Consider the following 47,934-nt stretch of genomic DNA (forward strand, 5'->3'; position numbering starts at 1 on the left):
CCTCTTCGTAGTAGAAGCCGCCGTCGATGATGTACGCCTGGACGTTGCCGATGTGCCAGTGCGGAGGTGCCACGCTGCCGGCGTCGACCTGCAGGATGAGGGTGAACGATCCGGTGACGAGGTTGCAGTAGAGGAGCTTGAAACGGGTGCCGGGCATGAGCCAATCGGTCCACGGGATCTGCTCGGGATCGATGAATTCCTTCCGTGCTCCCTTTGCGGTGATGCCGGGATTGGTCATCCAGTAGTCGGGGCCTGCAATGCGCATGATCGCATCCAATCTTCGTTGGGGGAGAATGCCCGGAATTGTGATGTGGCTGCCGTGGTCCGGGTGGCCTCGGGAGTGGTTTAGAATCTCCTCGGTGATGAATGTGATGTCCATTACATTTGATTTCAGTTCGTTAACTTGCTGGTTATCGCGGCAGGTCAGAGGTGCGGGAAAAGGCGCGGTGGCCAGGTGGACGATCTAAATCTGAGGCTCGTCGCATACTTCGTCTCGGTAATCGAAGAAGGGCATTTCGGCCGCGCGTCGGAGAAACTCTTCATCAGCACGCCTGCATTGAGTCAGCAGATCAAGAGGCTTGAAAAGCAGTTGGGCGTCGAATTGATCGACAGATCGGCGCATCCGCTGCAGCCGACGGCGGCCGGGCGCCGGTTCCTGCCCGAGGCCCGGGCGGTCCTGGCCGCCGCACGACGCGCGGTGGAGGTGGCGACGTCGGAGATCCCACCAGTTCGACTGGGGTTCATGGCGGCTTCCCTTGTCGGGCCGACCCGTCGTTTTCTGGAACTAGTGCGAGAGCGCCTGCCCAGGCTCGAGGTGGCCTTGGTCGAGCTTCAATGGGCAGATTTGGCAAGCGCGGTCCGATCGGGGGAGGTCGACGCATCGATCCTCCGTCCACCGGTGTCGGACCGGTCTGGACTCCGACTCGACGTGCTGTGTGACGAGGCGCGTGTTGCGGTGCTCCCGGTTGGGCATGCGCTCGCGGGCCGCGACCACGTCCATCTGGGCGATCTCGACGACGAACCGCATGTCCGGTCGGACGACGCCGACCCCGAATGGGTCAGATGGTGGGCATGCGACCCGCGGCCGAGTGGTCGGCCGGTAGCTTACGGCCCGTCGGTGCGCACCATGGACGAGATGCTCGAGGTTGTGGCGAGTGGAGCGGCGATTGTGATCACCAGCAAATTCGTGGATGACACGCGACGGCATGAGGGCGTCGTCTTCGTGCCGGTCAGGGATGCGCCGCGGTCAGCGGTGTGCCTCTGTACGCGGCGGGACGACCTGAGTGCGGGCACACGCGCCCTGATCGACGGTGCCACGGAGTTCAGAGACGACAGGCTATAGGGGCGAGTGACGCGATCGCGGTGTGGATGCGCAAGCAAGTCAGACGGTCCCATGGTCGCATCCGCGATGACGAGACACCTGATCCGGGACCGTCTGACAACGTGAGGAGCTGTTGGTCAGCTCAGGCCGGAAAACTGCTAGCGTCGGAGCCGCTGAGGTCTGGTAGCTGCCGATTTCGGAGCCGCCGTCGACGACCAAGCTAGTGCCGGTCACGTAATTGGTGTCGTCGGATGCCAGGAACACTGCCGGAATGTGGTCGAGTCGGAGAATCGCGACGGTGACATATTTGATTCCCGCGCCGGCGCAAGCCAATTCGCCGTCACCGCCGCAACCTACTGCGCCAGCGACGCAGGGAGCAGATCCATCAAACGCGGGTGAACCCGCCGAAACGATGATCCGGGAAGCCGCCTTCAGCATCGTCTGCACCACCACCCCGGAAATCAAGTCCCGCATCCTCACCGCAGGCCATCCCTAGCGGAGCCGCCATCCCGGGAGGCAGGATCACGCGCCCATCACCCGGGCCGGATCAGACATACACTGCCGTCGCGGCAAACTACTCACCACACCGTCGATCCCCCGCAGATGTCCCGGCACGACCCCCGAACAGCGGCAAGATCCACTCGCACAGATCCGCCAGGCCTGTGCCAAGCCCGGCCAGAGCGACACGATCTTCGATTTATGCACTAGGACGTGCACCCACAGGCGGGAGTCCACGACGCGGGCGCCCGAGCCCTCACAACGATCGTCTGCAACACGCCCAGCGTGATGCACCGTGCATCACCGGCACCCCGGATCGTGGGTGCGAGTAATCCGGATGGTGACCCCTCTGCAGGGTCTCGCACGGTCAATGCCCACCACGAGCGAATCAGCGATACAGCTCAGGTGTCTTGCAGGAACGCTCGAAGTCGCTCGAGCACCAACTCGGGTCGCTGATCGACAATCCAGTGACCGACACCGTCGACCGTCTCGAGCTGAAAACCACGCGCTCGCTCGCCATACCCGCGCAGCAGCGTCGGAGTGATCACCGGGTCCCCCACCCCGTGCAGGAACCGGATCGGAACATCAACGGAGGTATTCGCGAATTCACCGGCACGGATCAATTCTCGCGTCAGGAATGTGCGATACCAGCGCGAGCCGGCGACCGCATGACCGGGCTCACGCATGCGACGCACATAGAGCCCGAAGTCGTCGTCGTCGAGGTAGAACCCGGCGCCGACCCAACGGCCGGTCATCCTGATGAAGCGGCCCTTCGGGTCGCTGAGAAGACGCGGCCCGATCACCGGAAGAGAAATCGGGATCTGATACCAGAACCGCCACAAATGTCGGACTGCCGTCAGATCGAACGTCAGCCACGGTCCGACGGTGTTCAGTCCGAAGAAGCCGGACACCTTCTTCGGATGGCGCAGCATCAGATTCCCCGCGATCGGACCACCCCAATCGTGCGCCACGACCCGCACCGAGGCGACGCCGAGCCGGTCGAGCACGACCGCCAGATCATCGGCCATATCGGTCTTGGAGTAGCGGTCATCGGGCGCTGAGCTCCACCCAGCCCCGCGCAGATCCGGGCACAGCACGCGGTAGCCATCGGCCGCGAGCGGTCCGATCAACTCGTGCCATGCCCACCAGTTCTGCGGGAAACCGTGAACAAGCATGACCGGCGACCCGTCGGCCAGCCCGGCATCGGCGACGTGAATCGTCACACCGCAGCCCACGTCGACGAACCGGTGCTCCACCCGGCGAGCACCGGTAATGAAGGTGAGTTCATAGCTACTCGCTCTCTCCTCACACGACGAGGCCTCCCCGCGAAAACCCAACACGCTGCGCGGTCTGGTCCCGAGCCGCCGATGATCCCTGGTATGGAGATTGTGACCGCTCAATCGGGCTCCACCAGCAAGCGCTCGCGGTTGTACACCTTGCACCGCGGCACCGACGTGGCCAGCGCGGCCGTTGGTCGTTTGCCCAGTCGTGCTCGCCGCGTCGTGTAGGTGGAGCATTGAGCCAGATTCCTGTGTCCCCACCATGAGAGCCCTCAGCAGCCGTCGTATTTCCACGTGTCGTCTCTATCGTCGTATGTCCATGAACCCGAGCCCGGGCCAGGTGCATCGTTCGACGACGAGGTGAACCGGACTGTGGCTTTCGGCCCGTCCACACTTTCGATCACGTATGGCGACTCAAGGGGTTCCAGGTTGGCGATGTTGATCGCCACGTCGTTAAGCCACTTCACCCGATCCACTTGACATCTATCCGAGAGAGCGACAGTTGCATCGGGGGCGGTGGGATCAATGTGATCGAGGAGGTCTCGCAGATCCTTGTCTAACGTCTTTCGAACAGGACAGTCGCGGTCTCGCGATTCCGGTGGGGCGAAGCCGAACGGCCACACAGTGGTTTCGTCATAACAGATATCGACGAGCGTCGTGCCGGTGAGATTCGCGTCGCCCAGGACAACGTTCCTCAGCCTGTTACGGTCATACGCTGTGTTACCTAGAATTGCGCCGTTCAATCGGGCGCCGGTGAGGTCCGCGCCGGATAAGTTCGCACCCCGCAAGTCGGCATCCCACAGGGTTGCTCCCCTCAAATCCACGCACTGATCCTTCTTCGGGGCTGCCGGGTCGGGGTTTGGCTCAGGGTTTTCTATGCAGTTGAGTCGAGCCTTTTGGGCATGCAGGTTGGTTAGCTTCGTTTCGTGCATGTTGGCACCGCGGAGATCCGCTCCCGCAACTGTGGCCGACCACAGGTCGGCACCTTCGAGATTCGCGAAGCGCAGATTGGAGCCCGTGAGATCCGCGAGCAGCAATCTTGTGTCGATCTCCCGATCGACGACCTTCTCATCGACGTCCTTCTGATCGTTCTCGGTCTTACAGCTACGGGTACCCGGCAGCCAGCTGTCGTCGCCACTCAGTGGGCAATCTAGTGCTGCTTCTTCCAGGTTCGCACCAATAATCGAGGCGCCATTTAACTTTGAGTTGCTGAGAGTGATCTTTTGCAGTTGGGCACCATCGAGATTGGCCCGTGTGAGGTCCGCGTTGGTGAGGTCGGCCGAGCTCAGAACGATGTGGCTAAGGTCCGAGTCACGCAGGATCACCCCCGGAAGTTCGATGCCCGATAGGTTCATCCCCCGCATCTCGCGGTAGGACCGGTCGATGACGCCCTCCTGCGTGCTGACCTGGTCACGAAAAGCGCGTACTAGCTCGTCGCGACTACTCGTCAGCTCACGCTGGGCCTCGAAAGACGATTGGAACAGAAAGACCAACAATCCCACTATGACCGCAAATACGCCATCTTTGAACCACCAGGCCGGCTGGGGGCCCGATTGCTTCGGTACCCATGTCGACGGCTTCCGCCAGGAGATCTTCGGCGGAATTGCGGGAGGCATCACTGATTCCCCATCAGCGTTCGACGGTGGTTCCGTCACAGAATCCATGATTCCCCACGACGTCACCGCCGATGTGCTGAAGATGAAGAAGACCGGTCTGTTTAATCGTCCCTCTTCGAACCCCTAAAGTCACTGATCATTAGGTGCTCGAAACACCTGTCGGGCGTCTGCGCTTCGGCAGACAATTGCCGGGGACGAAAACCGTCGCGTCCGGGGAACTGTGTTCATGTCCCGGCGGACACGGGCGAATCGCGTCGGACCGCGATGGTTCGATTCCGGTCAGCCCGGAGCATGAGTAGCTTCGTTTGACGCCCCCCACGGATCGGGAATCTCATCCGCACCGACGACCTCGCCTCGCGGCAGCGCCGTGGACGTGGATGCAGCAGACCGGGACGCGAGGGCGAGGTCAGTTCGCGGGTGTGTTCGCTCATCCGACAGCCGCGAACTGACGTGCCGCTGCGAGGACCTGCGGCCGGACGTCGTTGAGGTCGCCTTCGCATAGCAGCAGCAACGCCGTGGCTGGTTGCCGAGGATCGGGCTTCAACGCCTTGAACCATCCAACTGGCAGGTCCACCACCTCGAAGGGCATCTACAGGTCATCCACGCCGGCGAGACACGCCGGTCCTACTTTTTGGGTGTCTCAGGAGCACTTCGTCGGTACTTTACCGACGCCCATTCGGCAGCCGGGATCCGGCTGGGCTTCAACGAAGCCGTCGCCGCGCTCGACGGCGACGGTTCCCGGGTACGCGCCGCGCTCGGCCGAAGCGGCGAACGCTACCCGGCCGACCGGGTTGTGATCGGGATAGGCGTCGAACCGAACTCCGAACTGGCCACGGCAGCGGACCTGGCCACCACCAACGGTATCGATGTCGACTCCTATCTACGCACCTCGGATCCGCACGTCTGGGCCATCGGCGATTGCGCGTCCTTCCCGTGCCGGTACGCCGGAACGGCCAGTCGGCGCGAATCCGTTCAAAACGCGGTCGATCAGGCCCGGACGCTTGCCCGCACGCTCACCGGAACTCCCACCGAGTATCGCGAGGCCCCCTGGTTCTGGAGCCACCAAGGCTCACTCAAACTGCAGATCGCCGGCATCGCGGATCAACCCGACTACTCGATCACGCACAGCGACCCGACGGCCAAAAAGTTCTCAATCTTCCGCTTCCGAGATGACAGATTGACCTGCGTCGAGTCGCTCAACAGTCCAGCTGTACACCTGGCCGCCCGACGAGTCCTGGCATCAAACTCCCGGCCATAACCCTCGGACGTCACCGCCACCGGATTCGACTTGAAGGACTTCACGAGCAGCAAGCGGAATCAGGTGTGATTGGAAGCTTCTCTTACGCTGATTCCCGACGCGTCAGTTCGTGGAGCTACCAAGGCCCGCATCATTGCTCGCCTGATCCAGCTCCCCCGTTGGCGAACAGCCACCGCTCGAACAGATCCGGCCGTACCTCTCCGCTCTTCCGCCCCCATCGCGCCAACAATGTGCAGTACCGCTCGTAGGTTTTATCGGTGACCGGCTTCCGATCCTCAAACGGACCCGGCCAGTGGCCCCGATTCCACTGCCGCTCTAGCCCATCTCCAGCTGGGTCGCATCCCCGCGATACCGGCGGGGTCAGCCGATACCATTAGCGTCGAGGAATGTCCTCCCTCGTCCCTACCGACTACGCCGCCAACGCTCGAGAGCATCAAGCGGCTCGTGCATGAGGCGCGCTACATCGCCCAGCGCAGGGTGAACTCCGAACTGCTCAGGCTCTGATCCAAAAATGGGGTGAGGTGCGTGCGGTCGGGACACGCGTTGTGATGCCCGCGTGAGGTGGTCTAATGAGGTTCGGATCGGGGGTTCGGATCAGGCTGCCGGGGTGAGGGTGACGGTGCAGCCGAGCGCTTCGAGTTGCCGAATGTGATTGTGTTTCTAGGTATCCGGTCGGATGTGGCGGGTGTAATGATCGGAACCGAGGTCGTGGAAGGTGGCCTGTTCGTCGGAGAGCAGGTGCCAGGCGACGACCAGGATGGAGCGATCGACGGCGAGTTTCTTTCCCCGTTTCGCCAGCCGGCGGTAGCGGGCACCGAGGAAGGTGTCGGTCCTGCGGGTCATCACGGCGGCCTCACCAAAGGCTGCGGCCAGGTAGCGGTTGCCGTGCCCGGAGGAACCGTTGCCCTTGGTCTTTCCGGGGTCGGCCCGGTGGTCGCCGGGACCATGCCCTCCCGGTCTGCTACGGAAAGCTACGGGCAGCTAACCCGACCACGGACCGATGACACGATGATAAGTTGGGAATTACGTGACCGCTGACAGCACACGGCCTGGTGCTGCCTTACATCCTGAGGTACGGCACCGAGGAGCAGAAGCAGGTGGCTGCCCCTCGAATTCATCGGCGGCGACATGATGACCGCCATCGCGATGACCGAGCCAGGCATCGGCTCGGACCTCGCCGGCATCAAGACCACCGCCCAGTCCTCGTCCGGCCGCAGCAGCAATCGTGCAGCGGCATAGTTCACCCGCCCACGCCATCCGCACACCCGGCCAACCCCGTGGTGATGAGGATCCTCGACTCGAGGAGCGCCGAACAGAGACCGCGTATGCCGCCGAGAGCGCGCCGTACGGTCGCCGACCTCAGCGAAGTGCCGCCGGTGGTCTCCGTGGCCACCATGTCCGAACCTGCGCGCTGTCCTCGACGCCGTGACCATCCCGTGGCCGAGTCAGTGTTCGGATGAGGCTCGGTTGAGTACGCGTCTTGCCGCAGGTGTGCGACTACACAGCCACTGGCAGTCGTCGTTTCAAACGTCGTCCCACCACGGCCCACTGGCGGCATCCGGTAAACGATCCGAATCGAACCGCCCACCAATGCACCGCTACAGCAACCGGACGGCAGGCCCCAAAGACAGCTCTGAGCCCCTGACATAGGCAGAACCGTATGGTCCGACAGCTTATTGCCGGTTGATGCATTGCCTGTATTTCGTTGGGATGAAGCCAACGCTTTTATGGTGTGGATCACATTCGCGCCATCAGCGACCTGTACCGCAGCACAGACATCCGGAGGATCTTCATGGTGATGGCCGAAACCCATTCGAGCGAGGCAGGCCAACGGCCGTCGCACCGCCCGGTCAACCGGGGTGCGTGGGGTGTTGTCGTTCTTCTGTTCCTGTTCTTCACCCTAAATTTTGCCGACAAGGCTGCGATCGGGCTGGGTAGTCATCAGATTCGCGAGGATTTGGGTCTGACAGCAAGCCAGTACGGACTTCTGAGCAGCGCATTCTTCTGGCTGTTCGCGATCGGAGCGGTCGTACTCACCGCCGCACTCCGCAAGATCTCGTACACCTGGGGTGCCGGCCTGCTGATGATCAGCTGGGTAGTCACCATGCTTCCGCTGACCGTTCAGACGTCGTTCAGCGTCCTCCTCGCGTGCCGTATCGCGTTGGGCTTCTTCGAAGGTCCGGCACACGCTCTGTGCCAGTCGATCGTCGCGGATCGTTTTTCGCCGGAGAAGCGTGCAACGGCCGGTGCAGTCGTCAATGCTGGGTCTTCGGTGGGCCCTTTGATTGCGGCACCTGTTCTGACCTGGGTGATCCTGTCGTGGTCGTGGCACGCTGCCTTCGCGGTCCTTGCAGCTCTGGGCACGCTGTGGGTGATCGCCTGGTTCTGGTACACGGAAAAGCTGCCGTTCAAGCGTTCGCACGAACCCACGGTCGACGGTGACTCGAAGGTAGAAGACCCCAACGGCAACATCGTGGTTCCGTTCCGTCGTCTGCTGACGCTGCAGGCTTTCTGGGGCTTGGTCCTTCTGTCCTTTGCCGGCTACCTGGTTTCCTCGCTAAAGGTTGCCTGGCTGCCCGCTTACATGAACGAGGGGCTCGGATATTCGGCCGGCTCGGTGGGCACCCTGGTGACGCTCCCGTACTTTGCGGCGGTTGTGGTGCTGCTCTCGGCAGCTCTGCTGTCGGGTCGTCTGTTGCGTAAGGGCCACTCGTCGAACGTCGCTCGTGGGTATGTCACCGGCGGATACCTACTGGCAGGCGGTGTCTCGATGATCATGTTCACTCAGCTTCAGCCCGGACCGCTGCAGTTGGTCCTCGTGATTGCCGCGTTCGCGGTCAACAGCGTCGCGACCTCCGTAGCCTTTGCCGGAGCCTCCGACTTCTTGCCAGCTCGTCAGCGGGTCGCGTTCTTCGGTTGCATCATCGCCGCATACAGTGTGGCCGGAATCGTAGCGCCCTACGGGCTCGGACGGATCGTCGATCATGCACCTACTGCAGCCCAAGGCTACTCGACCGGCTTCATGTTCGTCGGAATCATCGTCTGCATATTCGGAGTTGTCGGCGGTCTGATGCTCAACCCTGAGAAGGCCAAGGCCAGGCTCGTGCAGTTGACCGCAGAATACGCGGCAGAAGAGGCTCGGCCGGCGTAAGAACCAGATGAAATCTGCAGGCTCTTACGGCAGGTTGTCTGCGAGCATCGACGCTTCCAATAGTGACAATCCGGACCGCTGATTTTCTGCGATGGCCTTTCGCCACCGGACCAGAGCAGCGTGCGACTGGATCACAAAACTCTGAGCCGCCGGATTCAATGCACCCGGCCGGTGCACGATTCCGAACGGAGTACGTATTTCCGGATCGGTTTCGACGACAACCGCCCCAAGCCTGTGCGCTACCGTCGCCATCCGCAGCGGCAAAAGCGCACTGGCAGCGCCGTTGAGGACCAGTGTCAGCTGCGCATGGCGATTCGGAACTTGAGCACGGATGAGCGGAACCACCGACTCGCGCCTCAATACCGAGGCAACGATGTCGTTCTCGCTCAGAGCAACACTGCTGACCGCCAAAGGCACACCGCCCAGTGCTGCCAGTTCGAACGGAGCCGACCTGTCGACAGAAGTGTTGGGAGGCATCACCAGTAGCAGCCGCTGCAACCCCAACTCGGTGCACTCGAGATTCTCGGTCGGGATCGGGAATGCCGTGAATCCGAGCTCGCAGTGTCCCGCCAAGACTTCGTCGCACACTTCCCTGGCATCGCCGAACTCCGACAAGTCGATGCGGATATCCGGGTACAACGCAGTGAACGACACACTCCACGCAGCGACGGCCTCGCTGGACACTTCTGGCATGGTCCCGATCGTTATGGAACCGACCTGCAGTTCGCGGGCACCGCGCATGATGTCCTGCACGGAAACCAGGTCCGCGAGCACTTTCCGCGCCGGCTCCACCAAAAGCTGACCGGCAGGATTGAGCACAAGATTTCGGCCGGTCCTGTGGAACAAGCTCAGCTTGAACTCCCGTTCCAGCGCCCGGACGCCCTGCGACAACGACGCCTGCGCGACATGTAACTGCGCAGCCGCCCGATTGACTCCACCATGATCGATAACAGCGAGAAAGTACTCAAGTTGTCGGATGTCCATGCGGCCTATCATCCCATCACGCTGCCCTCACGCCACATACGGCTATGTCAGACCTGGCACGGGTACGGCCGGAGTTCGAGCCGCACCTCGACAGCCCGATAGCCGACGCGGCGCAATCGATCACGGTCGCCCAGCGGCGCGGCCCGACCGGGGCCTCCGAGAGAGTCAAGCGCCTCACCAGGGCATATAGGCGAAAGCGTATGGTCCGACAGCGAATTGCCGGTTGATGCCTCGACGATAGTTCGCTGTGATGTAGCTAACGCGCTCACGGCATCGATCGAGCGTGACCTGACCAAAATGAAAGCCCGAGTGGAGGTTTCCCGGTGAACAAGCCCATTGAGAACAAGCCGTTGGACGGTGTTCGGGTGATCGACTTCGGTCAGTTCGTCGCTGGTCCCGCCGCAACGCAGGTGCTCGCCGATATGGGCGCAGAGGTCATCAAGGTCGAACCGGTGAGCGGGGAGTCCTGCCGCATCATCGGGCAGTACGGCGAGGCCATCATCCGTACATACAACCGTGGGAAGAAGGACATCGCGCTCGACCTCAAGGATCCGCGTGGTTTGAAGATCGCCCGCGAATTGATCGCGAGTGCGGACATAGTCGTGCAGAACCTGCGGCCGGGTGTGATGGACGGCCTCGGCCTCGGTTCGGAAGCGGTGCGGGCTGCTCATCCCGAAATCGTCTACGCGACGGTCAGTGGTTTCGGACTGCACGGCCCGTCGAAGGAACGGCCCGGCTTCGATATCGCGGCGCAGGCCGAGAGCGGGATCATGTGGGTCACCGGTGAGGCTGACGGCGAACCGCAGCGCGTCGGGTTCCCGGTAGTGGATTCGGCTGCCGCACACGTGTTTGCCCAGGCAATCCTCGGTGCCTACATCCGCCGGTTGCGGTTCGGTGTGGGTGACGAGGTGGAGGTGTCGTTGCTGGAGGTAGCGGTGCATCTGCAGGGACCCAACTGGGGTAAGTACCTGATGACCGGGATCGAACCGATGCGCAAGGGAAATGGTCAGCCGAGTGTTGCCCCGGCCGCCGAGGTCATGTCAACCCGTGACGGTGAGATAGTTCTATCTGCCTATTCGCCTGCACATTTCGCTGCACTGTGCCGATTCGTCGAGCGTCGTGACCTGCTCGAGGACCCGCGATTTGTGGACAATCCGTCACGGGTTGCGAACCGCGCGGCGTTGCTCGCGGAGCTTCGTCCGGCGTTTGCCCAGATCACCAGTGACGACGCCATGGATCAGCTCGGCGTGCACGGTGTGGTGGCGGGGCGGATCAGCAGTTACGGCGAGGTGCGCAAGAATCCGGATGTGGAGGCATCGGGGCTCTTCATCGATGTCGAAGCTGCGGACGGGGTTCACTACACCTCGCTCAAGTCGCCATGGAGCCTGCGCAGCGTGTCCGACCAGGGTGGCCTCGGTGCACCGGACCTGGGGCAGCATACGGCCGAATTGTTGGGGCAGCTCGGTTACAGCGAGCGCGAGATCGCAGACTTGGAAGTCGACTCCGTGGTGCGCACCCAGCGCTGAGATCGGCATTCGATCGTCGAATTACCTTCACTCAGAACACTCCTACAGAAGGATAGACATGATCGATCCGCACATTCGTACCCTCGATTTCGAGGCGTACCGCCAGGTGATCCGAAACTTCACCGACAACGAACTCATTCCGCGTGAGAACGAAATGGTCGCCGCCGGTGAAGTTCCCGCAGATCTGGTCAAGCGAATGGCCGAGGTCGGCTTGTTCGCGATCACTCTGCCCACCAGTGTCGGCGGTTTGGGCTGGACGATCGAGCAGCAGGTGCTGCTGACCTTCGAATTCACCCGATCGTCCGCTGTATACCGCTCACGCTTCTCCACCAGTATCGGTCTGGCATCGCAGATCCTGCTCGAGTACGGCACCGACGCCCAACGTGAGAAGTATCTACCCGCGATGGCTGCCGGGGACTGCGTCATGGCATTCGCGCTCACCGAGGTGCAGGCAGGCAGCGACGCATCTGCCGTGCTCACCACCGCAATGCGCGTCGGCGACGAGTACGTCATCGACGGTGAGAAGCGCTACATCACCAACGCGGCGTGGGCCGATGTGCTACTGGTGTTCGCTCGCACCGAAGACGGCGAGATCTCGTCGTTCCTGGTCGACCGGGACACTCCCGGTGTCGAGACCCGCTTGCCGGAACTGATGAACGGTCACGCCGAAGGACCGGTGGCAGAGATCAGTCTGCGCGGTGTTCGCGTGAGCAGCGACCGGCTGATCGGCGGAGTGACGGGCAAGGGCATGAAGCACGCGATGCGCGGAATCAACCAGGCCCGCACGCACGTAGCCGCCACCGCAGTCGGGCAGGCGACCCGCATGCTCACCGAGGCAATGCAGTACGCCGAGAAGCGGGAACAGTTCGGGCAGCCGCTGGCCGAGTTCGGTGCTGTGCAGTCCATGCTCGGACGCAGCTACGCGGAACTCGAGGCCGGCCGCGCGATGATCCTCGACTGCGCCCGCGAATTCGATCTCGGCGCCCCGCCCCGACACCGCATCTCCGCGGCAAAGCTGTACTGCACCGAGATGGCATCGGAAGTCGGAGATCGTGCGGTTCAGGTGCTCGGCGGCGTCGGCATCGTCGGCGATCACGCCGTGCCGCGCATGTGGCGCGACGTCCGTGCCCTGCGCATCTACGAGGGCGCCTCGCAGATTCACGAGCGCAACCTCGCGCGGGCACTCCCGTCCATACTCGCCTGAAAAGCTACCAACGCAACACTTTTCCGTATCGACCTATCGGTCTGCTGACCGCGCACCCCGCCGGTCGGCAGACCGACAGGTTAACCTCGATTTCGCGTGCCGCTGAGTCTTGTTTCGGGTGCGGGTTTGATAGTGGCTGCGGTGGTCGACGATGGGCAACGTGCCCCCGCCCACGAGACCGATGTGGTGACACAGCACCTGCACATCACCACCTAGTTGCAACGACAGTCCCGCCCAAGCCGAGGCGAACCCGGTGAGAGTGATCCGGTCGCAAACGAGACCGCACGTGTGGACCCTCAGATAGATCACCTGGAGATCACAACGCCGCAGCGCGCATCGGGTCCACTGTTTCGGCGGAGACCGGGTAGTTGGCTAGCATGTGGCTACGGAACCTGGCCCAGTCGCTGTCGTCAGCGACGGACCATCCCAAGGCGAACAGGGAGTCGACTTCCTCGTAGCAGGACCGGCACACGATCGAACCCATCGAGCCTTTGCCCGACGCGTCTAAGCACGGGGTCAGGTAATACGCGATCCCGCAGGACGCCACGACGTGCGCTGATTGGTCCTGGTAGAGCTCCGTGATGCGCTGTCGTGGTGAGTTGCCGAATCGGTCATGCGAGCCTCCTGATGAATCTGCCATGGCTGGAATAGTTCTCAGCGTCCGTGACACCCGGGTCCCTGTTGCACATCAGTCGTCTCCCCGGATTGTCGAACTCGGGCCGGTGGTGAAGGCCGGCGTTAGCATCCGGCATGCACCGACAGAGCTGACTTCAAGGAGACCCGAGGATGCCCACGCGAACAGTGGCCGTGCCGATAGCCGGACAGGATCTCGATCAGTGGGCCCGGCGATTCGATCTACTGGCGGATCCGAATCGGCTGCGGATCCTGCACCATCTGCACCACGAACCGGATCTGTGCGTATCCGACCTCGCAGATGCCGTGGGGATGCGGCCGACCGCGCTGTCGCAGGCGTTACGTCTGCTGCGTGAGCAGGGATGGGTGGCCGCGACACGTCATGGCCGGCTCGTGCGATACCGATTGATCGACGCCACGGTCCACGCGCTGCTGCACACCGTCGGCGCCGACCATCAGCACTGATCTGCTACCCAGCGCTGCGGCCCACTCAGCCGAATGGGCCACTCCACTGCAGGTTTGAACCCGGACGGCGTCGTCGCATCGCGACCGATGAGCCGGGAAGTGCCAGTCGGGTGGTGTGTCGATCGTCGTCCTCGGTACGTAGCACCACTACCGGGGTTCGGGTGACGTGTCCGGTCGATCCGGGGGGTCGAACGCGTTCGACCCCCGTGTGAAGTACCCGGTGGCGACGAAGTGCCGCACCACGAGTGCCAGTCGCACAAACAGATCGCCGGCAGGGTCGCACACCGGGACATCGAAGCTGAATTGCCCCTCGGTCTCGTGCCGGTCCGACGTCACCGGTGCAGCCCACGCCTGCGGGTGAAGACGCTCGGTGTCGTCGAGGTAGATGAGGACCATCCGGAACCCGTCACCAGGCCGCGGATCCCACCGCTCGACCCGCCCGCGCATGCCGTCCGGCGACAACCACGCCTCGAGGGCCTCCCTGCCGAGGAGGGCACGGTAGACAGTCGCCGGTGGCGCCGCGATCACCCGGCTGGCCCGGTCGGTCCGGTCGGTCCTGCCCATCGCCCGATTCTAACTAGTGCCGTGCCGGCCCAATCAGTGCCGACTCGGGACTGTCCGATAATCGGTTGATCTGAACCTGGCCGACACGCCGAGCTCCGATTGGCGGGAACGCGATATTGGGCCCCAGACAGACACCTACTGATGGTCGTCTGGGGCATGCAACGAGGCTCCGACACCACCAGTCGGAGATCGACTACGCGGGGCATGCGCAGGCGCTGTCCGGCATGCTCGCCGCCCAACAGGACGGTCCGCGCGGGCGCGCCGCCGCCCACGACATCGACAGTGCGGTGACCGCCCTCGACGGCTGGCGGGCCGCACACCGGGACATCGAGACCGACATGACGACGCTGGCCATCGGTAGCATGGTTATCGGCGTGTCCCGCGGATTCGCCGTCGGCGGGGGGATCTGGCCGCGACTGAACGAGTACCACTGATGACGCACGTGAGGCTTCCGAGACCGGGGGCGAGACCGCGTGCCCGGCACCTCGTCGGCCTTCTCGCCGTCGCCGTCGTCGCCGGCTGCGCCGCACCAGACCCCCTCACCCCGGCCGTTGCGGGCACCTACACCACACGACCGATGACAAACGGCGCCCAAATCATCCCGCCCACGAACAATCCGCCGCCTGAACCACCACCGCCCGAGTCGTGCGGGGCACTCGCGAGCCTGCGGCCCGGCCCGCAGCCCCCGCCCGGGCAGATGCCGCCCGGTGGGTCACTCGCCGAGATCGCCGCCCGCGGCCGGTTGATCGTCGGGACCGACCAGAACACGAACCTGTTCAGCTTCCGCGACCCGACCACCGACACCCTGCAGGGCCTCGACATCGACATGGCGAGGGAAATCGCCCGGGACATCTTCGGGGATCCGACCAGGATCGAGTTCCGGCTGCTCACCTCCGCCGGCCGGTTCACCGCACTCGAGCACAACGACGTCGACGTCGTCGCCCATGGCTTCTCGATCAACTGCGAACGCGCTCAACGTGTCGGCTTCTCCACCGAGTACGTCCGCGCCTTCCAACGTATTCTGGTCCCGCTGGGTTCCGACATCACCGGACCGGCGGACCTGGCCGGAAAACGGGTCTGCACCTTCATCGACACCACCTCGCTCGGCACCGTCCAGCGGGTCGCGCCGGAGGCCACGATCATCGCCGTCCCCGAATGGGACGACTGCCTCGTCACCATGCAGAAACGGCAGGCCGACGCGACCAGCACCTCCGACTCACTCCTGGCCGGGCTCGCCACCCAGGACCCGAATTTTCAGATCGTGGGGCCACGACTCGAGGGAGAAGAGCACTGGGCAATCGGTGTCAACAAGTACAAGGACGACCTGGTGCGGTTCGTCAACGGCACCCTCGACCGCATCCGCGCGGACGGCACCTGGATGCGCATCTACGACCGGTGGCTGGCCGGACCGCTCGGACCCGTCGCGGGCCCACCCCCCGCAACCTATCGCGATTGAGCGGCAACGAATCTTCGCCCACCGAGACGGGTCACCGCATCCCGTGCCCATCCTTCGGTGTCGAGTGGTGCCGAGCGCACCACCGTCAGAGCCGGTGCCGTTCGGCCGTCGATCAGCATGAGCGCGAGTTCGTTTCGTCCGTGTCGGCACTCGTATCGAAGCCCCTGCGCCGGGGCAGTTGCGAGCAGCGTGTCGCGGGATGAATTCCTCGATCTTCTTCCATCCCGATCGAGAACGCGGGCAAGCGAGGGAACGCCGCATCCGGGTGGCGAAGTTCATCTGCCACCAATGCCCGGTCATCGACGCGTGCCGTGAGCACGCACTGACAGTGGTCGAACCCTACGGGATCTGGCGCGGAATGTCCGAAGCGGACCGCAGCAACTCACCAAACAGCGGAAACCCAAACTAGTTGAGTGATACCAACTCCAGTCAACGGTGCTGGCGGCCACCGCAACGCTGACCTCGGTGGAAAACGTTACACGGAGCAGGTGCCGAGGGCGCCGACTCAACAACCTGATATGTACGCGGGTTAGCACGAAACACATAGTTCCCCAACTACTCGTCGAACCGCCCTCGCCGGGTGTCCTCCCAGAAGGCGACGAGGACGAGGTCCGGAACGCCGGCATCGCCGTGGGTCCTCGTCTCCTGCCTGTAGACATCCCCGGGCTCCAACCTCAGCCGCTGCGCGTGTTCGGCTGATATCTCGTGCCGGGGACGATCGCGAGATGCCGCCTGCTGCGTCATAGGCGGACGCCCCTGTCCCGGCCACGAAATCGGCCGGATATTTCAGATCAGGAACGACGCAACCATGGACAGCCAGCGCACGAAATGCCTCCGATGAGGGTGCGAGTCTCGCCGTTGGACCCTTCTATCGCGCACCCAGGTTCTCCTGCCGGCGACAGCGAACCTGGACTCGATGACTCGGACGCGGCGGATCTATGTCCGGTCGCTCTCGCGATGGATCGCGTCCAGATCCGCGTCCGCGGCCCGGATTCGGGCGTCCGCGGTGCGATCGGCCCGGTCCTTGCGCCGCGCCAGCTGCGCGCCGACGCGGTCACCGACACGCATCGTCTCCTCGACCGCCGTGTTCTCGGCCTCCGTCACCGCCGCGTCGGTCGCGTCCCGGACCGCCGCCGTGTGTCGGGCGGCCTCGTCGAGCCGGTCGGGGAGCTGCTCTGCGGCATCGACCCGGATGCGTTTCGCCCTGTCGCCGAGCACCGCCGCACGGGTCAGCATGTCGGCGTGCCGGCGATTCCGATGACTACGATCGATCAGGTCATGGTCACCGAGGAGCGCGCCGACGACGCCATCGAGTCCGCCGAGCGCCCATTCGTAGGCGAGCCGCACCGGAGCCTGCGCGCCCCACCGCTGCACCACTCGCCGGTCGATCACCGCGAGCGGCAGCCGGACCACGGCGTACTGCACCCGCAGCACCGTTCGGGGCAGCGAGGACAGGTTCACCGCGCCACGTCCACGGTCGTTCTCGGCCTCCGACCGCACCGCCTCGGCGGCATCGTCCAGCATTCGGGCCCTCTGCTGGGCGCGCGCGTCGTCGTCTCGAGCGTCGACGACGTCCCCGGCCGTACGCAGGTCCTCGATACGGCGTTTCTTTTCGGCGTGGTGCACGCGCACACGCGCACGTTCCTCAGCTTCCAGACGGCCCTTCTCTGCTCCTCGCGTCGCCTCCTGCTCGGCCGCATCGTGTTCGCGCTGCCGATCACCCTGCGCCGCTGTTATTTTGGCGTCGGCTTCGTCCGCGGCTGCCCTCTCATCGCCCCGGACGGGGTCGAGAATGCGCTGTCGCGGCTCCCGCCGTGGTCCCTCTCCCGCAGTCAACGGATTTCTCCTGCGCCGGATTCGCGGGCGACACGGTCGCGCGGCGGGGAGGCGCGGTGCAGCCGCCGCGGCCCGCGACGCGAGGCGTCCCGAGCCGTACCGATGCCGATGCCGATGCCGATGCCGATGCCGATGCCGAGATGGTTCGTGATGGTGCGAAGTTTGCTGTGCGTCATGTGTGACGCTCCCGCCTCGGCCGGGAACCGGCCAGGTACTTTCCAGTCGACGACGACGCGACCCGACTGCCCGCGTACGAAGTATCTCCGACACTTCGACACTATACGGCGCGGTGGCCCCCGGATCCTCTCACCACCACGGTGCTCGACGTTCCCGCTGCGCCGAACTGTCTCGACGCCCGCGGCGAGCCGGCTCCGCAACTACCGACCGGTCGTGCCGCCCTCACGGGCCGATGCCCAGCGTGGTGGGCCTTGCCGCCGCCGGGATTCTCGAACGGATCGGCGCGGGCGCCGGTGTTCGAATTACGCCCCTCGCGATGTCAGAGTCCCCCGCGAGCGCGAAGTGCTGTCAACAGCCCGCGGCGCGTGCCCGTGACCGGGTCGATCTGCGGCCTCGGATCGGTGAACCTACGTTCCGACGCCGTCTCGGGTGCGTCGTCGGCGGTCGCCCTGAGGAACTTGTTCGGCAGCGCCAGCTTGGCGATGGTGCGCCACGACTTCAGGTACTGAGCGGGCAGCGAACCGGTCGTGTAGGGCAGGTCGTACCTTTCGCACAGCGCACGAACGCGCACGGAAATCTCGCGCAGCCGGTTGCTCGGCAAATCGGGGAACAGGTGATGCTCGATCTGGTAGCAGAGGTTCCCGCTCATGAATTCCATGACCGGCCCCGCCTCGAAATTCGCACTGCCGAGCATCTGGCGCAGGTACCACTGCCCCCGCGTTTCGTCCTCCACGTCGGCTTCGCTGAACTTCTCCGCGCCGTCGGGGAAATGCCCGCAGAAGATGACCATGTTGGTCCAGACATTGCGGATCATGTTCGCCGTCAGGCTCGCGGTGGGCGATTGGGCAGCACACGCATCACCGCAATGCCTGCCCACGGAGCCATCGTGGCCGACGACCTGATCAACCTCGACGATGACTGGTCAGTCGGTCGGGAAACGCTTCGTTTGCGAACCGACGTGCGACGCGCAGGTCGTCGCCGTCACCGGCCGGGTTTCACCACTGCGCCGAACACCACATTTCCGCTCTCACCGCGACGCGGTACACGACCTCATGCGGTGCCCCCGGGCTGACGGTGTTCATCGTCGCGGCGGCGAGGGCCACATCGGGGTTACCAGATTGTGGGGTATTGCTGCGGCAAGCACGTCCTCGGTTTCACCATGGGGACGCGCGATCACGTGTGATACCGCCAACTCACCGGAATTGCGTGCTGCCGCTACCCCCGCGTCGACCGCGGCCTGGACCGCCCCGACGTCGCCGCGAACCATTACCGTTACTTGCCCGTTGCGCAGGGTCCTGTATCCGACGAGGTCGACGTTGGCCGCTTTGACCATGGTGTCGGCGGCCTCGATGGCGCCGACCAAGCCGACCGTTTCGACTAATCCAACTGCACCGGGGCTCATTGTCTAACCTCCATATTCATCAGGTATGCCCTATGGAACGTTCCTGCCGACGGGACGCAGAAGCGACGGCTGCAACGCGATCCCGCAGGGATAGCGGCCGAGGCGGCGTCTGCACCCGAGTGTTCGGTGGCCGCGTCGACCCGCGACACCAGCAGCGCTGTTCGTGCTCGTGTCACGGGCTGACCTGACTGATCCACTCGATGGCCGAGTCCCCGTTCAGTTGCAGCAGCGACAGCGTGGGATGCCCTACGCGCACCCTTTCGATGTCGGACCCTTCGATGATGTCGATCGTGGCTTCGAGCAATTCCGCCACCGGAAGCGCATCGGCGTGCCGATCGAAGTCGGCGATGAACGGCAGCAGGGTCGGCGCGGTGCCAGCGAGCGTCCACGACGCGGCGACCAGAGGTCGTACCTCCTCGACAGGCAGATTTGGCACGTTGAGGTTGAACACAGATCCCGCATCCGCGGTCATGATGTTCGGCAAGATTTCGCCGATCACAGCCGCGGCGGTGTCCCAGTGGCGTGTAGCCCCGTCCGTCCGTGGTTCCTCGATTTCGAAGTCCAGGTGCAGCGATGCCGCCAGCGCGGTCACGCCGTGGGCGCCGGCGACCATCGCCGCGCCGGCGGTGCCCGAATGCAATACCGCGGCACCAAGGTTCGAACCCTCGTTGATGCCGGAGAGTATGAGGTCGGGCACCGGCCCGAAGCGACCGAGTACCGCGGCGAGTGTGATCATGCCCGGATGCGCGGCCACAGAGTACGCCTCGACTCCCGGCAGACCCGGAAGCCGCCGGTGGCTTACTTCGATGCGCTCGTCGACCAGGAACATCGTCAAACCACCGGCGCAGCCGCTGGCCTGCCGGTGAGGAGCGGCGACCGTGACGTCGTATCCCTGCTCACACGCAGTATGAGCGAGGGCAAGCAGCCCTGGCGCGTCGATCCCGTCGTCGTTGGTGACCAGCACGTGTGGCCGTTGCGTCATGGCATCGCCAATCGCACAGCGAGTAGCAACTCGCTGTCGGCCACGGATTCCGCGCCGTTCGCTACTGGCGCTCCTCCAGGTACCGGGACTGGCGCTCCTCCAGGTATCGGGGCCGCGGTGATGGCCTGGGGATTCTGCGGCGTTAGCGGCCGGTGGGGCGTGATCCGTGCCTGCAACGCCTTCGCTCCGGAAACTCTGCGCTGCACCCGTGCCGATACCTCCAGCGACGGCGGCAATGCTACGGCCGGCGACGCCGGACATGCACATTCTGTCGTCTCGGTCGCACCGGCGAACAAATGGGCCAAGATCTCCTGCGGCCAGATCGCTACGAACTCCGCGCCTGCGGCGAGCAACTGTTCCTCGGTATGCATACCCCAGGCGACCCCGACCGCGCGGATCCCGGACCTCATTGCAGCTTCGACATCCCCGACCGTGTCGGTGATGATGGCGGTCGACCCGGCCGGGACCGCACCGCCGGCCGCCGACTCGTCATAGAATGCCTGGCAGCGCCGACCGGAACCTTGCGCCGCATCGTCGAGGAACCGCTGGATTCCCTTGGCCTTGTCGGGCTCGACGTCGCCGCCGAACACGTGCCCGAAGCAGTATTCGAGCGTGTTCTTACGCAGAATCCGTCGGATGACTTCAGTGGCGTTCGACGAAAGAACGGCCAGTGTTGCATGCGGCACCAGCGATTTCACGACGTCCACCATGCCGGGAATCATCAGCGGGGCGTAGTCGGCGCCGAGGCTGCGCATGAAGTCCTCCTCGACGACCCGCGCGTGCTCGGCGTCGCGGCAGAGCCCGCGCAGGGAGACGAAGAAGTTGTTGGCGAACATCTCGTAGAACTGTTCAGCCGTTGTGATATCAAGATCATGTGCTGCACTGACCTTTTCGAAGACACGCCAGGATGCCTCTCGGGTCTGCACGAGGGTACCGTCGAGATCGAATATCACCGCCTGCGGCGGCTCGGGTCGGCACATGGTCAGCTGCTTGTCGCGTCGGACGCGCTGTAGATCTTGCACAACTGCTGGGGGCCGATGAAGTCCTGGATCTCGCCCCATCCGCGTTCTGTGCCCGAACGCCATTCGGCGAGCACGTTGTACCCGACCGTGCCCGGACCGGCCTGCCAGGGGAAACTTGTCCGTCCGAGGCCGTGGAGCTCGTATTCCCGCCCCTCGCTGTCGGTGAGCTCGAGTTCGACCGATTTCGCGAAGAACCCTTCCCGGATGGTGCGCCCGCGGCCAGCAGCCAACCCGTACAGCTCACCCTTGTCGACGACGTAGCCGTGTTCGAGGGTGAGTTCGGTGGCGGCGTCGGGTCCGCCGGTAGGATCGAAGTCGAAGATTCCGTGGATGGCGAAGTCCTTGGAAAAGTGGGCGTGCAGCCAGCTCATGGTGTGGCCCTGGTGCTCCGAGCGTAAGCCCCAGCTATGGTCCATCGTCGAAATACAGTCGACGGCGTACTTCTTGCCGCGCAGGTTCACCTCACCCTCGAAATGGCCGGACTGGTCGAAGTGGCCGGCGTAGGCCTCGCCCCACGCAAACACGCCCTCGTCGGCCTGCTTGGCGACGATCGGGTCCTGCTTGGGATCGTGGATGTCGAAGGCGTCGGCGATGGCGGTGTAGCGGAAGGCCAACGAGACGTCGTCGCCGTTGTCGAACTCGACGTCCCACACCCGGTTGGGTTCGCGGCAGACCACGTGTAGTCCGTTGTTCAACCGGTAGTCGCGCAGGTTGCGCGTCTCCGGGATGGGCAGGTGGTGCTGGGCGTCCCAGTACTCGGCCTGCCAGGGTGCCTGCACGAACTTCGAGTTCATGGCGATGGTGGAGATCGCGACGCCCACATTCGGGCGGAACAGCGCATAGACTCCGACGTTCAACGTGGCTTCCGGGATGTAGAAGCCGAAGAAATTCGTCTCCGTCCAGGTCGGATCGTCGCTGGTGGGGGTATGGAAATCGGCGTCGATGTCTTCGATCATCTGACTCTCCTAGGCTCTGGCGGTTGCCGCACGGTCTGACTATCCGGTGCGGTCCTCGTCACCGCACACATTGCCGAACCCGAGATGCGCCCGCCACATCCCTGCGCGATAACTACCCGGGCCAGAGCTGTCCCCGAGGGATAACGACCTGGTGGGGTGCTCCGCCGTAGCGTCCTCCTCGATGCACTCCCGGGTCACTTGGGGTGAGCGGGAGTGCATCGATCCCGTTCGCTCGACACCCGAAGAAGAGGCGGTCACCCGGTGAGACTCGCACGTGTTGTCGGCCAGGTCGTGGCCACCGCCAAAGTTCCCGAACTCGGAGGAACCACGATTCTGGTGGTCGAGGATATCGACACCGATCCCGGCGGCGAGAACGGGCTGTCGTACGCAGCCGTCGATCTCGTCGGCGCCGGCCAGGAAGAAGTCGTTCTCGTCGCGTCCGGGAGCGCAGCCAGGGTGGACCCGGCCACCGCCGGGGTCCCGGTCGACCAGGCGATCATCGCGATCGCCGACACGATCGTCACACACGGTGAGGTTACGTACTCGAAATGACGACACAAACTGGCGCAGTGCGCAATTCATCCGCCGACCTACCCAGCAAGACCACAAATGGAGGAAAGACCATGGCAACCACCCAGAACACCCTGCCCGCCCGGGGCGCCGGAGCACTCGGCCTGATCGAGACCAAGGGCCTCGTCGGCGCGATCGAGGCCGCCGATGCCATGGTCAAGGCGGCCAACGTGCAGCTCCTCGGCCACCGGGAGATCGGTGGCGGTCTGGTCACCGTGATGGTCCGCGGCGATGTCGGCGCGGTCAAGGCCGCCACCGACGCCGGCGCGGTCGCCGCCGGCAAGGCCGGCGAGGTTGTTTCCGTGCACGTCATCCCGCGCCCGCACGACGAGACCGAAGGTGTGCTGTCGAACCTGGCTCGCCCCAAGGGCGCGTGAGAGTCGACCGCGATCGGGGCGCAGCACGGACCTGTCTGCGCCCCAGACCGAGCCATGGAAGGTGAAAGACCGTGACAGCAACGCTCGATGCGGACCTGGCGGCGCTGGTTGACGTCCGCGCGCAGGTTTCCGCCACGAAGAAGGCCTTCGACGCGATCGAAGGTGCCGACCAGCAGTGGCTCGACACCATCGTTCGGGCCATGGCGAAGGCGGGTTACGCCGCCTCCGAGGAACTCGCCCGGATGGCGGTCGACGAGACCGGATACGGCGTATACGAAAACAAGATCATCAAGAACCGCTTCAACACCGGCTTCGTAGCCGATTGGATGCTCGAGCGGCGCGCGGTCGGTGTGCTGTGGGCCGACGAGGAGAACAAGGTCACGGCCGTGGGCTCCCCGATGGGCGTGATCGCTGCGATCATCCCGGTTACCAATCCAACGGCAACCGTACTGTTCAAGAGCTTGGCCGCGGTCAAGGCCGGAAACGCCGTGGTCCACGCCCCGCACCCCCGCGCTGCGCGCTGCTCGGCCCGGGCGGCGGAAATCATGGCGGAGGCGGCGGTGCGGGCCGGCGCCCCCGAGAACCTGGTCTCCTGCCTGCAGCAGCCCACCCTGGAGGCGACCCGGGAGCTGATGCGCCACAACAGCATCCGTCTGGTTCTCGCCACCGGCGGTCCCGCGATGGTCGCGGCCGCGTACTCGAGCGGCAAACCGACGATTGCGGTCGGTGCGGGCAATGTCCCCGCCTACGTCGACTCGACGGTTACCGATCTCGCCGAGACGGCGACGATGATCGTGACCTCGAAGTCCTTCGACAACGGCACCGCCTGCGTCGCCGAGCAATCGGTGGTGGTCGCCGAACCTGTCGCCGACCGATTCGTCGCCGAACTGTCCCGCGCCGGCGCCACCTGGCTGACCTCGGATCAGCAGGCCGCGTTGACGAGGACCCTGTTCGACGAGCGCGGTGGACTGCGCGCGAACGCGGTGGGCCAGTCCGCGATTCGACTGGCCGAGCTGTCCGGGTTCACCGTTCCGGCGTCGACGAAGGTCCTGGCCGCCGAGATGACCGAGGTCGGCGACCACGCACTGCTCTCGCGTGAGATCCTCGGACCGGTGCTGACCGTCTACCGGGAGGCGGACTACCTAGCGGGCTGGCGGCGGTGCCGGGAGATCCTGGCGCTGGGCGGCGAAGGCCACACCGTGGCCGTGCACAGTGCCGACCCGACGGTGGTGGCCAAGTTCGGAGAGCTGCCTGCCGGCCGCATCGTCGTCAACACTCCTGCCCTCTTCGGTGGGATGGGGTACTCGACGAACGTCGATCCCTCCTTTCAGATCGGTACGGGGACGTGGAGCGGGTCGATCTGCTCGGACAACGTCACCCCGCTACACCTGGTGAACATCAAGCGCATCGCTCACGAGGCCCGGCCGTGGCGTGGAGTGTTCGACTGATGTCCTTCGAGATGGTCGCGCAGACACTCGAGCAGGCACATCAGCGCATCCGTTCCGCCCGAACGAATCACGACGGTGATCTGCGCACCGGCATCGATCTCGGCACCGCCACCTGCGTGATCACTGTGGTCGATGCCGCCGGGGATCCGGTGTGGATCGATTTCGACCGCACCGGCGCCATCCGCGATGGGGTCGTCGTGGACTTCGCGGCCGCGGCCGCGGCCGTGCGGAAGCTGAAGGCGACCGCCGAGGACGAACTCGGCGTCGAGTTGGCGAACGCGGCCACCGCCTATCCCCCGTGCATCGGGGAGGCCGACAGTCGGGCCTGCCGGTTCGTCCTCGAAGGCGCGGGCTTCGACGAGGTCATCCTGGTCGACGAGGTCAGCGCCGCCAACAAGACCCTCGAGGTGACCGACGGGGTGGTCATCGACGTCGGTGGCGGGTCAACCGGGGTTGGGGTCTTCGAAGCCGGGAACCTGGCCGCCCTCGACGATCGCCCAGGCGGTGGGCACCACCTGGATCTGATCCTTGCCGGCGCCCTCGGGGTCACCGTAGCCGAGGCGGAGGAAAGCAAACGTGCTGGTAGCGGCGACTACCTCGCGATCCTGCGACCGGGAATCGAGCGGATCGGTGCCTCGATCCGGGATCTGACCCGAGGTGCCGAGCACCTCGAACTCCATCTCGCCGGCGGTGCCCTGATGCTTCCGGGCGCCGATACGACCATCAGCAAATACCTGGGCCGGCGTGTGCGGGCTTATCCGCACGCACTGCTCATCACTCCATTGGGAATCGCGAGGTACGCGTCATGACAGGCACAGCAACACTCCGGACGTACGCATTTATCGATCGAATGCAGCCGCAGTGTGCGGCGCACATCGCCGCCACCAGCCCCGGCGATCCGCCGTTGGCCGGCATGGCGGAACTGTTCGTCGAGATGGCCCCGGGTAACGAGGTGTTCCGTGCGGCGGACATTGCGCTGAAATCTTCAGGGGTACGTCCCGCCCTGCAGATCATCGAACGAGAATTCGGGCTACTCGAAATCCACTCCGAGCACCAGGCGGAAGTTCTCGCGGCCGGGGAGGCCCTGCTCGACGCGCTCGGGATGAAGGAAACCGACCGCATCAAGCCGGTCGTCGCATCGACCCAGTTCATCACCAACGTGCACGGATATCAGGCGCAGCTGCTCAACAAGTGGCGCAAGGGCACCCTGCTGATGCCCGGATCGAGCCTGTTCGTCATGGAAGTCGCCCCGGCGGCGTATGTGTCGCTAGCCGCGAACGAAGCGGAAAAGGCCGCCGACATCGACGTCATCGAGATCCGCGCCGTGGGACGGTTCGGTCGCCTGTTCCTAGCGGGCAGCGAAAGCGAGGTCGCCACCGCCCGCGATGCCGCGGTGGCCGCGCTCGAATCCCTCGAAGGGACCGAGGAGGCCCGGCGATGACCGTCTTCGGTGTCGACGCGGTCCAGTCCGCCGGGACCGGCGAGCTGGTTGTCGGCGCGAAGGACATCGTCACCCCGCTCGCACGGGAATTGGCTCGTGAACGCGGAGTGACGATCGTCGTTGCCAGCGCACATCCGCCCAGCAGCCCCGTCACCGCGAACCAGTCGCTGCCCCCGGCACCCGTTGCGGTGGCCCCGGTGTTTGCCCGCCCGTCCTCGAACGGGTCACAATCGCCTCCGGCTCCGCTCAAGCCGCCGGCCCCGGCACTGTATCGGCGCGGGGCGCCTCTGCATCCAGCGGTCGCACCTGCCGCCCTGCACGAGCCCCGCACAAGGCGACCCGAGTTGCCGAGTGCTGCGAAATCGGTCGGCCGGGTGGTCGTCGTCGGGGCCGGGCACGTCGGGATGATCACCGCGATGAAGCTCGCCGAGGCGAACATCATCGAGGAAGTCGTCCTCGTCGATATCGCCGAGGGGCTCGCGGCGGGGATCGCGTTGGATCTGACACATTCGACGGCGCTGCTCGGATTCGACACCAAGGTCCGCGGTGTGACCAGCCTCGCCGAGGCCGGGGCCGCCGAGTTCGTGGTCATCACTGCGGGCCGTGCCCGCCAGCCCGGGATGAGCCGGACCGATCTCGTGGAGGTGAACGCTGGCATCGTCGGTGCCCTCGCCCGCGACGCGGCCGGGATCTCACCTCACACGGTGCTGCTGGTGGTCACCAATCCGCTCGATGAGATGACCCACCATGCCTGGCGCGCCTCCGGGCTGCCGGCCAACCGGGTCATCGGGATGGCCGGTGTACTCGATAGCTCCCGGTTCCAGGCGTTGACCGGGTTGGCCATCGATTCCTCCCCGTCGAGTGTGCGTGCCTTGGCGCTGGGTAGTCACGGCGACGAGATGGTCATCCCGCTCTCCCAAGCGCGGGTGGGGGGCACGACGATCACCGACGCGATACCGCAGGCGGAGGTCACTGCACTGGTCGACCGGGCCCGCAACTCCGGCGCCGAGGTCGTCGGACTCCTCAAGTCTGGAAGCGCGTTCTTCGCTCCCGGTGCCTCCGCCGCGCGGATGGTCTTGGCCATGGCAACCAACTCCGACGAGATCATCGCCGCCACCGTGTGTGCCAACGGGCAGTACGGCATCGCCGACGGGTATGTCGGTCTGCCGGCCAGATTGGGCCGCACCGGGTTGCGTGAGATCGTCGAGCTGCCGTTGTCCGCGGACGAGCTGGCCTCAGTACGCACGGCCGCCGCCCGGATCGCCGAACGGGTGGCCGACCTCGAGCAAATGGCGGCCCCGGCATGAGAGCGGTGGTGTTCGCCGGGCTGGGCGCCGTCGAGGTCTCGAGTGTGTCCGATCCCGGCCTCGTCGAGCCGACGGACGCTCTCCTCAAGGTGCATCGGGCGGCGATCTGCGGGACCGACCTGCACACGATCAGCCATCCCGACGGCCTGCACCGTGGTGCCGTTCTGGGGCACGAGTTCACCGGCACTGTCGTCTCGGTCGGGTCCGCGGTGCGCACCTTCGCATCCGGAGACCGCGTCAGCGGCGCCGACTTCACCGCGTGCGGACACTGCTGGTGGTGCCGCCACGGCAATCACTGGGAGTGCGGCCAGCGCCAGTTCTTCGGCACCGGTGACGCTTTCGGTCCCGCACTGGCCGGCGCCCAAGCCGAGATCGTCCGGGTACCGCACGCCGACGTCGTCCTGCATCCCATCGCCGACGGAGTCTCGGACGATGCCGCACTGTTCTTCGGGGATGTGCTGGCAACCGGGTACGCGGCGGTACAGCGGTGCGACATCTCTCCGGGCGATACCGTCGCGGTCATCGGCGGTGGTCCGGTCGGTCAGCTGACCAGCCTCGCCGCGCAGGCCTGCGCGGCCGGGCCGGTCGTGTTGGTCGAGCCGGTCCCGGAGCGGCGAGCCACCGCCCACGCGCATGGCGCCCTGGTTGCGTCGCCGGAGGACGCTCGCCCCCTCATCGATGCCCTGACCGACGGGCGCGGTGCGGACGCCGTCATCGAGGCCGTGGGCGGCCCCCGCGGACTCGACGCCGCCTTCGGGCTGGTCCGCCGCCGCGGCACCGTCGTCTCGGTCGGGGTGCACCAGCAATCAACCTGGCCGCTGCCGGTGGCACGGGCGTTCGCCGACGAGCTGACTCTGCGCTTCGCAATCGGAAACGCGATCCGCGATCGCGACCAGCTGACGGGTTTGGTGGCCTCCGGGGCGATCGACCCGACCGTCATCATCGACCTACGAGTCGGCCTCGAAGACGCGCCCGCTGCGTACGACGCGATGACCGAGCGCCGTACGCTGAAGGCAGTCATCGAAGTGTCCTAGGCACACGTACCGACGAGGCGGAAATGGACGACCCGAAGAGCTCGCACCGGTCACGAGAGGCCACCCCGTTCAGCCCGATTCTGAACGGGGAGTTTCCCGTCGAGCAGCTTCGGGACCTGCTGGCCACCCTCCCCGATACCGCCACCGATGCCGCTGAAGCCGTCGTGACCGCGTTCGGCAGCAGCATCCCGGTCACCGTCTTCCACCGACACGACCTCGACTGGTCCGCCCTCGCCGGTACCGAATCCCACGCCGACCAGACACAGTTGACCGCACTCGAATGCGCCGCCGGACCGCTCGTGCCACGCGCGGCCACGGTGGGCAACGTCGCCGTCGTCGTCGACCCGGCGGTACCGGACGACATGGTCGCGACTCACCGCACCCTTCTGGCCCAACTGTGCGTCTGGATCGACCTGACCGCCCAGGCGCACGCCTCCACCGAAGAGTTTGCAGCCCTCGACGACGAGGCCGAGGTCATGCGCACTGTGGCCCATCAGATCCTTAGCGCCCAGGACCTCGACCAGGTGCTTCTCAACCTCACCAACCAGACCTTGCGAATGTCCGAATCAGACATCTGTGGCGTGTTTCTCCGGGAGGGCGAGGAGCTGCGTATGCGCAGCTGCGCCGGGCATCGGGTGATCGACACCGCGCGGCTGCGGATGAAGAAAGGCCAAGGCGTGGCCGGCCTCGTCTTCGAAACCGGGAAGGTTGCCAGAATCGACAGCTACCTTCAGGACGCCACAATCAGCAAGGACTTCATGTCCCTCGCCGAACAGGAAGCCACTCGTTCGGCGCTGGCCGCGCCACTGGTTGTGCACGGCGACCTGATCGGTGTCCTCGAGGTATGGCGGCGCCGCTACTCGTCGTTCACCGACCGAGACGTCCGACGCCTGGTGGCCCTGGCCGACCTCGCCACCATCGCCATCGAGAACGGTCGGCTCTACGACGCCCAGCGCGCCACCGTCGAAGAACTCGACAACACCCGTATTTCCCTCGAACGACAACTGCGACTGCTCAACCGTTCCTCCACCCTGCAGCATTCGCTGATCGAGATCGTGCTCGCCAACTCCGCCGTCACCAGCTCCGTCGCCCGCACCGTCGGAACCGAACTGGGCTGCGAAGTCGCCATCATCTCCGCCACCGGCGAAGTCGAGGCCACATTTCCTCGCACCTTCGACACCGCCGATCTGCTCGACGACGTCGCCGGCCGCAACGGTGTCCTCCCGCAACGTGCGACCAAGCTCGTTGCACGCGACGGCCGCACAATCTGGGCTCACCCGGTCATCGCCGCCGAAAATCAGTACGGTGCAGTCTGTTTAGTTGGCGGCAACGAGGACACCGAAATCATGGAGGTCGCGTGCGGGCAGGCCGCGATGGTCTGTTCACTCACCCAACTCCAGCAGCGCGCGGCCAGCGCCGCCCGCGCCGAGGCGCTCGACCAGTTGCTCTGGGATCTGATGGAAGGAACAGCGGAACAACGGTCGGCCGCACGCAGCCGCACCCATCAGATGGGGATCCGGCTCCGGGGTTTTCACCGAGTCGTCTACGGGGTACTCGAGAACACCGACAACATTGCGGCCCAAGAGGGATGGACTACCTCCGCCGCGGACACCTTGCGGCGCAACGTTCTCAACGGTGCCCGCGGCTGCACCACCCCCGCACAGCTGACGTTGACCAGTGTGCGAGGAAACTGGATCGTGGCTCTCGCCCCGATCAAGGACCGCGAACGTGCCCGGACCCTGCTGGACGAATTGAACAAGATCGCAGCCCAGTGCCACCCGGACCTGCGCATCACCTGGGGGGTCAGTTCAGCACGCAGCGATCCGGCCGAGTATCCGGCGGCATTCGGCGAGGCGAAGACCGCGCACGCCGCCTCCCGTCGCCTGGGAACAGTGTCGTTGTACGACGAACTCGGGATCGTGCGGCTCCTGTTGGGGAGCAGCGACAATCCCGACCTACAGGGATTCATCAAAGAGGTGACCGAGCCGCTGCTCCAATACGACCAGCAGTCCGACGGGTCCCTCCTCAAGACCCTCCGCACCTTCTTCGACGCCAACTGCTCACAGAAGGATGCCGCCGAACGGCTCTTCGTCCACCCCAAGACCCTCGCCTACCGGCTCGAACTGATCCGCAAACTCACCAATCTGGACCTGTCACAACACTCAGATCGGATGCGCGCCGACCTGGCACTACGACTGTTGCAGGTGACCGAGGCGGTCAGCGATATCGATGGCCAATCGCACCCGCCATCCGGTTGAGAGTGGTGTGTGGTCCCCCGATCCGGGTTATCCCACACACCCCACCCGCCGCCAGTTCGATCTGTGGCCCGCCGCTTGTTCTCGACCCCGCGCAACTCCCCCACCGTCCCTGGGTGGTCCCAGGCGTGCAATCGTCCGAGGTGGCACACAATGACCTGCAATCGGTCACCGTGTACCACCCTCGGACGCCGGTCAGGCTAGTTTCGGCGGTCTCGCTTTCCCAGAGCCAGGATCGACGGCCGGACCTCGTCGCCGTCGACGCCGAAGCGGGTGAACCCGCGCTCCTGCAGTGATTGCACCAGTTCCGCCGAGACCGGTCCGCTCAACCGGATCCCCACCCGGCGTCCGGGATCCTGGGCAAGGACCGCAGCTACGGTGTCCACCAGCGCGCCGACCTGATCATCGATCTCGACGCGTGGATCAACCGTGATCAGACCCCGCCGCAGGTACGAGTCGAGCGGCTCATTGGTCAGCAGATGCCGCGCCGAGATACCGGCCACGGCCGCTTGCAGCACCCGCAGTTCGATCCACACGACATCACTGTGTTCGGTGATGTCGTCGATGGAGGCAATACCGCGTGGGCTGGTGAGGTAACCACCGATCTCGACCCGCTCGGCGTCGGGCAGACTATCCCGCAGCGCGACCAGCGCAGCGATCTCACCGCCGTCGGCGATCTTGCGAACAGTAAAGTGCACACGCAACTCTGTGCCCGCGCTCCGCACGGCCGTGGCGATGCCACGCAACTGTGCGGACAGGATCTCCTCGGACCCGATCGGCAACGCCAACTCCGGATGCGCGATGAACAACTCGGCCGTGCGCAGCAGTTCGCTGGATTCGTCGGCGTGGAAGTCGATCGCCCGCACCCCGAACTCTGACACCCTCGCATGGGCGAACAACGCCGAGAACTCGGTGGCCACAGCCGCCTCGAGGGCCGCGCTGGCATCGCTGATCTCGCCCTCGCGCAACGCGGAGATGATCCCGTCGAGGTGCCCGGTGGTGGCCAGGACATCGTCGATTCCCGCCACCAGCCCAGTCGCCCCACGTGCTAGCGCCCGATCCGCCTGATCGGGAGTCGTCGCCCGGGCGAACACCTGCGCGCCTGCGCGTTCGCGTGCGAGATCGAGCAACCCTGAGAGACGGTCGTCCTCGGCCGCCGGCTCACTAAGCTCGATGGCACCGGCAATCACCTCGCCCGACGAACCGTCGAGGGAGACGATTTCGCCGACGGCCAAGGTCTTGCCGGCCACCCGCATGGTGCCCGCGGCAGGATCGATATCCAACGCCCCACATCCCACGACGCACGTTGTCCCCAGTGCGCGCGCCACCACGGCGGCGTGGCTCGTCGAACCACCGGTCGCAGTGAGGATGCCGTCGGCGGCGATCATGCCGTGGAGGTCCGTCGGGCTGGTCACCGGTCGTGCGAGGATCACCGTCTTGCCTTCCTTGACCGCCTGCTGCGCGGAATCGGAATCGAAGTACAGCTCACCAACCACATGCCCCGGGGCGGCACCGACACCGGTGGCCAGCAGCCGCCCGTCCTCGCGGGCACGGGCGTGGGCATCCGGGTCGAATCCGGGACGCTGGACCTGGCGGATCTGCTCGAGCGTCAGCGTCGCGAGCGCACCGGACGTGGTCACGACCTGCTCGGCGAGCAGGTCCGCAGCAATGCGGATCGCCGCCTGCGCGGTGCGTTTGGCGCTGCGGACCTGGAGCATGTACAAGATGCCGCGCTCGACAGTGAACTCGATGTCGAGAACGTCACCGCGGCGGCGTTCGAGTTCGGCGCAGGTATTTTCCAGTTCGGTGTACACGTGTGGAAGCCTGTCGCGCAGCGCGGTCACCGGGTCCGGGGTGCGGATACCGGCGACGACGTCCTCGCCCTGGCTCGCGGCCAGGAACTCGCCGAACAGGCCCGGTTCACCGGTGACGGGGTTGCGGGTGAACACCACACCGGAGCCGGAGTCCTGGTCGAGGTTGCCGAAGACCATCGACTGCACGACGACCGCGGTTCCGAGGTCGTTCGGGATCTTGTGCACCTCACGATATTTCACGGCCCGCCGAGTGTTCCAGGATCGGAAGACGGCCTCCACGGCGCCGATGAGTTGGGCGCGGGGGTCGCTGGGGACTTCCTCGTCGAGTTCGTCGCGCAGCAATGCCTGGCAGTGCTCCCATACCCGGTCATAAACGGGTCCGGGCTGGCTGTCGGCCTGGACGCCGTCGATCAGCGCGGCGAGGTCGTCGCGGTCGGGGGTTTCGAGGGCTCCCATCACGGTTTCTGCGTACATCCCGTGGAACCGGAAGAGTACGTCCGCCATGAATCGGGTGTCGCCGGTGACGTCGGCCAGCGCGATTGCCGCGTCACGGCCGAGCCCGAGGTTGAGCACGGTGTCCATCATCCCCGGCATGGACACCGGGGCTCCCGAACGCACCGACAGCAGCAACGGGAAGGGACCGCCACCGAAGGTCTTGCCTGACGCCTGTTCGAGCTCGCTCAGGCGGCCGTGGATTTCCTCGATCAGGTCCGTCGTCATGGAACCGTGCTCGAGGTAGTCGTGACAGGCCGACGTGGAAATGACGTACCCGCCGGGCACGTTCAGGCCTTCCTGGGTCATTTCGACCAGACCGTAGCCCTTGCCGCCGAGCACATTCCGATCAATTTCGCCTGGTTCACAGAACGCGCGCGTCAGTCCAGTCGTAACAGTCACAGAGCTCACCTTGTTCACTCCTTACGCGCGCGACCGAGGGTGCGCAGCAAGTCTTCGTGGAATTCGAACCACACGTTGTGCACCGAGTCCTTGGTCGGGTCGGAGACGAACGCGATGTCGCCGGCGTCGACCTTCCCGAGGGAGCGTTCGAAGCGACCGATGTAGCTGCGGAAGCGCTCGTCCTTTTCGCCGAGGGCTTCGAGCAGCCCCTCGAGCCGGGACACCAGGCGCTCGATGGTGGAGATCACCTTTGCGTCGTAGGCGGAATCGCTGTGATCGTTGGCGAGTTTGCGACCGCCCACCTCAATCTGCTGCCAGGAGGACATGGTGCGCAGGAAGCGCGAATTGACGTCCTCGAATTTGTCGGCCACTTGCAGTACCGAGGGATCGTCGCGAAGGGGTCCGTAGATCGCGGCCGCGGAATCGACCAGCACCGGACCCGACGCGTCGGTGGGCAGAGCCGTCTCACCCATGAGTGCGACCAGGTCGCCCTCGGCGAGCTCGGCGAAGATCCCTCGCACCTCATCGGTACCGAGGTTGACGATCTCCGCAACAGCGGCCGCGGTCGCCATTTTCTTGAGGGCCACGGCATTGAGAACGTCGTAGAGACGTTTGTCGAGCAGGGTTTGAGTCATGTTGTTTCCCAACGATCGAACGGGGGCGGCGGGTCGCAGGTGCCTGCGCCGGCAGTGTTCGGTACCGCCGCCCCCGGGTCTGGTGAACGGGTTCTACAGCCAGCGATACTTCGACCGGCGCAGATCCGCGCCTTCCCCGAAGGGCAGGTAGCCCTGTCCGGAGAAGATCTTCTGCGGAACGACTTCCTGCGCGAATCCGCGCTTGCTGATGTCGTAGTAGTAGTTCGACACGCGCTGGTCAACTTCCCACAGCTGGTATTCGTCGCACGCCTTCTCGTACGTTCCGGCCTTACGCAGGTACGGCAGGATCATGTCGACGTAGTAGACGTATTGGCCGGCCCAGATCAGGTCCCGGCGGCACATCCGCGAGATCTTTCCGTACATCTTGAGCGTGGCGTCCTGGATCTTGGGCAGCTCGGCGCCCAGGTCGGCGATCGCGATGGTGCGCACATCCGACATCGGGGTGTCCCACTGCTCGCGGGCGAAGACGGCGCCTCCGACGATGGCGGGGATGTAGTTCTTCGGCCGGGTGAAGGTGGTGGAAATGTCGTTGACGCGAATTTCCTGCAGTCCCAGTATTTCCGGGTCGATTTCGAGCGCAACGGTGTAGGCGTGTGGGAGCTGCGCGTCGTCGCACACATCACTCCAGTGGAAGATCGGCTCGTTGACGAACAGGTCCCGGAGAATGAGGATGTTGCCGTTGGGCAACTCGTACGGTCCTGTGTCGCCGAGGCCGAGCCGGCAGTCCATGTGGTCGAGGAACGACAGCAGTTCGGCGGCCGCGTTGAAGCGGGTGAAGGATTCGTGCCTCGGGCTTCCCGGCTCGAGCGTTTCGAGCTGGTTGATAATGCCTTCGAGGAAGTCCGGCTCGTGGATCTGGCAGCGGTAGCGGTCCTGCGAGTTGAGGATGTACCCGTCCTGGCGCTTGCCGAACTCGATCCGCTGCATGAACTTGAGGAGCTCGTTGCTCTCCTCGATGTAGTCGTCGGGCCCGATCGCTTCGAGTGCAAGCAGACCGCAGCGGCCCATACCGAAGCCGACAGCCCCGATCGACCAGTCGTGCACCGCGTTGACCTTGGTGCCGATTTCCCGCCGCGCCGAGGCACCGATGTCCAAGATGCCCTGGGCCCCGACCTCGTCGGTGGTCATGCGCAGGATCTCCGGCCACCGGTAGAACTGGTGCATGAACGCGAGGATCTCGTATTCCTGGCGGGGGATCATGCCTGAGACACCTTCGGTGGCACGCATGACCAGCACGTCCCAGATGTTCCAGGCCAGGTAGTTGTTGAGGTCGTTGAGCTCGTCCAGGGTGAACTGGTCGACCAGGACGTCCTCTTTGCTGACCTTCTCGAGGACCTTGCTCTTGGCGCGCTGCTTCTGCACCTTGTCGCCGAGGATGCCGTCGCGCAGTGGCTCCTGGCCGACGAAGTTGCCCTCGAAGACCAGATCCTGGAACCGCAGACCGTCATCGTTCGGTTCATAGCGCTGCTTGTACGTCGAGCGGAGACCGGGTGTCATTTCGATGCTCATTGGGGGTTGTTCCTCTCTGCCCATGGTGTGTGGTCGGAAGGCGGTCAGCTGACGATGCTGATGCGCCCGACCTCCGCGTCGTCGCAGTGCAACTGGACGGTCTTCCCGATCAGGCTTTCGGCTATCTCCTCGAAGTGCGCATCGTCGGTGTTGCCGACGACGTAGCGCGAATCGCTGGAGGTCAGGTACGCGGTCATCACACAGGGAATCTGGAACTCACGAGAGAGTATGCCGAGGTGCGACTCGGGAGCGCCCGACATCGTGATGACGCCGAGAGCACCCATGCTCAATGCCGGAGTGAGGAAGGTCGTCGTGCCACCGCGAACGAGCAGGATGTAGTCCTGCAACTTCCCGGACCGCACGACCTCGATCACGTCCTTGGGCGAGCCCAGGAACTTGACCTCACCCTTCGGGCTCTTCTGCGTCTCGAAGGCGTTGAACCCTTCGGCTACAACCTGCATTGGTACTCCTTTGATCGAATCGAGGAAGGTGGCCTCGACCACATCCGTCTTGCTCTGTTGCACTTGTCACAATGCCCTTTGATATGTGACCGCCGCATGGGCTCCGCGGATAGCGTTCCGTGTGACCATTATCTCGCGCGGACAACGCCTTGATCACTGTCGGCGCCCTCGAGATCTGCCAATTTGCGGCGCATGAGTTTGCCCGACGAAGTGGTCGGCAGAGCGTCGACAAACACCACCTCACGCGGCCGTTTGTAGGCGGCCAGATGGGCGCGGCAGTGCTCGATGATGTCCTGCGGGAGTAGCTGCGCGGCCGGGGCCGGAACCACGTATGCGACGGCGATCTCCCCTTTGACCGGATCCGGTCGGCCTCCGACGGCGACCAGCGCGACGTCGGGATGCGCGCCGATGACGCGTTCGATTTCGGCGGGGTACACGTTGTATCCGGCGGTGACGATCATGTCCTTGAGCCGGTCCACGATGAAGAAGTGACCGGTCTCGTCGACGTACGCAACATCTCCGGTGCGCAGCCACCCGTCGTCGGTGAGCGCCTCCGCGGTGGCGTCCGGGCGACCGTAGTAGCCAAGCATCACCAGTGGGCCGCGAACGAGCAGCTCACCGTGCTCACCCGCCGGGACGCCCCCGTCTGTGCCATCGATCGCGCCGATCTTGACTTCGAGGCCGGGTAGGGCCACTCCGATCGAGCCGGCTACCGGTGGGGCGTGGACTGCATGGGTTGTTCCCAGTCCGGACAGCTCGGTCATCCCCCACAGCTCAAGCACCGGCCCCGGTGCCCTGGTCTGCCAGCGATCGAGCAGTTCTGGGGAGAACGTCTGACCACCGATGGTGCTTGCGCGAAGGTTGGACAGGTCCGTGGTCTCGAACGTCGGGTGTGCCAGCATCATCGAATACATCGCCGGCACGCCCTCGAACAGGGTGGCGCGGTCTCCTTCGAGCAACGCCAGGGCTTCCCCGGCGTCGAACCGCTCCATCAGCACTACCGTGCCCCCGGCCAGGAAGGTGCTGTTGATAGCGACGTTGCCGTACACGTGCGCCGAGGGCAAAGCGGTGACCACGACGTCGTCGGAGTTGCGACCGTGCATCGTGGCCGTCAGAGCGCAATTGAGCAGCACCGATCGCTGCGACTGCATCGCACCCTTCGGGTGACCGGTCGTCCCGGAGGTGTAACCGATGCTGCACAGCTCCGCGGGCCCGGGCGCCGGGTTTGCGGCCGGAGCTGCGTCGACCGGCGCGGTGAGCAGGTCGGTGAAGGTCACCGCACCGATTCCGTCGCCGACGTCGCCGGCGAGCTGGCACACGAGCTCGAGCGAAGACATCTCGTCGAGGACCCTCGCGACTGTGCCGGTTTGGGAGGCCCCGAAGAAGAGGGCTTCAGCCTCGCAGTCGGAGAGGACGAAGGCCAACTCCGGGCCGGTGAGCATGACATTGACCGGATTGACAATCGCACCCGCTTTGAGGATGCCGTGATACGCGACGATCCATTCCCAGCAGTTCTGCGCGTAGAGCGAGCAGACGTCTCGGGCACCGATCCCGCGCGAGTGAAGTGCGGCCGCGACCGCATCCGACATTCGGTCGAGTTCCTGGTACGTCAAGCACGTATCACCGACGACGAGGGCGATCTTGTCCGGGTGGCGGGCCGCAGAAAAGGGGAGAATCTCTCCCGGCCCCACCGACGGCAGGACGCCACTAGCACGATTATTCACCCGTCACCCCGTTCACAGGGGTGGACTCGTCGAAGGTCAGAACCGCCTTGGTGACCTTCCCCTGGTGAACAGCCTCGATCGCCTCGTTGATCTGGCCGAACGCGAAGGTGTCGACCAGCTCGGTGAAGGGGAATTTGCCGGCCTGGTAGAGGTCGATCATGCGGGGGACGAATTCCTGTGGAATGGCGTCGCCCTCGATGACACCGATCAGACTGCGGCCGAACAGCAGATGACCTTGGTCGAAGGAGATTTCGTTCGGGATGCCCTGGAATCCGACGGTGGCACACACGCCCGGCGACTGCAGACATTCGAGCGCGCTGCGCACGACGTCCGCCAGCCCGATGCAGTCGACCGAATACTGTGCGCCGGCTCCGCCGGTGATCTCGCGGATCCGCTCGACAACGTTCTCCTCGGCGGAGTTGATGGTGTGGGTGGCGCCGAGGTCGGCGGCCTTCGCCAGGCGTGCGGGCTGGATGTCGACGGCGATGATGGTGCCGCAGCCGGCGACCACCGCCCCCAACAGGGCGGCGAGCCCAACCGAGCCCGTCCCGAAGATCGCGATCGACGACCCCGCCTCCGGATTGAGGGTGTTCAGCACCGCACCGGCACCGGTTTGGATGCCGCAACCGAGTGGGGCGAGCAGCGCGAGCGGCAGATTGCGGGCAACACGGACACAGTTCTGTTCGTTGGCCACGGCGTAGGTCGCCCACGAGGATTGCCCGAAGAAGTGTCCGCGTACCTGTTCGCCCCCGGAACGAAGGACACTCGAGCCGTCCAGGCGTGCACCGAGCAAATTGAGCGGGACGAAGTCCCGGCAGTGCATCGGGAGTGAGCGTGCGCAGTTGTCGCACTCGGCGCAGCAGTTGTAGGAGAGCACCACATGGTCGCCGGGCTCGATGCTATCGACATCCTGTCCGACCGTGGCCACGATTCCAGATCCCTCGTGACCGAGCACGATTGGAGCCGCGTCAGGTTCGGCGGTAGCGATCATTCCGAGGTCGGTGTGGCAGATCCCCGAACCGACGATGCGCACCAGGACCTCGTGGGGGCGCAATTCGTCGATGTCAAGTTCCTCGAGCGACAACGGCTCCTGCGCCGAGCGCAGGACGGCTGCTGTGGTCTTCATAGTTGCACTTCCTGTGTGAAAGTTGTTCAAGCTCGGGTGGTCTCACGAGACCGTGTCGGGGACCTTGTTCAGCGTGATGGTCTGGTGGTTGGTGTATTCGGCGAGCCCGTGCAGCGAGTTCTCGGCACCGATTCCGGACTGCTTGTGCCCACCGAAGACCTGATGCGGCGAATACTGATGCACCTCGTTGAGCCAGACAGTTCCGGCCTCGAGCTGGCGGCCGATCCGCTCGATCGCCTCGAGGTCTTCACCCCAGACGGTGGCGCCCAGCCCCCACACTGTGTCGTTTGCCCGTGCGATGACATCGCTTTCCTCCGACCAGCGCAGTAGCGGAAGGATGGGGCCGAACGGCTCCTCGGCGACCAGCCGCGAGTCCTCCGGCGGATTGTCGACGAGCGTGACCGGAACAAACCAGCCGGCGGCGTTCGGGTCGATCTGTCCGCCGAGCGCGAAGGTGTAGCCGTTGGCCGTGCAGTCGTCGAAGTACTCCCGCACCTTCTGCAGTTGAGGCAGGTTCTGGATCGGACCCAATTGGGTCTCGGCGTCGGCGCCGTCGCCGACCACGACTGTCCGTGCGTATGCGACCAACTCGTCCCGCACAGCCTCGTAGACGTCGTCGTGGATGTAGATGCGCTTGGCGGCGTTGCAGAACTGCGCGTTGTTCTGGAAGGCCGCCCAGAAGATCTGCGGGGCGACCTTCACGGGGTCGATGTCCGGGAGGACGATCGCCGGATCGTTTCCGCCGAGTTCGAGGGTGACCCGCTTGAGGGTGCCGGCCGCGGACCGCATCACGTGCTTGCCTGTTTCGGTACTGCCGGTGAACGCGATCTTCGCGATGCCCGGGTGCGCCGTCATCCACTTGCCGAGTTCGTCGTCACCGCTGACCGCGCTCAACACACCTGCCGGAAGCAGGTCCTGTGCAAGCTCGACGAGTTTGAGGTCGCACAGTGGAGTGAAAGGGGACGGTTTGACGATGATGGTGTTACCGGCCACCAGGGCGGGCGCGATCTTCCAGACCGCCAGCAGGATCGGGAAGTTCCATGGCACGATTGCACCGACAACCCCGAGCGGCGTGTGCCGGCTGATCACACGGCGCTCGGCAGTGTCCTCGAGAACCTCTTCGGGCAGGGACTGCTTGGCGATCTCCCGGAACCACGCGATCGAGCCGTAGACCTCCCATTCGGCCATCGCACGCGGCTTGCCCTGCTCGGCGGTCAGCAAAGCCAGGAATTCTTCGGCATGGGCTTCGAGCCGGTCACCGATCGCCGAGACGATCGCCTGACGTTCTGTGAGCGGTGTCGCCGACCACCCGGTAAACGCGGCCTGAGCGGCCTCGACGGCCTCGTCGAGTTGGTCAGAGGTCGCAACGGGAACTTCAGCGATCACTTCGGCGGTCGCCGGGTTGTACACCGGCGCCGTCCCCGGCGCGGTCACCGACCGCCCACCGATCGTCATACGGAACTCTGCGGGGAGGACGAGGGTAGGGGCTTCGGTAGACAACATTCATCTCCTTCAGGTGAGCAGCCCCACCGGTTGTGGGACTGCATCCACGAGGCGCCGCCCGAGCGGACACACACATCCCGCACCGGTCTCGAGCGGAACGAGGGGTTGGTATCTTCGCCAGCGAGGTGGGATGGCGGTTACAAGTTCTACTGTCCGAGCGTGATCGGGGCGTCATCTTCCAGGGAGTAAACCGTGCCAGCCTTCTATCTCTGAGAGAGTAGCCGCTCGCGGGGTACCGGAGCATTGTGGCTGGTGAACGCTCGATTCTTCGACGATCCCGCAGAAGCTGGTCAAGCCCATGACAACCTGCATTCGAGTCACACCAGGTGAACTCTCCCCCGCTACTTCTCATCGCCAGAAAAGCAACCACCACCCGCGCAGAACACCGCGGAACTCGGTCACCGCAACCGCAGCATGGAAATTCGCACCACTATCCGTTCGCGACGAACTGGCGATGGCCGGGTTCGACGACGCCGCAGAGGTCGGGCGTGGCGGCTTCGGAGCCGTCTACCGCTGCACCCAAGCAGCCCTGGAGCGAACTGTCGCCGTCAAAGTCATGACCTCGCATCTCGAATCGTCGAATCTCGGACGATTCTTGCGCGAACAACGAGCGATGGGCCGACTGTCCGGCCACCCGAACATCGTCAGCGTCTTCCAATGCGGAAGCACGACATCCGACTTGCCCTACATTGCAATGCAATTCCATCGCCGCGGGACACTCGAGAATCGGATTCATGATCAGGGCCCGCTCACCTGGAACGACGCGCTTCGCCTCGGGGTGCGCATCGCCGGCGCCCTCTCCGCCGCGCACAGCGCCGGCATCCTTCATCGCGACGTCAAGCCCGCGAACATACTGCTCACCGACTATGACGAACCGCAACTCGCCGACTTCGGTATCGCCCACATCGCTGGTGGTGTCGAGACCACCCGACACTCCATCACCGGCACACTCGCCTACACCGCACCGGAGGTACTGCAAGGTGCTAGTCCGACTCCCTCCGCGGATGTCTATGCGCTCGCATCGACGATGTTCTGCGCTCTGACCGGCCACGCCGCATACGAGCGACAGGCCGACGAACCGATCGTCGCTCAATTCCTCCGAGCGACTACTCAACCAATTCCCAACCTACGAAACCTCGGAGTTCCCGACAATGTCTGCGCCGAGATTGAACGAGCCATGTCAACCAAACCAAATGACCGTCCATCCACAGCCGCAGAGTTCGGAAGCCGACTTCGGCGAATACAACGTCTCAACGGTTGCCCAGTAGACGACATGGCTCTGATCACGAAGTGCGAGACTCCCTCAACCACCAAGCCAGCACGCCCGCCCTTGACGGACACCGCGGGCGAAAGCATCCACCCCAAACCGGCACCGACTCCCCCCGTCGCCCCGTCTATGACGGACCAAAGCCGGGGTACCTCCCCCCGCGTCCGAGGCAATCTGCCGGCAGACCTGACCACCTTCGTCGGACGCCGCCACGACGTCAAGACCACAAAGAAACTACTCACCGAATCGCGTCTCGTGACCCTGATTGGGACCGGAGGAGTCGGAAAGACCCGACTCGCGACAAAGGTGGCCGCCGAATCACATCGCGCATCCGCAGACGGTGTGTGGCTGATCGAACTCAGCAACCTGACTGACGGCGACTTCCTCGTCGACACTGTTGCCTTCACGCTCGGAATCCAAGAACAACCCGACCAACACCGACTTCACGGGCTCATCGAGCACCTCCGGTCGCGCCAATGCATGCTTGTCCTCGACAACTGCGAGCACCTCATCGAAGCCACCGCCGCCGTCGCTGAGACCCTCCTCAAGACCTGTCCCGAGTTGCGAATCCTTGCTACCAGCCGCGAACCGCTGGGCCTCGGCGGTGAAACACTCCATCGGGTGCAACCGTTGGCCACCCCAGACTCACGACGAACGCGATCGATGCAGGCGATGAGCCAGTACGACGCGGTGACCTTGTTCCTCGCCCGCGCCACCACCGCACTCCCCGACTTTGAACTCACAGCAGAGAACTGGAAGCAGATCGCTCGCATCTGTCAACAGCTCGACGGACTACCACTCGCGATCGAGCTGGCCGCGGTCCGCCTACGCGCGATCTCCATAGATCAGATCTACGACAAACTCACCGACCGCTATAGACTGCTCTCACGAGGGTGCCGGGGCGCACCGGTCCGCCAGCAATCCCTCCGGTTGTGCATAGACTGGAGTCACGACCTCTGCACACCACAGGAGCGCACGCTCTGGTCACGTCTATCGGTTTTCGCCGGCAGTTTTGAATTGGATGCGGCCGAAGCAATCTGCGCCGATGGCCTGGCCCCGCACAATGTCCTGGATCTCGTCGCATCGTTGGTCGACAAGTCGATTCTGGTTCGCGAGGAGGACGGACTCTCGGTCCGCTATCGCATGCTCGAAACCTTGCGCGAGTACGGCCGGGAGAAACTGCATGACGCTGAAGGCATCATGCCGCAGAGGCGCCGCCACAGCGATTGGTACCGGCAGATGGCACGTGAGGCAGAATCCGAGTGGGTCAGTTCGCATCAGTTGACGTGGATCCTTCGATTGGATTCCGAGCAGCCGAACCTTCGGGATGCCCTCCAATTCCGCATTGCACAGCGGGTACCGGATTCGATTGACTTCGCCGCCGCTCTGTATCCCTTCTGGTTTTCTCGCGGGCTTCTCAGCGAGGGGCGGCGATGGCTCGATATCGCTTTGTCGAGCGATGACGGCTCACATCCGGTGGACACTGTGAGGGCACTGTGCGCTCAGAGCGTGCTCGCCGGTCGCCAAGGTGACCTCTCCGCTGGGGCGCAACTACTTTCCGCGGCCGGCACTGCGGCCCACCAGGTCGACGACATAGCGGCACAGGCGCATCTGCACCACGCCGAAGGGATGCACTCGCTGTACTCCGGCAGCCTACAAAAAGCTGCAACGTCTTTCACCACGGCTCTCGCCGTCCTCGATACCCACCCCCTCCCCTTCCTACGGATCTCCACGCTCCAGGGACTCGGACTCGCCAGCGGGCTCCTCGGCGACACCGAACAAGCGATCGCACGAAATGAGGAGGCCCTCGCCCTCAGCGCCGACCTTGGAGAATCGGTCTACCGGTCCCGATCCTTCTGGGTTCTCGGCCTGCAGGTCTGGCAACTCGGCAATCGTGACCGAGCGACAGGGCTTCTCAATCAGGGACTCCGAATGGCGCGGGTCGTCGACGATCCGCTCAGCGCCGCCTGGTGCCTGGAGGCACTGGCTTGGATTGCGGCTAAGAGCGGTCAAGCTGAGCACGCCGCGCAACTGATGGGCGCCGCAGAAGGTCTCTGGGAAAGCGTCGGCAGCGCACCGGTTCACATACCGGGCTTACATGTGTATCACGAAGAATGCGCATGCCAGGCGCGTAACACCCTGAGCAGCAGGTGTTTCGACGACGCCTATCAGGCGGGAAGGCAGATGACGTTGGAGCAGGCGGTGGCCATCGCCCTCGACGAAGGCACGCCGGCACCTCCGGCGCACGCCGGTACGAACCACTATCACCTGACCAAACGCGAGCACCAAGTCGCCGAGCTCGTAGCGGAGGGACTTACCAACAGAGCAATCGCAGACAGGCTGGTCATCGCCTGCCGAACGGCGCAGGGACATGTGGAGCACATCCTCACGAAACTGGGCTTCACCTCACGTGCCCAGATAGCAGCGTGGGTGGTCGCGGAAAAGCAGTGACTCCGCATGTGGCGCAGTCCTCATCCTATGAGGAGGAAAAGGCGCTGCCGGTCTATCCCCCAACGCAATGCGGTCAGATGTCCACGGGCCTATCGTCTGTTCCGGCGTGTCGGCCGGTAGAGACCGCCGTGATGAAACAGCACAGGACGTGGGCACTGCGGGTGTCGGAAGAGGGCAGAAATGACGATCAAGCCAGAAGAACTTCAAGCGAACACTCGTGAAGATGACTTCATGGTGCAATTCTTCCGACGTTGGTCCGCGTTCGGCGGAGGACCCCCGGAAGACATCATGGTTAACTTCGGAATTTCCAAGCGCGAGTATGAAGATCGCCTCTATGACCTCGCTTGCAGCAGCCGGATTCGCAGGTATCCCCAGGAGGTGAAGGACCTCATCCTCACCTTCTGTTCGTCACGGCACTTCCGACGGCATCGAGGCACCCAGTCACGATTGCTGGGCGTGTCCGCGTTTTCCGAGGCATCTCACGAAACGCACGCGCCACTACCGACATCGTAAGGAATTCCGACGTGCCAACCGTATTCCTTCATCCCATCATTGCGGCGCTCAGTCCCTTACGCCCGCGCTATGTACGCATCAATTCGTGTGGGGCGTCGAGGGAGCGGACCATCCGCCTTCGTGGCCGCCGTCTCTGCTCGACAGAATCGCGAATCCGGGCCGCGGAAGTGGCCTCCGCGCCTGGGCGGCGAGCTAAATACGGCATCGTCAAACTTGGCTGTGCGGGTAACCGCTGGGAGGATGGGTGACCGTGACCAGCGCAGATTCGTCGTACAAGGGCTTCCGCTACCCGAAGGAGATCATCAGCCACAGCGTGTGGCTGTATTACCGCTTCGCGTTGAGTCTGCGTGACGTTCAGGAACTGATGTTCGAACGCGGCGTCGTGGTCTCGCACGAGACGATCCGGCAGTAGTGCGCGAAGTTCGGCCAGTCCTATGCCAATGAACTGCGCCGCCGCCGGCCCCGCCCTGGCGACAAGTGGCACCTCGATGAAGTGTTCATCCCGATCAACGGCGAGCAGAGGTATTTGTGGCGTGCGGTCGTCCAGGACGGCGTGGTGCTCGACATTCTCGTCCAGTCGCGTCGAAACGCCAAGGCCGCCAAGCGGTTCTTCCGCAAGCTGCTCAAGGGTCTGCGATACGCGCCGAGGGTGCTCGTGACCGACAAGCTGGCCAGCTACCAAGTGGCGCACCGCGAGATGCTGGCCTCGGTCGAGCATCGCCGGTCGAAGTATCTGAATAATCGGGCCGAGAACTCACATCAGTGCACGCGACAACAAGAGCGCCGGATGAAGCGATTCACCTCACCTGGGCAGGCACAACGGTTCCTATCCGCGTTCTCCGGCATCACAGGCACTTCCAGCTGCGGCGGCACATGTTGTCGGCGTCCGACTGGCGACGCGAGATGACCGCCCGCTTCGCCGTGTGGAACGAAATCACCGCGACCGCCACCGCTGCCTGAACAACACAACCAGCCAACAATTTCCGGGTTAAGACGAACCCAAACCGACTGCACCACTGCGACTATCACTCAAGTTTACCGTGCCGTTATGTCAACTAGAACGGCGGTGTTGCATCGGATGGACAATACTGGTGCGCAATCATTTCAATGATCTCAGGCATGCGGTCACGCCTCGCCTTTCCCGGCGGGCGCTGACACGCGAATACCGGCACGCGCCAAGGTGGCTCAGCCGGGGCCTGGGCCACCTTGGACCGATGGGATCAGGCGGGCTGCGGGGCGGGCGTCGCCGGAGCGTCCGCGACATGGCGGTTCTCGCGCATTATCAGCAGGCCGTTGACCACCATCAGCGTCGCCGTCAGGCCGTGGACGCCGAGCGCGGTGGCCACGGAGCCGTGGTGGGCCAGCACGGTGGCCATGTCGCCGTACGCGGCGAGGGCCTCCACCAGCAACACCCAGCCCAGCGCCCGGCGGTGGCCCGTCACCAGCAGGATGCCCAGGACTAAGGCCAAGACGACGTCGCGGATTCCCTTGACGATCAGGAAGCCGCCGCCGCCGGACGGCCAACTCGGCAGGCCGAAGCCCGGCGCCGTCGTCTCCGGGCTCAGGATGAACTCCACCCCGAACCAGAGGATGAAGAGGATGAAGGCGGCGGCCAGGACGGTGTTGATCTTCTTCAGCGACATTGGTCTTCTCCTTGCGAGTCTTCGTGAGCTTGGTGAGCTTGGTGCGTCGTATGGGGCCTGGTCAGGCAGCGCGGACGCGGCTGCAGTGTCATACGTCGATCTGCTCGAAGATGTGCGGGTACGACACGATGTCGTCGGGGAACTCGGCCGCCATGCGCTGGAACTCTGGGCTGCCGAACGCCGTGGCGAGCGCCTCGGTCGACTCCCAGACCGCGACGTTCATCAGAAGCTGACTGTCCGCCGTTCCCGTGTGCATCTGCAGGGAGACGAATCCCGGCTGAGCCTTCATGAACTCGGTCTGCCTCCGAAAGAGGGCCAGGAACGCTTCAGTTCTTTCCTTCGGGACGAAGAAAGTGTTGGCCAGGACGATGGGCCCGGTCTTCTCCTTGAACTGCGCGAAAATCGGCGTGTGCGGGTCAAGACTCTGCAGCTTGGCCATTTTCGGTACTTCCTCTCGCCATCGGTCAGTGGGTGTCGCTGGGGCCCGCGTCCTGGGGTTACCAGCGGAGTTCGAGGGTGCTGGTGCCCGGGTCCTGGATGTAGATGGAGGTGGCGATGCCGCGGGCACCGAAGCGCTGGACAGGGCCCTCCAGGACGGTGAAGGTGCCCGACTTGATGACCGCGTCCCAGTCGACCGGATGCACGGTGAGGCAGAGGTGGTCGACGTTGGGCTGGCCGCGCGGGCCGGCGACCAGATCGATGATGGTCTCCGGGGTGATCCGCACCGACGGGAACGGGATCTTGCTGGCCCGCCACTCCGCTACGCGCATCGGCCTCCAGGCCGAGCGGTTGCGGCTGACGACCGGGCGGGTGAGCCCGCGGGCTCAGGTGACGGCGGCGACCAGCAGGGCGAAGGCGGCGATGATGACGGCGACGCGGACGTAGTGGAAGCGGTCCCAGCGGTTCATCTGCTGCTTCCAGTCGGCGGGCCGGTTGTCAGGGGTCCACGTCTTGCTCCGGTTGTTGATCGGAACGAGCAGCAGGATCGACATGATCACGCTGAGGATCAGCAGCGCGGCGGCGGTGACGACGAGGCCGGTGCCGTGGTGGTGCCATCCGGCGATGGCCCAGACCGCGGCGAGGATGAGAGAGCCGATGTACCAGACCGGCATCACGGCGCCGAGCATCCGGCCCCCGTGGGCGCGGCCGAGTTGGCCACTGTCATCGGGGAGTGCATTGAGGATCGGGTTGATGACGAAGGCGACGGAGAACTCCACCCCCACCATCACACCGACGACGACGGTGGTGACGACCTCGAGTGCGTTGAGCATGATGACCCTCCCGATATCTAGCGCCGCTAGCTGATGAGGCAACGCTAGTACTACTGCCGCTCACTTGTCTAGCGGTGCTAGGATCGGGTCATGTCGGTACAGGAACGCAAGGAGCGCGAACGGGCGGGCCGCGAGCGCCTCATCCTGGCCACGGCCCGCGAACTCGCCGAGCAGCAGGGCTGGGACGCGGTCACCACCCGCCGGCTCGCCGAGCGCATCGAATACAGCCAGCCCGTCCTCTACAGCCACTTCCGCGGCAAGCGCGAGATCATCGGCGCCGTCGCCCTCGAGGGTGCCGCCGAGATGGCCGCGGCGCTGCGGGCCGCGGCCCGCGCCGAG

45 protein-coding genes and 3 pseudogenes are annotated in these 47,934 nt (G+C 64.6%); 22 read left to right on the top strand and 26 right to left on the bottom strand.

Going from position 1 to position 47,934, the window contains the following annotated elements:
• The coding region (locus RJ1_RS33005) for a cupin domain-containing protein (protein WP_439958219.1) at positions 1 to 265 on the bottom strand (265 nt) is incomplete at its 3' end.
• 189 nt (positions 266 to 454) lie between these two features.
• Here RJ1_RS33005 and RJ1_RS33010 point away from each other — a divergent pair.
• Entirely contained in the window at positions 455 to 1,342 is an 888-nt protein-coding gene (locus RJ1_RS33010) for a LysR family transcriptional regulator (RefSeq protein WP_073366681.1), read from the top strand.
• Between the two features lie 39 nt (positions 1,343 to 1,381).
• Here the strand turns inward: RJ1_RS33010 and RJ1_RS48115 are convergent, their stop codons facing one another.
• From RJ1_RS48115 to RJ1_RS33025, 3 genes are all read right to left on the bottom strand, one after another.
• A complete protein-coding gene (locus RJ1_RS48115) occupies positions 1,382 to 1,786 on the bottom strand; it encodes a hypothetical protein (protein WP_240320058.1) in 405 nt (134 codons plus the stop codon).
• Between the two features lie 434 nt (positions 1,787 to 2,220).
• Positions 2,221 to 3,075 (bottom strand): alpha/beta fold hydrolase, encoded by an 855-nt coding sequence (locus tag RJ1_RS33020; RefSeq protein ID WP_083400786.1) that lies wholly within the window; start codon positions 3,073 to 3,075, stop codon positions 2,221 to 2,223.
• Between the two features lie 296 nt (positions 3,076 to 3,371).
• A complete protein-coding gene (locus tag RJ1_RS33025) occupies positions 3,372 to 4,592 on the bottom strand; it encodes a pentapeptide repeat-containing protein (protein WP_162850404.1) in 1,221 nt (406 codons plus the stop codon).
• Between the two features lie 10 nt (positions 4,593 to 4,602).
• On the opposite strand from RJ1_RS33025, the gene RJ1_RS46930 reads away from it, so the two are divergent.
• Positions 4,603 to 4,842, top strand: coding sequence for a hypothetical protein (locus tag RJ1_RS46930; RefSeq protein ID WP_073366683.1), 240 nt, complete (start codon positions 4,603 to 4,605; stop codon positions 4,840 to 4,842).
• Positions 4,843 to 5,238: 396 nt separating this feature from the next.
• Complete coding sequence (locus RJ1_RS33035; protein WP_083400784.1) at positions 5,239 to 5,973, top strand: FAD-dependent oxidoreductase; 735 nt, start codon at positions 5,239 to 5,241, stop codon at positions 5,971 to 5,973.
• A gap of 660 nt (positions 5,974 to 6,633) precedes the next feature.
• Here the strand turns inward: RJ1_RS33035 and RJ1_RS46275 are convergent.
• A complete protein-coding gene (locus RJ1_RS46275) occupies positions 6,634 to 6,816 on the bottom strand; it encodes a hypothetical protein (RefSeq protein ID WP_073366685.1) in 183 nt (60 codons plus the stop codon).
• 203 nt (positions 6,817 to 7,019) lie between these two features.
• Between RJ1_RS46275 and RJ1_RS46280 the strand changes: the two are divergent.
• Positions 7,020 to 7,179 (top strand): annotated as a pseudogene (locus RJ1_RS46280) (acyl-CoA dehydrogenase family protein); the annotation flags it as partial.
• A 526-nt stretch (positions 7,180 to 7,705) separates the two neighbouring features.
• Complete coding sequence (locus tag RJ1_RS33045; RefSeq protein WP_240320057.1) at positions 7,706 to 9,124, top strand: MFS transporter; 1,419 nt, start codon at positions 7,706 to 7,708, stop codon at positions 9,122 to 9,124.
• 24 nt (positions 9,125 to 9,148) lie between these two features.
• On the opposite strand, the gene RJ1_RS33050 is transcribed toward RJ1_RS33045, so the two are convergent.
• Positions 9,149 to 10,108, bottom strand: coding sequence for a LysR family transcriptional regulator (locus RJ1_RS33050; RefSeq protein ID WP_073366686.1), 960 nt, complete (start codon positions 10,106 to 10,108; stop codon positions 9,149 to 9,151).
• 323 nt (positions 10,109 to 10,431) lie between these two features.
• Here RJ1_RS33050 and RJ1_RS33055 point away from each other — a divergent pair, with 323 nt between their 5' ends.
• Positions 10,432 to 11,634, top strand: a complete 1,203-nt coding sequence (locus RJ1_RS33055; RefSeq protein ID WP_240320056.1) for a CaiB/BaiF CoA transferase family protein — start codon at positions 10,432 to 10,434, stop codon at positions 11,632 to 11,634.
• Between the two features lie 58 nt (positions 11,635 to 11,692).
• Complete coding sequence (locus RJ1_RS33060; protein WP_073366687.1) at positions 11,693 to 12,838, top strand: acyl-CoA dehydrogenase family protein; 1,146 nt, start codon at positions 11,693 to 11,695, stop codon at positions 12,836 to 12,838.
• Positions 12,839 to 13,154: 316 nt separating this feature from the next.
• Here RJ1_RS33060 and RJ1_RS33065 read toward each other — a convergent pair whose 3' ends face one another.
• Entirely contained in the window at positions 13,155 to 13,478 is a 324-nt protein-coding gene (locus RJ1_RS33065) for a hypothetical protein (RefSeq protein WP_143049016.1), read from the bottom strand.
• 146 nt (positions 13,479 to 13,624) lie between these two features.
• Between RJ1_RS33065 and RJ1_RS33070 the strand changes: the two genes are divergently transcribed.
• Complete coding sequence (locus tag RJ1_RS33070; protein ID WP_073366689.1) at positions 13,625 to 13,936, top strand: ArsR/SmtB family transcription factor; 312 nt, start codon at positions 13,625 to 13,627, stop codon at positions 13,934 to 13,936.
• 147 nt (positions 13,937 to 14,083) lie between these two features.
• Here the strand turns inward: RJ1_RS33070 and RJ1_RS48120 are convergent, their stop codons facing one another.
• A complete protein-coding gene (locus RJ1_RS48120) occupies positions 14,084 to 14,500 on the bottom strand; it encodes an SRPBCC domain-containing protein (RefSeq protein ID WP_240320055.1) in 417 nt (138 codons plus the stop codon).
• Positions 14,501 to 14,616: 116 nt separating this feature from the next.
• Between RJ1_RS48120 and RJ1_RS33080 the strand changes: the two genes are divergently transcribed.
• The 3 genes from RJ1_RS33080 to RJ1_RS33095 all read left to right on the top strand — a co-directional run bounded on the left by RJ1_RS33080 (position 14,617) and on the right by RJ1_RS33095 (position 16,365).
• Positions 14,617 to 14,934: a hypothetical protein gene (locus tag RJ1_RS33080; RefSeq protein ID WP_143049015.1), complete on the top strand. Its 318-nt coding sequence runs from the start codon at positions 14,617 to 14,619 to the stop codon at positions 14,932 to 14,934.
• Entirely contained in the window at positions 14,934 to 15,956 is a 1,023-nt protein-coding gene (locus tag RJ1_RS33085) for a glutamate ABC transporter substrate-binding protein (RefSeq protein ID WP_073366691.1), read from the top strand. The genes RJ1_RS33080 and RJ1_RS33085 overlap by 1 nt, the downstream gene beginning before the upstream one ends.
• Before the next feature lie 199 nt (positions 15,957 to 16,155).
• A complete protein-coding gene (locus tag RJ1_RS33095; RefSeq protein WP_083400782.1) occupies positions 16,156 to 16,365 on the top strand; it encodes a WhiB family transcriptional regulator in 210 nt (69 codons plus the stop codon).
• A 527-nt stretch (positions 16,366 to 16,892) separates the two neighbouring features.
• On the opposite strand, the gene RJ1_RS33105 is transcribed toward RJ1_RS33095, so the two are convergent.
• The 7 genes and pseudogenes from RJ1_RS33105 to RJ1_RS33135 all read right to left on the bottom strand — a co-directional run bounded on the left by RJ1_RS33105 (position 16,893) and on the right by RJ1_RS33135 (position 22,331).
• Positions 16,893 to 17,792, bottom strand: coding sequence for a hypothetical protein (locus RJ1_RS33105; protein WP_143049014.1), 900 nt, complete (start codon positions 17,790 to 17,792; stop codon positions 16,893 to 16,895).
• Positions 17,789 to 17,968 carry a hypothetical protein gene (locus RJ1_RS33110; RefSeq protein WP_073366695.1) on the bottom strand — a complete coding sequence of 60 codons (180 nt, stop codon included), beginning with the start codon at positions 17,966 to 17,968 and terminating at the stop codon, positions 17,789 to 17,791. The genes RJ1_RS33105 and RJ1_RS33110 overlap by 4 nt, the downstream gene beginning before the upstream one ends.
• A gap of 320 nt (positions 17,969 to 18,288) precedes the next feature.
• Positions 18,289 to 18,804: pseudogene (locus tag RJ1_RS33115) on the bottom strand (fatty acid desaturase family protein); the annotation flags it as partial.
• Between the two features lie 243 nt (positions 18,805 to 19,047).
• Positions 19,048 to 19,371 (bottom strand): BMC domain-containing protein, encoded by a 324-nt coding sequence (locus tag RJ1_RS33120; RefSeq protein ID WP_073366696.1) that lies wholly within the window; start codon positions 19,369 to 19,371, stop codon positions 19,048 to 19,050.
• A gap of 172 nt (positions 19,372 to 19,543) precedes the next feature.
• Positions 19,544 to 20,353 carry a 5'/3'-nucleotidase SurE gene (gene surE / locus RJ1_RS33125; protein ID WP_073366697.1) on the bottom strand — a complete coding sequence of 270 codons (810 nt, stop codon included), beginning with the start codon at positions 20,351 to 20,353 and terminating at the stop codon, positions 19,544 to 19,546.
• A complete protein-coding gene (locus RJ1_RS33130; RefSeq protein WP_083400780.1) occupies positions 20,350 to 21,438 on the bottom strand; it encodes an HAD family hydrolase in 1,089 nt (362 codons plus the stop codon). The genes surE and RJ1_RS33130 overlap by 4 nt, the downstream gene beginning before the upstream one ends.
• Complete coding sequence (locus RJ1_RS33135; RefSeq protein ID WP_073366699.1) at positions 21,336 to 22,331, bottom strand: DUF7064 domain-containing protein; 996 nt, start codon at positions 22,329 to 22,331, stop codon at positions 21,336 to 21,338. The genes RJ1_RS33130 and RJ1_RS33135 overlap by 103 nt, the downstream gene beginning before the upstream one ends.
• A gap of 261 nt (positions 22,332 to 22,592) precedes the next feature.
• On the opposite strand from RJ1_RS33135, the gene RJ1_RS33140 reads away from it, so the two are divergent.
• The 8 genes from RJ1_RS33140 (at position 22,593) to RJ1_RS33175 (ending at position 30,766) form a co-directional block, all read left to right on the top strand.
• Positions 22,593 to 22,883: a EutN/CcmL family microcompartment protein gene (locus RJ1_RS33140; RefSeq protein ID WP_073366700.1), complete on the top strand. Its 291-nt coding sequence runs from the start codon at positions 22,593 to 22,595 to the stop codon at positions 22,881 to 22,883.
• Positions 22,884 to 22,954: 71 nt separating this feature from the next.
• A complete protein-coding gene (locus tag RJ1_RS33145) occupies positions 22,955 to 23,278 on the top strand; it encodes a BMC domain-containing protein (protein ID WP_052032891.1) in 324 nt (107 codons plus the stop codon).
• 71 nt (positions 23,279 to 23,349) lie between these two features.
• Entirely contained in the window at positions 23,350 to 24,726 is a 1,377-nt protein-coding gene (locus RJ1_RS33150; RefSeq protein WP_073366701.1) for an aldehyde dehydrogenase family protein, read from the top strand.
• A complete protein-coding gene (gene eutJ, locus RJ1_RS33155; RefSeq protein ID WP_073366702.1) occupies positions 24,726 to 25,535 on the top strand; it encodes an ethanolamine utilization protein EutJ in 810 nt (269 codons plus the stop codon). The genes RJ1_RS33150 and eutJ overlap by 1 nt, the downstream gene beginning before the upstream one ends.
• Entirely contained in the window at positions 25,532 to 26,167 is a 636-nt protein-coding gene (locus RJ1_RS33160) for a hypothetical protein (protein ID WP_073366703.1), read from the top strand. The genes eutJ and RJ1_RS33160 overlap by 4 nt, the downstream gene beginning before the upstream one ends.
• Positions 26,164 to 27,474, top strand: a complete 1,311-nt coding sequence (locus tag RJ1_RS33165) for a malate dehydrogenase (protein WP_073366704.1) — start codon at positions 26,164 to 26,166, stop codon at positions 27,472 to 27,474. The genes RJ1_RS33160 and RJ1_RS33165 overlap by 4 nt, the downstream gene beginning before the upstream one ends.
• On the top strand, positions 27,471 to 28,508 hold the full coding sequence (locus tag RJ1_RS33170) for an alcohol dehydrogenase catalytic domain-containing protein (protein WP_073366705.1): 1,038 nt from the start codon (positions 27,471 to 27,473) through the stop codon (positions 28,506 to 28,508). Before RJ1_RS33165 ends, RJ1_RS33170 begins: the two co-directional genes overlap by 4 nt.
• A 23-nt stretch (positions 28,509 to 28,531) precedes the next feature.
• Positions 28,532 to 30,766: a helix-turn-helix domain-containing protein gene (locus tag RJ1_RS33175; protein ID WP_083400779.1), complete on the top strand. Its 2,235-nt coding sequence runs from the start codon at positions 28,532 to 28,534 to the stop codon at positions 30,764 to 30,766.
• A 197-nt stretch (positions 30,767 to 30,963) separates the two neighbouring features.
• On the opposite strand, the gene RJ1_RS33180 is transcribed toward RJ1_RS33175, so the two are convergent.
• The 7 genes from RJ1_RS33180 to RJ1_RS33210 form a co-directional block, all read right to left on the bottom strand.
• Positions 30,964 to 33,471 carry a pyruvate, phosphate dikinase gene (locus tag RJ1_RS33180; protein ID WP_205415424.1) on the bottom strand — a complete coding sequence of 836 codons (2,508 nt, stop codon included), beginning with the start codon at positions 33,469 to 33,471 and terminating at the stop codon, positions 30,964 to 30,966.
• A 14-nt stretch (positions 33,472 to 33,485) separates the two neighbouring features.
• Positions 33,486 to 34,106 carry a hypothetical protein gene (locus RJ1_RS33185; RefSeq protein WP_073366707.1) on the bottom strand — a complete coding sequence of 207 codons (621 nt, stop codon included), beginning with the start codon at positions 34,104 to 34,106 and terminating at the stop codon, positions 33,486 to 33,488.
• 93 nt (positions 34,107 to 34,199) lie between these two features.
• Positions 34,200 to 35,636, bottom strand: a complete 1,437-nt coding sequence (locus RJ1_RS33190) for a hypothetical protein (protein WP_143049013.1) — start codon at positions 35,634 to 35,636, stop codon at positions 34,200 to 34,202.
• 44 nt (positions 35,637 to 35,680) lie between these two features.
• A complete protein-coding gene (locus RJ1_RS33195) occupies positions 35,681 to 36,097 on the bottom strand; it encodes a PEP-utilizing enzyme (protein WP_037227921.1) in 417 nt (138 codons plus the stop codon).
• A gap of 128 nt (positions 36,098 to 36,225) precedes the next feature.
• Positions 36,226 to 37,821 carry a class I adenylate-forming enzyme family protein gene (locus tag RJ1_RS33200; RefSeq protein ID WP_073366708.1) on the bottom strand — a complete coding sequence of 532 codons (1,596 nt, stop codon included), beginning with the start codon at positions 37,819 to 37,821 and terminating at the stop codon, positions 36,226 to 36,228.
• Positions 37,814 to 38,947, bottom strand: coding sequence for an NAD(P)-dependent alcohol dehydrogenase (locus RJ1_RS33205; protein ID WP_073366709.1), 1,134 nt, complete (start codon positions 38,945 to 38,947; stop codon positions 37,814 to 37,816). Before RJ1_RS33205 ends, RJ1_RS33200 begins: the two co-directional genes overlap by 8 nt.
• Positions 38,948 to 38,989: 42 nt before the next feature.
• A complete protein-coding gene (locus RJ1_RS33210) occupies positions 38,990 to 40,450 on the bottom strand; it encodes an aldehyde dehydrogenase family protein (protein ID WP_073366710.1) in 1,461 nt (486 codons plus the stop codon).
• Positions 40,451 to 40,904: 454 nt separating this feature from the next.
• Between RJ1_RS33210 and RJ1_RS33215 the strand changes: the two genes are divergently transcribed.
• The gene (locus RJ1_RS33215; RefSeq protein WP_275887706.1) at positions 40,905 to 44,168 is read left to right on the top strand and encodes a protein kinase domain-containing protein; all 3,264 of its coding nucleotides are present in this window, start codon (positions 40,905 to 40,907) and stop codon (positions 44,166 to 44,168) included.
• A 763-nt stretch (positions 44,169 to 44,931) separates the two neighbouring features.
• Positions 44,932 to 45,641: pseudogene (locus tag RJ1_RS33220) on the top strand (IS6 family transposase).
• Positions 45,642 to 45,901: 260 nt separating this feature from the next.
• On the opposite strand, the gene RJ1_RS33225 reads toward RJ1_RS33220, so the two are convergent.
• The 4 genes from RJ1_RS33225 to RJ1_RS33240 form a co-directional block, all read right to left on the bottom strand.
• The gene (locus tag RJ1_RS33225) at positions 45,902 to 46,324 is read right to left on the bottom strand and encodes a DUF4267 domain-containing protein (protein ID WP_073366711.1); all 423 of its coding nucleotides are present in this window, start codon (positions 46,322 to 46,324) and stop codon (positions 45,902 to 45,904) included.
• Positions 46,325 to 46,412: 88 nt separating this feature from the next.
• Positions 46,413 to 46,763, bottom strand: coding sequence for an antibiotic biosynthesis monooxygenase family protein (locus RJ1_RS33230; protein ID WP_073366712.1), 351 nt, complete (start codon positions 46,761 to 46,763; stop codon positions 46,413 to 46,415).
• Between the two features lie 58 nt (positions 46,764 to 46,821).
• Positions 46,822 to 47,094, bottom strand: coding sequence for a VOC family protein (locus RJ1_RS33235; protein WP_174695049.1), 273 nt, complete (start codon positions 47,092 to 47,094; stop codon positions 46,822 to 46,824).
• A gap of 54 nt (positions 47,095 to 47,148) precedes the next feature.
• Complete coding sequence (locus RJ1_RS33240; protein WP_073366713.1) at positions 47,149 to 47,595, bottom strand: anthrone oxygenase family protein; 447 nt, start codon at positions 47,593 to 47,595, stop codon at positions 47,149 to 47,151.
• A 90-nt stretch (positions 47,596 to 47,685) separates the two neighbouring features.
• Between RJ1_RS33240 and RJ1_RS33245 the strand changes: the two genes are divergently transcribed.
• A partial coding sequence (locus RJ1_RS33245) for a helix-turn-helix domain-containing protein (RefSeq protein WP_143169578.1) occupies positions 47,686 to 47,934 on the top strand: 249 nt, incomplete at its 3' end.

The organism is Rhodococcus jostii NBRC 16295 (assembly GCF_001894825.1).
Taxonomy (GTDB): Bacteria; Actinomycetota; Actinomycetes; order Mycobacteriales; family Mycobacteriaceae; genus Rhodococcus_F; species Rhodococcus_F jostii.

Excerpts from the sequence above, each read along its gene's own strand:
- RJ1_RS46930 (WP_073366683.1), top strand. The coding sequence starts at position 4,603 with ATGACCGCAAATACGCCATCTTTGAACCACCAGGCCGGCTGGGGGCCC.
- RJ1_RS46275 (WP_073366685.1), bottom strand. The coding sequence starts at position 6,816 with ATGACCCGCAGGACCGACACCTTCCTCGGTGCCCGCTACCGCCGGCTG.
- RJ1_RS33050 (WP_073366686.1), bottom strand. The coding sequence starts at position 10,108 with ATGGACATCCGACAACTTGAGTACTTTCTCGCTGTTATCGATCATGGT.
- RJ1_RS33060 (WP_073366687.1), top strand. The coding sequence starts at position 11,693 with ATGATCGATCCGCACATTCGTACCCTCGATTTCGAGGCGTACCGCCAG.
- RJ1_RS33065 (WP_143049016.1), bottom strand. The coding sequence starts at position 13,478 with ATGGCAGATTCATCAGGAGGCTCGCATGACCGATTCGGCAACTCACCA.
- RJ1_RS33070 (WP_073366689.1), top strand. The coding sequence starts at position 13,625 with ATGCCCACGCGAACAGTGGCCGTGCCGATAGCCGGACAGGATCTCGAT.
- RJ1_RS48120 (WP_240320055.1), bottom strand. The coding sequence starts at position 14,500 with ATGGGCAGGACCGACCGGACCGACCGGGCCAGCCGGGTGATCGCGGCG.
- RJ1_RS33085 (WP_073366691.1), top strand. The coding sequence starts at position 14,934 with ATGACGCACGTGAGGCTTCCGAGACCGGGGGCGAGACCGCGTGCCCGG.
- RJ1_RS33095 (WP_083400782.1), top strand. The coding sequence starts at position 16,156 with ATGAATTCCTCGATCTTCTTCCATCCCGATCGAGAACGCGGGCAAGCG.
- RJ1_RS33110 (WP_073366695.1), bottom strand. The coding sequence starts at position 17,968 with ATGACGCACAGCAAACTTCGCACCATCACGAACCATCTCGGCATCGGC.
- RJ1_RS33120 (WP_073366696.1), bottom strand. The coding sequence starts at position 19,371 with ATGAGCCCCGGTGCAGTTGGATTAGTCGAAACGGTCGGCTTGGTCGGC.
- surE (WP_073366697.1), bottom strand. The coding sequence starts at position 20,353 with ATGACGCAACGGCCACACGTGCTGGTCACCAACGACGACGGGATCGAC.
- RJ1_RS33130 (WP_083400780.1), bottom strand. The coding sequence starts at position 21,438 with ATGGCGTTCGGGCACAGAACGCGGATGGGGCGAGATCCAGGACTTCAT.
- RJ1_RS33135 (WP_073366699.1), bottom strand. The coding sequence starts at position 22,331 with ATGATCGAAGACATCGACGCCGATTTCCATACCCCCACCAGCGACGAT.
- RJ1_RS33145 (WP_052032891.1), top strand. The coding sequence starts at position 22,955 with ATGGCAACCACCCAGAACACCCTGCCCGCCCGGGGCGCCGGAGCACTC.
- eutJ (WP_073366702.1), top strand. The coding sequence starts at position 24,726 with ATGTCCTTCGAGATGGTCGCGCAGACACTCGAGCAGGCACATCAGCGC.
- RJ1_RS33160 (WP_073366703.1), top strand. The coding sequence starts at position 25,532 with ATGACAGGCACAGCAACACTCCGGACGTACGCATTTATCGATCGAATG.
- RJ1_RS33165 (WP_073366704.1), top strand. The coding sequence starts at position 26,164 with ATGACCGTCTTCGGTGTCGACGCGGTCCAGTCCGCCGGGACCGGCGAG.
- RJ1_RS33170 (WP_073366705.1), top strand. The coding sequence starts at position 27,471 with ATGAGAGCGGTGGTGTTCGCCGGGCTGGGCGCCGTCGAGGTCTCGAGT.
- RJ1_RS33175 (WP_083400779.1), top strand. The coding sequence starts at position 28,532 with ATGGACGACCCGAAGAGCTCGCACCGGTCACGAGAGGCCACCCCGTTC.
- RJ1_RS33185 (WP_073366707.1), bottom strand. The coding sequence starts at position 34,106 with ATGACTCAAACCCTGCTCGACAAACGTCTCTACGACGTTCTCAATGCC.
- RJ1_RS33190 (WP_143049013.1), bottom strand. The coding sequence starts at position 35,636 with ATGAGCATCGAAATGACACCCGGTCTCCGCTCGACGTACAAGCAGCGC.
- RJ1_RS33195 (WP_037227921.1), bottom strand. The coding sequence starts at position 36,097 with ATGCAGGTTGTAGCCGAAGGGTTCAACGCCTTCGAGACGCAGAAGAGC.
- RJ1_RS33205 (WP_073366709.1), bottom strand. The coding sequence starts at position 38,947 with ATGAAGACCACAGCAGCCGTCCTGCGCTCGGCGCAGGAGCCGTTGTCG.
- RJ1_RS33210 (WP_073366710.1), bottom strand. The coding sequence starts at position 40,450 with ATGTTGTCTACCGAAGCCCCTACCCTCGTCCTCCCCGCAGAGTTCCGT.
- RJ1_RS33215 (WP_275887706.1), top strand. The coding sequence starts at position 40,905 with ATGGCCGGGTTCGACGACGCCGCAGAGGTCGGGCGTGGCGGCTTCGGA.
- RJ1_RS33225 (WP_073366711.1), bottom strand. The coding sequence starts at position 46,324 with ATGTCGCTGAAGAAGATCAACACCGTCCTGGCCGCCGCCTTCATCCTC.
- RJ1_RS33230 (WP_073366712.1), bottom strand. The coding sequence starts at position 46,763 with ATGGCCAAGCTGCAGAGTCTTGACCCGCACACGCCGATTTTCGCGCAG.
- RJ1_RS33235 (WP_174695049.1), bottom strand. The coding sequence starts at position 47,094 with ATGCGCGTAGCGGAGTGGCGGGCCAGCAAGATCCCGTTCCCGTCGGTG.
- RJ1_RS33240 (WP_073366713.1), bottom strand. The coding sequence starts at position 47,595 with ATGCTCAACGCACTCGAGGTCGTCACCACCGTCGTCGTCGGTGTGATG.